General features: G+C 43.7%; 50 protein-coding genes (2 of these 50 cut by a window edge). 24 read left to right on the forward strand and 26 right to left on the reverse strand.

Annotated features, from left to right (window positions below):
- The 4 genes in view from DTQ70_RS25475 to DTQ70_RS25490 are tightly spaced (at most 33 nt apart) and all read left to right on the forward strand, a layout consistent with a single transcriptional unit that may run on beyond the window.
- On the forward strand, window positions 1–323 hold the 3' portion of the coding sequence (locus DTQ70_RS25475; protein ID WP_122933407.1) for a response regulator transcription factor. Its footprint begins 334 nt before the window's first position; only the last 323 of its 657 coding nucleotides appear in the window; its start codon lies beyond the left edge, outside the window; its stop codon occupies window positions 321–323.
- A 33-nt stretch (window positions 324–356) separates the two neighbouring features.
- Window positions 357–830 carry a hypothetical protein gene (locus DTQ70_RS25480; protein WP_122933408.1) on the forward strand — a complete coding sequence of 158 codons (474 nt, stop codon included), beginning with the start codon at window positions 357–359 and terminating at the stop codon, window positions 828–830.
- Window positions 827–1,717, forward strand: a complete 891-nt coding sequence (locus tag DTQ70_RS25485) for an aminoglycoside phosphotransferase family protein (protein WP_164490205.1) — start codon at window positions 827–829, stop codon at window positions 1,715–1,717. The genes DTQ70_RS25480 and DTQ70_RS25485 overlap by 4 nt, the downstream gene beginning before the upstream one ends.
- The gene (locus tag DTQ70_RS25490) at window positions 1,671–3,497 is read left to right on the forward strand and encodes a T3SS effector HopA1 family protein (RefSeq protein WP_122933410.1); all 1,827 of its coding nucleotides are present in this window, start codon (window positions 1,671–1,673) and stop codon (window positions 3,495–3,497) included. The genes DTQ70_RS25485 and DTQ70_RS25490 overlap by 47 nt, the downstream gene beginning before the upstream one ends.
- On the opposite strand, the gene DTQ70_RS25495 is transcribed toward DTQ70_RS25490, so the two are convergent.
- On the reverse strand, window positions 3,474–5,219 hold the full coding sequence (locus DTQ70_RS25495; RefSeq protein WP_164490206.1) for a tetratricopeptide repeat protein: 1,746 nt from the start codon (window positions 5,217–5,219) through the stop codon (window positions 3,474–3,476). The two genes, DTQ70_RS25490 and DTQ70_RS25495, sit on opposite strands and share 24 nt — an antisense overlap.
- A 328-nt stretch (window positions 5,220–5,547) precedes the next feature.
- Here DTQ70_RS25495 and DTQ70_RS25500 point away from each other — a divergent pair, with 328 nt between their 5' ends.
- From DTQ70_RS25500 to DTQ70_RS25530, 7 genes are all read left to right on the forward strand, one after another.
- Window positions 5,548–5,754: a hypothetical protein gene (locus tag DTQ70_RS25500; RefSeq protein WP_122933412.1), complete on the forward strand. Its 207-nt coding sequence runs from the start codon at window positions 5,548–5,550 to the stop codon at window positions 5,752–5,754.
- A gap of 105 nt (window positions 5,755–5,859) precedes the next feature.
- Window positions 5,860–6,564, forward strand: coding sequence for a hypothetical protein (locus tag DTQ70_RS25505; RefSeq protein ID WP_122933413.1), 705 nt, complete (start codon window positions 5,860–5,862; stop codon window positions 6,562–6,564).
- An 8-nt stretch (window positions 6,565–6,572) separates the two neighbouring features.
- Window positions 6,573–7,061: a murein L,D-transpeptidase family protein gene (locus DTQ70_RS25510; protein WP_122934560.1), complete on the forward strand. Its 489-nt coding sequence runs from the start codon at window positions 6,573–6,575 to the stop codon at window positions 7,059–7,061.
- A 13-nt stretch (window positions 7,062–7,074) separates the two neighbouring features.
- Complete coding sequence (locus DTQ70_RS25515) at window positions 7,075–8,850, forward strand: hypothetical protein (protein WP_164490207.1); 1,776 nt, start codon at window positions 7,075–7,077, stop codon at window positions 8,848–8,850.
- Between the two features lie 51 nt (window positions 8,851–8,901).
- A complete protein-coding gene (locus DTQ70_RS25520; protein WP_164490208.1) occupies window positions 8,902–9,357 on the forward strand; it encodes a hypothetical protein in 456 nt (151 codons plus the stop codon).
- 7 nt (window positions 9,358–9,364) lie between these two features.
- On the forward strand, window positions 9,365–10,171 hold the full coding sequence (locus DTQ70_RS25525) for a hypothetical protein (protein ID WP_122933416.1): 807 nt from the start codon (window positions 9,365–9,367) through the stop codon (window positions 10,169–10,171).
- Between the two features lie 5 nt (window positions 10,172–10,176).
- Complete coding sequence (locus DTQ70_RS25530) at window positions 10,177–11,229, forward strand: hypothetical protein (RefSeq protein WP_122933417.1); 1,053 nt, start codon at window positions 10,177–10,179, stop codon at window positions 11,227–11,229.
- An 11-nt stretch (window positions 11,230–11,240) separates the two neighbouring features.
- Here the strand turns inward: DTQ70_RS25530 and DTQ70_RS25535 are convergent, their stop codons facing one another.
- The 3 genes from DTQ70_RS25535 to DTQ70_RS25545 are packed head-to-tail and all read right to left on the reverse strand — an operon-like array spanning window position 11,241 to window position 13,776.
- Entirely contained in the window at window positions 11,241–12,221 is a 981-nt protein-coding gene (locus tag DTQ70_RS25535) for a bile acid:sodium symporter family protein (protein WP_122933418.1), read from the reverse strand.
- Between the two features lie 3 nt (window positions 12,222–12,224).
- Window positions 12,225–13,124 (reverse strand): orotidine-5'-phosphate decarboxylase, encoded by a 900-nt coding sequence (pyrF, locus tag DTQ70_RS25540; RefSeq protein WP_122933419.1) that lies wholly within the window; start codon window positions 13,122–13,124, stop codon window positions 12,225–12,227.
- Window positions 13,125–13,131: 7 nt separating this feature from the next.
- A complete protein-coding gene (locus tag DTQ70_RS25545; protein WP_122933420.1) occupies window positions 13,132–13,776 on the reverse strand; it encodes a histidine phosphatase family protein in 645 nt (214 codons plus the stop codon).
- A gap of 80 nt (window positions 13,777–13,856) precedes the next feature.
- On the opposite strand from DTQ70_RS25545, the gene DTQ70_RS25550 reads away from it, so the two are divergent.
- Window positions 13,857–14,279 carry a hotdog fold thioesterase gene (locus tag DTQ70_RS25550; protein WP_221225626.1) on the forward strand — a complete coding sequence of 141 codons (423 nt, stop codon included), beginning with the start codon at window positions 13,857–13,859 and terminating at the stop codon, window positions 14,277–14,279.
- 57 nt (window positions 14,280–14,336) lie between these two features.
- Here the strand turns inward: DTQ70_RS25550 and DTQ70_RS25555 are convergent, their stop codons facing one another.
- Together DTQ70_RS25555 and DTQ70_RS25560 are read right to left on the reverse strand one after the other, a co-directional pair.
- The gene (locus DTQ70_RS25555) at window positions 14,337–14,648 is read right to left on the reverse strand and encodes an isoamylase early set domain-containing protein (RefSeq protein ID WP_122933422.1); all 312 of its coding nucleotides are present in this window, start codon (window positions 14,646–14,648) and stop codon (window positions 14,337–14,339) included.
- 218 nt (window positions 14,649–14,866) lie between these two features.
- Window positions 14,867–15,268 carry a group III truncated hemoglobin gene (locus DTQ70_RS25560; protein WP_122933423.1) on the reverse strand — a complete coding sequence of 134 codons (402 nt, stop codon included), beginning with the start codon at window positions 15,266–15,268 and terminating at the stop codon, window positions 14,867–14,869.
- Window positions 15,269–15,511: 243 nt separating this feature from the next.
- Between DTQ70_RS25560 and DTQ70_RS25565 the strand changes: the two genes are divergently transcribed.
- Window positions 15,512–16,957, forward strand: a complete 1,446-nt coding sequence (locus tag DTQ70_RS25565) for an APC family permease (protein WP_122933424.1) — start codon at window positions 15,512–15,514, stop codon at window positions 16,955–16,957.
- Between the two features lie 76 nt (window positions 16,958–17,033).
- Here the strand turns inward: DTQ70_RS25565 and DTQ70_RS25570 are convergent, their stop codons facing one another.
- The 10 genes from DTQ70_RS25570 to DTQ70_RS25615 form a co-directional block, all read right to left on the reverse strand.
- Complete coding sequence (locus DTQ70_RS25570; RefSeq protein WP_122933425.1) at window positions 17,034–17,744, reverse strand: porin family protein; 711 nt, start codon at window positions 17,742–17,744, stop codon at window positions 17,034–17,036.
- Window positions 17,745–17,840: 96 nt separating this feature from the next.
- Window positions 17,841–19,748, reverse strand: a complete 1,908-nt coding sequence (locus tag DTQ70_RS25575; RefSeq protein ID WP_122933426.1) for an STN and carboxypeptidase regulatory-like domain-containing protein — start codon at window positions 19,746–19,748, stop codon at window positions 17,841–17,843.
- A 36-nt stretch (window positions 19,749–19,784) separates the two neighbouring features.
- Entirely contained in the window at window positions 19,785–20,789 is a 1,005-nt protein-coding gene (locus DTQ70_RS25580) for a FecR domain-containing protein (RefSeq protein ID WP_122933427.1), read from the reverse strand.
- A gap of 37 nt (window positions 20,790–20,826) precedes the next feature.
- Window positions 20,827–21,510: an RNA polymerase sigma-70 factor gene (locus DTQ70_RS25585; protein WP_310588008.1), complete on the reverse strand. Its 684-nt coding sequence runs from the start codon at window positions 21,508–21,510 to the stop codon at window positions 20,827–20,829.
- Between the two features lie 299 nt (window positions 21,511–21,809).
- Entirely contained in the window at window positions 21,810–24,179 is a 2,370-nt protein-coding gene (locus tag DTQ70_RS25590) for a hypothetical protein (RefSeq protein WP_122933428.1), read from the reverse strand.
- A gap of 16 nt (window positions 24,180–24,195) precedes the next feature.
- Window positions 24,196–25,311 carry a DUF4249 domain-containing protein gene (locus DTQ70_RS25595; protein WP_229600010.1) on the reverse strand — a complete coding sequence of 372 codons (1,116 nt, stop codon included), beginning with the start codon at window positions 25,309–25,311 and terminating at the stop codon, window positions 24,196–24,198.
- Between the two features lie 24 nt (window positions 25,312–25,335).
- Window positions 25,336–28,098, reverse strand: a complete 2,763-nt coding sequence (locus DTQ70_RS25600; protein WP_122933429.1) for a TonB-dependent receptor — start codon at window positions 28,096–28,098, stop codon at window positions 25,336–25,338.
- Window positions 28,095–28,823 (reverse strand): hypothetical protein, encoded by a 729-nt coding sequence (locus DTQ70_RS25605; protein WP_122933430.1) that lies wholly within the window; start codon window positions 28,821–28,823, stop codon window positions 28,095–28,097. The genes DTQ70_RS25600 and DTQ70_RS25605 overlap by 4 nt, the downstream gene beginning before the upstream one ends.
- 136 nt (window positions 28,824–28,959) lie before the next feature.
- A complete protein-coding gene (locus DTQ70_RS25610) occupies window positions 28,960–29,892 on the reverse strand; it encodes a DUF4249 domain-containing protein (protein WP_122933431.1) in 933 nt (310 codons plus the stop codon).
- Window positions 29,893–30,103: 211 nt separating this feature from the next.
- Window positions 30,104–32,545, reverse strand: a complete 2,442-nt coding sequence (locus DTQ70_RS25615; RefSeq protein ID WP_122933432.1) for a TonB-dependent receptor — start codon at window positions 32,543–32,545, stop codon at window positions 30,104–30,106.
- 74 nt (window positions 32,546–32,619) lie between these two features.
- Here DTQ70_RS25615 and DTQ70_RS25620 point away from each other — a divergent pair, with 74 nt between their 5' ends.
- Entirely contained in the window at window positions 32,620–33,984 is a 1,365-nt protein-coding gene (locus DTQ70_RS25620) for a dihydroorotase (RefSeq protein ID WP_122933433.1), read from the forward strand.
- A 581-nt stretch (window positions 33,985–34,565) separates the two neighbouring features.
- Here the strand turns inward: DTQ70_RS25620 and gmd are convergent.
- From gmd to DTQ70_RS25640, 3 genes are all read right to left on the reverse strand, one after another.
- The gene (gmd, locus tag DTQ70_RS25630; protein WP_122933435.1) at window positions 34,566–35,681 is read right to left on the reverse strand and encodes a GDP-mannose 4,6-dehydratase; all 1,116 of its coding nucleotides are present in this window, start codon (window positions 35,679–35,681) and stop codon (window positions 34,566–34,568) included.
- 97 nt (window positions 35,682–35,778) lie between these two features.
- Window positions 35,779–36,327 carry an SPOR domain-containing protein gene (locus tag DTQ70_RS25635; protein WP_122933436.1) on the reverse strand — a complete coding sequence of 183 codons (549 nt, stop codon included), beginning with the start codon at window positions 36,325–36,327 and terminating at the stop codon, window positions 35,779–35,781.
- A gap of 58 nt (window positions 36,328–36,385) precedes the next feature.
- The gene (locus DTQ70_RS25640; RefSeq protein ID WP_122933437.1) at window positions 36,386–38,335 is read right to left on the reverse strand and encodes a DUF3857 domain-containing protein; all 1,950 of its coding nucleotides are present in this window, start codon (window positions 38,333–38,335) and stop codon (window positions 36,386–36,388) included.
- A gap of 74 nt (window positions 38,336–38,409) precedes the next feature.
- Here DTQ70_RS25640 and DTQ70_RS25645 point away from each other — a divergent pair, with 74 nt between their 5' ends.
- Both DTQ70_RS25645 and DTQ70_RS25650 read left to right on the forward strand, forming a co-directional pair.
- Window positions 38,410–39,039 carry a TIGR04282 family arsenosugar biosynthesis glycosyltransferase gene (locus DTQ70_RS25645; protein WP_122933438.1) on the forward strand — a complete coding sequence of 210 codons (630 nt, stop codon included), beginning with the start codon at window positions 38,410–38,412 and terminating at the stop codon, window positions 39,037–39,039.
- Window positions 39,040–39,112: 73 nt separating this feature from the next.
- Window positions 39,113–40,807 (forward strand): amino acid permease, encoded by a 1,695-nt coding sequence (locus DTQ70_RS25650; protein WP_122933439.1) that lies wholly within the window; start codon window positions 39,113–39,115, stop codon window positions 40,805–40,807.
- A gap of 211 nt (window positions 40,808–41,018) precedes the next feature.
- Here the strand turns inward: DTQ70_RS25650 and DTQ70_RS25655 are convergent, their stop codons facing one another.
- Window positions 41,019–41,738, reverse strand: a complete 720-nt coding sequence (locus DTQ70_RS25655; protein WP_229600162.1) for a helix-turn-helix domain-containing protein — start codon at window positions 41,736–41,738, stop codon at window positions 41,019–41,021.
- Between the two features lie 156 nt (window positions 41,739–41,894).
- Between DTQ70_RS25655 and DTQ70_RS25660 the strand changes: the two genes are divergently transcribed.
- From DTQ70_RS25660 to DTQ70_RS25695, 8 genes are all read left to right on the forward strand, one after another.
- Window positions 41,895–42,197, forward strand: coding sequence for a DUF4286 family protein (locus DTQ70_RS25660; protein ID WP_122933441.1), 303 nt, complete (start codon window positions 41,895–41,897; stop codon window positions 42,195–42,197).
- 65 nt (window positions 42,198–42,262) lie between these two features.
- Complete coding sequence (pbpC, locus tag DTQ70_RS25665; RefSeq protein ID WP_122934563.1) at window positions 42,263–44,620, forward strand: penicillin-binding protein 1C; 2,358 nt, start codon at window positions 42,263–42,265, stop codon at window positions 44,618–44,620.
- A 28-nt stretch (window positions 44,621–44,648) separates the two neighbouring features.
- Window positions 44,649–45,380, forward strand: a complete 732-nt coding sequence (locus DTQ70_RS25670; RefSeq protein ID WP_122933442.1) for a formylglycine-generating enzyme family protein — start codon at window positions 44,649–44,651, stop codon at window positions 45,378–45,380.
- Window positions 45,381–45,530: 150 nt separating this feature from the next.
- Window positions 45,531–46,232, forward strand: a complete 702-nt coding sequence (locus tag DTQ70_RS25675) for an SUMF1/EgtB/PvdO family nonheme iron enzyme (RefSeq protein WP_122933443.1) — start codon at window positions 45,531–45,533, stop codon at window positions 46,230–46,232.
- A 144-nt stretch (window positions 46,233–46,376) separates the two neighbouring features.
- Window positions 46,377–47,132: a formylglycine-generating enzyme family protein gene (locus tag DTQ70_RS25680; protein WP_122933444.1), complete on the forward strand. Its 756-nt coding sequence runs from the start codon at window positions 46,377–46,379 to the stop codon at window positions 47,130–47,132.
- A 140-nt stretch (window positions 47,133–47,272) separates the two neighbouring features.
- Window positions 47,273–50,203, forward strand: a complete 2,931-nt coding sequence (locus DTQ70_RS25685) for a COR domain-containing protein (protein WP_164490209.1) — start codon at window positions 47,273–47,275, stop codon at window positions 50,201–50,203.
- A 15-nt stretch (window positions 50,204–50,218) separates the two neighbouring features.
- Window positions 50,219–50,542, forward strand: coding sequence for a CU044_2847 family protein (locus DTQ70_RS25690; RefSeq protein WP_122933446.1), 324 nt, complete (start codon window positions 50,219–50,221; stop codon window positions 50,540–50,542).
- Between the two features lie 2 nt (window positions 50,543–50,544).
- Complete coding sequence (locus tag DTQ70_RS25695) at window positions 50,545–52,152, forward strand: glycosyltransferase family 39 protein (protein WP_122933447.1); 1,608 nt, start codon at window positions 50,545–50,547, stop codon at window positions 52,150–52,152.
- 81 nt (window positions 52,153–52,233) lie between these two features.
- Here the strand turns inward: DTQ70_RS25695 and DTQ70_RS25700 are convergent, their stop codons facing one another.
- The 6 genes from DTQ70_RS25700 to DTQ70_RS25725 form a co-directional block, all read right to left on the reverse strand.
- A complete protein-coding gene (locus tag DTQ70_RS25700; protein WP_122933448.1) occupies window positions 52,234–52,743 on the reverse strand; it encodes a DUF3299 domain-containing protein in 510 nt (169 codons plus the stop codon).
- Between the two features lie 61 nt (window positions 52,744–52,804).
- Complete coding sequence (locus DTQ70_RS25705) at window positions 52,805–53,743, reverse strand: fasciclin domain-containing protein (RefSeq protein ID WP_164490210.1); 939 nt, start codon at window positions 53,741–53,743, stop codon at window positions 52,805–52,807.
- Window positions 53,744–53,848: 105 nt separating this feature from the next.
- On the reverse strand, window positions 53,849–54,829 hold the full coding sequence (gene hemB / locus DTQ70_RS25710) for a porphobilinogen synthase (RefSeq protein ID WP_122933450.1): 981 nt from the start codon (window positions 54,827–54,829) through the stop codon (window positions 53,849–53,851).
- 179 nt (window positions 54,830–55,008) lie between these two features.
- Window positions 55,009–55,851: a type II CAAX prenyl endopeptidase Rce1 family protein gene (locus DTQ70_RS25715; protein WP_122933451.1), complete on the reverse strand. Its 843-nt coding sequence runs from the start codon at window positions 55,849–55,851 to the stop codon at window positions 55,009–55,011.
- Between the two features lie 290 nt (window positions 55,852–56,141).
- Window positions 56,142–57,056 (reverse strand): PfkB family carbohydrate kinase, encoded by a 915-nt coding sequence (locus DTQ70_RS25720; protein ID WP_122933452.1) that lies wholly within the window; start codon window positions 57,054–57,056, stop codon window positions 56,142–56,144.
- A 106-nt stretch (window positions 57,057–57,162) separates the two neighbouring features.
- On the reverse strand, window positions 57,163–57,671 hold the 3' portion of the coding sequence (locus tag DTQ70_RS25725; RefSeq protein WP_122933453.1) for a tetratricopeptide repeat protein. 187 nt of this gene lie beyond the right edge of the window; the window shows 509 of its 696 coding nt (coding positions 188–696); its start codon lies beyond the right edge, outside the window — the gene reads right to left on this strand; the stop codon is at window positions 57,163–57,165.

The raw sequence follows: 57,671 nt of genomic DNA on the forward strand, positions 1-57,671 counted from the left end.
TTATCAGGGCCATACAAACGGTAGCTTCAGGCGAAAATTATTTTAGCGAGAAGATTGTACGCAAACTGGCCGAAATACCTAACCTCAACAATACCAATGGCAAAACTGCCATTGATGATATAGTACCCTTGACCAAGCGTGAGCTCGAAATAATGCGGCTCATTGCCGAAGATTTAAGCAACCAAGCCATCGCCGACCGACTGCATCTGAGTGTAACGACCGTAGAAACCCACCGCCGCAACCTCCTCAAAAAAGTAGGCGTAAGCTCTGCCGTGGGCCTTATGCGCTGGGCCTTGAAACATAAGTTGATTGATGAGATTTAAACTAATTTTTAACCTTTTAAATTTTTTCTAATTATGGCAGAAATTACATTTTGTGGCGTATGCGAAGGCAAAGTTTCTTATTGGAATAAGAATCTAAACGATGGAGGAGGCACACTTACATACATCAGTGTTTGTTATCTTTTTGGGGGATTGAGTGGTTACAAAAATGAAATAGTAGGTAGAGATTCAAAAGACTATATCATGGTACAAATACCAAGTCATATCATCAAAGAAATAGTACCAACGGATAAGAAAATTAAGTTTAAAAAAGATACCCAGACATACGAATTTTTTGTTTCAAAAATTACTGTAACTAATGCTGCCAATTTTACTATTGTAATTCAAAAAATTATCGGAGGTGGTTTAAGAATTATGAATGAGTTAGAAACTCTTAATCTGAATGATGGCTATTTGCAGCGGGTATTTACTTTACTCAAAAGTGGAGAGACAATAAACGATACTGTTTCGACACCTCCATGTCCACCACGACCAGATGGAAATATATGAGGCTTATTCTGCAATCATCCTATTTGACGTTGGAGTATCTTTTATGGCGTAAATATAATTTAAGTTTTGAGAAAGATACTCCAACTGAATTTGTTAAGGTTTTGATAGTAAATAAATACCATCGAAACCTTAACGCAAGAGTCTATATTGGAGATAAATTAAAAATTCACTTGAAGCAATATGGCTCTTTGGGTGTTGGCTCCTATATTGAAAATGAATATCTTGTAATAGATTATCTTCGCAATCAAAAATTTACGGATATTCCCAATATTTGTTTTTTTGATAACGATAATCTTATTCTTGCAACATGTCACTTGGGAGACAATACAATAGCGTATCAGCACATAAACAATTTAAAAGTAGATACTACTTGGGGAGAGATCACATCGTTTCTTTCAAAAGTAATCGTAAAAATAAAGGAGCTTCATAAAATTAAGATTCCTGATTATGAACCTAAGTTGCGTATGCTCAGCCCTACTCAAATCCGTGCAATAGATTATACTATACAGGCACCTCAATATTTTGCGGATTTGGCCTATTTGTATAAAAAGTGGACTCCTACATCGTTGATTCATTTTGATTTAAATCTCCAAAATATCTTGGTAGTCAATAAGGACATCAAAATCATTGACTGGGAGTTAGCTATGATTGGAGACCCTGTTTGGGATGTAGCTTTGTTCATTGTAGCATTATGTAAGAAGCTTGGAGATGACAACTTTTTTACCAACAAAGAACCTGCTCGTTTTGATCAAGTAAAAAAGGTGATTCAAACGTTATTGGAAAATTACGATGTAAATAGAACAAAACTTAAAACTTATTTAAGACTCATCACTTGCCAATATGTCGATACTAACCGAAAAACAATCAACCGCCTTATCGGAAAATGAGGGATTGCAGGAACAATTAAAAAAACTTCTTAAAGGATTTGCATTTGATGGAAACGTAATCAAACTCAACAAGCAAGAAATTGAAGAGGATGATTTCTTGCTTGAATTGAAATCACGGTATCGCAACCCAAATAAGCCTTCATCTTTACTAAGTAAAAACATAGAGGAAGTATTGCCTTTTGTTGAAACATTCAATGAAAAGCGTTTTTGGTGGGTAATGCCTACATCCGGCAATATTCATCTTGTCAGAGGGCAGAAGTTAGTATTTCAAGATGGACAATCTATCGTCGTAAATGCAGGCGAGTATTTGGATGGAGGGTATTTTAGTAAACCAAAAGAATCTACTGAAAATGACTCTGTTTTTGAAGAACAAAATGCGAAATTTACATTAGGCGAGCAGTTTGTATATCTGTACCGTAATAGGAAACTTGACCTAAAAAGGGAAAGCTATTTTGTATATATAGAAGGGGATTATGCAATTAAGATGTTTGATAAACCCATGATAAGGTTTTATTTTCATCTCTCTCCCGACAACAAAGAAGAGATATTAAGATGGGCAAAATTTTTACAAGATACTCTCAATGAATACCGAATTCCTTTTGGAGTCAAATACCCCTTCAATCTAAAAAATTATAACTATGCCGATGCTGGAGTATTATATATTACCCAAAACCACTTTCCGTTAGTTGCCCCTATTATTCAAGAGATAGCAGATAGATTCAAATCCATTCTTCAATCTAATGTCCCTCTTTTTACGCTAAAGCTATATAATGGTATTGGATTTGCCGAATCTCCTTTGTCGATAAGTGAAAGTTTTGGCACCCATCGCCGAGCTTTGATTTGGAAAATTATTAAAAATAAACTTTCTTATACTAATGGCAACTTTGTTAATTTAGACAATAATATAATCACAAATGAAATCATCAGATTACTTAAAGAAGAAGATTATACCGAAGAATTTTACAGACACGCAAAAACTAAATACGAGTATAATTTTGAGACATATCTAAGCAAAGAAAGACAACAATTTAAAAATTGGGGACTACCCAAACGTCAATGGAATTGGCTTTTAGAATTCACAAATTCTTATATTCAATCCATAGAAAAATACAATAATTTTATAGATAACTTTGGAAGGCTACGATTTCAGAATATTGCAGAAAACTATGGCAAAGATTTAATTGAGAAAGCTATTTGGAATCCAGAAAGTGACTCATATGATTGGCTTACTTATGACCAAGACAATGAACAGGAGTTTTATCGAATGGTAGATGAAACAGAAAAATACCGAATTCATTTATTCCTGTCAGAACTAGCACAAATAACCAGTGATAATTACTACCAAAATGCAGCTGATAAAATAAAGTTTAACCATAAGAGCATAAAAAAGAATCCTTCACTTGAAAAAGCCCCCACCCCCCTTGACGAAATTTTCGCATACCTTGACGATAAGACTGATAAGGAGTTTGTGGAAATTGTCGTAGAAATTCAAGAACAATTAGACACACTACCTGATTTGGCCAAATTATCAATAGAAGATTTAAAAAAGGCGGCACAACTTATTGATAAGTATTTTGAAAAATTAAGTTTACCCATGAAAAATACCTATGGCAACTATGAATATTGCCCAACCTACAAAGGAAAACTAAAAATGGGTTTTTTATTTTTGACGGCATCAAGAGCCAGAAACTTAAAAGAGCTTTTAAGTCTCTATAAAGACTGGTATTCAAATAGTAAAAAGGAGGCTCAAAATATTTTACAGATTGGAAAAATAAAGTAAAATCTTACTCCCAACCGCCTGTGGCAGATACTCAATAGTACCATTCAATGACTGTACCCTGCTTTGAATGCTCTTTGTACCCATACCATTTACTTGATTTTTAATCCCCTTACCATCATCGGAGATCTCAAAGTATGTGTTTCCATTTTTGGCATATAGCATAACATGTGCTTTCTTGGCCTTGGCGTGTCTCAAGACATTATTGAGAAGTTCGAGGGCAATGCTATAAAGTTCTAATTGCATTTTTTTGTCCGTAGGTACATGTTCGGACTGTAAGTCGTAGGTGATATGGAGTTTTTCGCTGCTGTTGATGTCAGTAATAAATTTCTCTAACGCCCCTTTAAAACCTCCTTTTTCCAACTCAGCAGGTAATAAATTATGAGATATAAGTCTTACTTCAGAGTATGCCCCCTTCATCATTTCTAAAGTACTTTCATGTATTTTTCGCTCTTTATCAGTGAGATTATGACCATTGATAGCTTCCAATCGCCATTTGATGGCTGAAAGCGTTGCGCCCAAATTATCGTGTAGTTCAGAAGCTACTCGTTTGCGTTCTATGGTTTGGCCTTCTACGAGGGCGAGTATTATTTCTTCATTTTTCTTTATGAGTGCTTCGTTAGCCTGTTGCAGTTCGTTAGTTCGCTCGGTTACTTTTTGTTCTAAGCCTTGATTGAGCGTTTCTAATTGAGCATTTACCGATTGAAGTTCTGTTCGTTGGCTTTCGATGGTTTTGTTTTGTTTGGACAGCTTTTGGCTATTTCGCCAAAACCAGACAGCAAACAAGAGCAATAAAATAGCTCCTGCTATGAAAATACTTTTGATAAGCACCTCTTTTTCAAGACTTTGATTTAATAGATTAATTTCGTTATTTTTCTTTTCGTTGTCGAATGATGCTTGAAGGTTCTGAATTTTTTGGTCTTTGTCTTGTTGGGTAGTCAATTTCTCTAAAGCGATAAATTTTTCGTAATAGTCTAAGGCTCTCTCCTTATCTCCCATTTTTTTGTAGAGGCTGTAATAGGTTTGGTATATATCTTTTTGTGAAACATTTGTGCCATATTTATTTTGCAGTGCTTGCACTCGATCCAAGTACATTTTTGCACGACTAAAATCGTTTTTAAATATCCAAATATCAGCGACACTGGTAAGATTTAGAATGCGGCGATAATAGTATAAGGTGTTTTTTAAAACTTTTTCTGTTTGCTCAAATGCACGCAATGCTTTGTCATATTCACCCAAAAAACGAAGCGAAGCCCCCAAATTGGCCAAAAAAATGTCATCCAAATTACCAAGTTTCCATCTTTTGTTTTTTGTGAGACAATACTCGAAATAAGGAATAGAGGCTTTGTAATCCTTTTTTTCAAAAAACATAAGACCAAGATTATTAACAGCCAATAGCTCCTCTCTTTTGTTTTTCAATTGTCGAAATAATGTCACACTTTTTTTGAGGTACATTTCTGCTTTTTCATAATCACCCAATCGAGCATAAGCATCGCCAAGTGTTTTGTTGTTACGGGCGATATGAAAAACCATGCTATTTTTCTCGGCTATGGCCAAACTATGGAATAAATAATCTACCCCCTTCATCAAATCATTTTTGCCAATATGATAATACCCAATATGATAGTAGGCCATACATTCGCCCAAAACCCAGCGAATTTTCTTGCTTATTCTTAGTGGATCTTGAAGAAATAAAATCGTTGAATCTATTTGGTTGAATGGCATTTGAAGTGCCATCTCACACATCACCCGTACCCGCGTCGTATCGCTGCTATACGAACTACCCTCAGGTGGGAGTGTTGCCAATACGCGCTTGAGGCTATCGAGCTGCCGCGAAGACTGCGCCTGAGCGCCCCAAATCAATGCCACACACAGCAAAAAACAAAAAATACTTCTCATAAAGGGTTGCTTAGGAGACGACAAGTTAGCCATAAAATCAAAAAAAACAGCAAAATACTGCCTTGACAGTAGGCTATATCAGTAAAAATACGGTTTCACCGGTATTGTCTTCTGGTGTTCAAATAAAGAATTTTGTCTTCATAAAAATAACCTTATGAAACGTATCAAATCTTACACACTTGGTTGGAATACCACACAAAAAGAAGGTTATATAACGCTTACCGACGATTCTCAGAAAGACCACTCATTTGAAAAAATATCACTCGAAGAAATGGCACTGCTCCAAAAGATGCTTTTTCAAGACGACGCTTATTTAGATGAACAACAATGGCTCATTGTAGGGTGGAAGAAGAGGGATTAAACGAAAACATTTTGACCAATAGTATCCATCAAACCAACAGGTGGACTAACCCGAAAAAGCACCTGAATACTGAGAGTAGGGGAAACCATAAAAATTTGTACTGCAATGAAAGACTTATCTAAAAACTTAGAAAAAGAAGGGTATGATTTGCTCGACGGCACGTTGAGAGAGCAACGATTGCTTCAAATTTGGAGAAAACGATTCAACAACCCGATTGAGTCGTTGGCTTCTTCTATTCATCATATATTTAATGCAACAACACCGTTGGGTACAACCACCTCTACGGCCTTAGATGTTGTTTCTAATGCTTCCCAAGAATTAAAATTCAATATAGGTATCACGGTTTTAGAGGATATTTTATCAAAAAACAACCTCGGTAAACTCGACTTGGGAACCAAGATTTCATCAGGTAAAAAGGTTGACATATCTTATTCTAATGCATTTTCTGAAACAGTTGAACAGCTTGATTTGGAAAACTTCTTAGCCGCTTCTGACTTTGTTCACCCCAATCCTGGGGTACTCAAAGATCTCAACCGCGACAACCTTATTGTAATCACAGGGGTAGTTTATGCCAAAAACTTAAAAGCCATCATTGAAAGTGAATCAGAGATTGATGCTTCCATTGATGCCGAGGTAAACGCAATTGTTGGCGGCAAAATAGGCTTCACAAGAGAATCAACTACTAAGATAGTACTGACTGCACCCTTGGGAGAAACCTTCCCTATCGCTATAAAATACCACAAAATGAGATTTAGAGATGGTGCATTTAAAAAACTTGTACTGGTCTCTGACTCAAAAGATTGGTTCTAACCATCCCTATGAAAATACTATTCATTATTGGCTGCGCCCTAATCAGTGTGTTGGGGGTAGTCCCCAACAACACTTGGGCAGGAGAGATAGACTCGCTGGTTTGTTTCAAATCGCAGCGAACGCTCATTTTATTTAGCAATGGGGTTGAGTTTAAGAAGTACAAAGTCTCTCTTGGAAAACATCCGAAAGGGCCAAAAGAGAAGGAAAAGGATGAAAAAACACCGGAAGGGAAGTACATAATAAATGATAAAGCCGAAGGGTCCAATACTAAATTTCATAAAAACTTAGGTATTAACTATCCGAATGCTGCTGACAAAGCCCAAAACCGTACCGGTGGTGACATAAAAGTACATGGACTTGGCCCTAAATATGCAAAATGGGGCAAATTACATCGTTTACGCGATTGGACAGATGGCTGCATCGCTGTTACCAACGACGAAATCGAGGAAATATACAGCCTCGTCAAAATCAACACGCCCATTCACATTTACCCTTAATGAAAACCGGATTATGAAAAATATCCTATTCGTTTCGTTTTTAGTAATAAGTTTTTCTGGATTTGGTCAGAAAAGCACTTCATTTGGCCCATGGATAACTATGAAATGTTTTTCAGGAATACAAGTTAGGTCAAGATTAACGGAATACAATTCAAGCGCGAAGAAATATCATTATTATTATGAAATGAAGTCCACTTATAACCAGAAAGTTTATTTTAATTATAAATTCGATGGTGGTGCAGGTCTGGACGGTAGAACTTCTTTGAATCCGGGAGAAATTAGTACCGGTGCTGGTAATTGGACTTTTGGGATAAGTAAAAATGGTTTAGAAATAGAAATTGATAAAGTGCGTTTTGGTAATCAAGATTACGCACCTTGTAAAGGGAGAGAGTCATCTGTTTATGCAGAATGTGATAAAAGATCAAGTACACCAAACTGGCCTCCTAACTGTGGCGGTAGTGACCAGACTAATATCCAAGCCAGTAATACCGACAACAGTAATGCGCAAGGTGCATCAGGCAGCGGTGCTGCCAACGTTCAAGCTAAACTTGATGCCATTCAAGTATATATAGACAAAATCCCAGGTGACGACTCTGAAAGTCAGGCCATAATTCGTGATGCTACCAATATCATCAACAACAGTAGCACTTCTGAACAAACCAAAGTCAATCAATTAGAGCCGCTTCTCACCCGTGCCAAAAACCGCGCTAACACACTGGCAACCACCAAAAAAGAAGAGGACGTAGCTAAAGAAAAAGAAGACAAAGCCAGTTCGGAAAGAGACAATAATTTTAAAAGCTACTACGAGAAAGGCATGGCCAACTATAGCTCTAAAAATTATGACGGAGCTATCAACAATCTGCAAACTTCGCTCAACTACGCTGTAAACGATCAGCAAAAAAAACACGTACAAGACTGGATAGCCAAAATACGAGAAGAAAAACGCTTAGAAGCGGAGGCGGCCGCTCGCAAAGCACGGGTAGATGATAAACTAAAACAAGAGCAACAGGTCAATACCGAAGCCGCCGCTGCTACTACCGTTGCCGTTGCGCTGTTTTCGATAATGAAAGACCGATATGACGAGAGACCCGCTAATTTAAGATTTCAAGTAGGCTTAGGTTTGGAGAGTATTCCGATAATTGTCAATGACGATTTCAATAAAAAATCAAGCTTTGAAACCACCTTGCATTACTCTATAATGGCGGGTTTAAAACTCGGATTATTTAATCAAAATGGTGTTAGTTTTCACCTCAACCCTGTTTATTACTTAGGTTTTAATGCTGGATCACAGGGTACGGATGGCAGGCATGGTACTTATGGAGGCATTGCCACCCTTCAGATGGGTTTAAAAGCCGAGTCGGTATTCAAACTGTACGCGGAGGGTGGATGGCTCAAAAGAAGCGGCAATTATAACTACGACCAAGATGCGGCAAGTGGCGGTACTACGGCCAGTGACTTAGTAGAAAAAGGTACTTACAATTACGGCCTTGCAAGGTTTGGCGGCGGCATAATGCTCCATTTTGTAAACGAACCTAAAGAAACATATATAAAAGGAGGCATTTACTTTGAGAAACTCTCATTTGCATCCAAAAGCCCACAAATGGTAGGTAGCTTACAAATCAACATGAGCAGTACTATTATATTAGATTTTTTGTACAGCAAAAATTACGCCATCGCAGGAAAGGCTGACTATCCGACTACTATACTAACCCCACTACGATCGATTTTACCCAAAGAATATAACAAGAGTTATTTTTCAGTGCGTCTTATTCGACAGGGTATATTCTAATCAAAACCTACCATCTTCAAATCCTTCAAAATGAAAAATATATTTTCACTATTGCTACTGTCATCATTCTTGATTTCCTGCAATGAATACTCCATCATAGAAGGTATAGTCAACGAAGACGAGTACACTTCAAAACTTTCGGCAGGTTCTTTTATAGCTCCGCCAACCGACTATACTCATTCGGTACAATATACATTGTTTATAAAAAGTGACCTCAATGTTGGTCCGATTGAAGTCACTTACACCTTAGATAACTATGGTATTAGCAACCGTGCCACCATTAGAAAATACTACCCAACCGCACCCCAAAACTGCGAACAAGCCACCGAATCTACAGTTATATTAGACTTACGGTCTATTGTTAATTCAAATCCCAACATTGTCAATTCTTCACTAAACATGACTATTACGGCAAAAGCCAGCAATGGGAAGACATTCACCAAAAGAGTAACCGTTAAAGTTAATTATTGCTATTGGATTTTTCTTGAGGCAGCTGAATTACAATAGAAACCTTATGAAATTCAAAATCAGTTATCTCGAAACCATGACAACAACAACAAAACAAATTCTTATGTTGCTGCTGTTGCTTTGTGCAATGGTAAGCCACAAAACAAAAAGTCAAGATATTATCGTCAAACTTGATAAGTCGCAGATTGAAGCAAAAGTGGTAGAAATAGCCGAAACTACTATCAAGTACCGCAAATTTCAAAATTTAGAAGGGCCGATTTATTCCATTAATACGTCAGAAGTCTCCCACATCAGATACATGAACGGAAGTACGGAGTATTACAGTGGAAAGAAAACGGAAATCGAAGAAAAGACGGGATTGAGCTCTGAAAATGAAAAAGCAGTACCTCCTAAAACAAACAAAATACCAGCATACAAGCCGTTACCTGTAGAACCCGTCTTTAGTGAACCTGCTAGAAAACAAGAAGAAAGTTTGCCAAAGTTTGTAACTCAAAAACCTGCTGTGTTACCCAAAGTCATTGTTGGTGCAGTAGGCATCTGCGGTCTTGGTTTTGCCTATTTGGCAAAGGCAGGGTATGACAAAAAACTAAGCGACATGAACACAATGGTAGGACAATTTGACAAAGATCCAACAGGGAAAATCTACCAACAATCCGACTATGAGAAATATAAGAGTAGTTTTGACGAAGCCCAAAAACTCAAAACGGTGGCTGAAACCAAAATAATCATTGGCTTGGGCATGGCTGGTGTGGCATTGTTGGCCGAAACATACTTGTTTATAAAGAAGCCCAAACAACGCAAACTCAGTCTCAATCCTACTTCAAATGGGGCTCGACTTACCTTCAAATTCTAACGACCATGAAATACACTCTACTTCTCCCGTTGCTTTTTCTTTTAGGCTGTAAATTAGAAGAGCCCAAAGAATTTGAGCAGTACAATTGCCAACTTCCCTCCACTATTTCTGTAACCAAAGACCCGTCAAATGGGAAAAAATTCAGTTTTGTTATAAGCGAGTCTATAAACGATATAGCTGCTTTGCAATGGACCATCAAAAGCGCCAATGGTACAGTTGTCAGTACGTCGAATGCCGTTAATTACGCCCTTACATTGGCTACCGAAGGCAAATATAACGTACAGGCAAATCTTACTTCAAAATGCGGAAAAAACAAAGTTATTGATGCTGATTTTGAGGCTACTACTGTATGCAATTTGACAAAAAATGAGTTTTACTTTAAATCCTTTGATGGATTTGAAGTGATAACAGCAGTTACATTTACCTACAATGCTTTGAACGAAGTGATAAGAGAGGAAAATGTTGATAGGGAGAATGGTAAAGTAATTTTTTCCTATTTTACCAATTACGAAAAAACGGAAGCCAACTTGGGCAGTCTGACACAACCCTATATTGTAAAAAAAAATAGTAATACAGATGTTCAAGAAAGAATTTATTGTGATTTACAAAAAAGAATCGTAAAATTTTCTTTTTACCTTTCGACAGTAACATATACGTATAACAGTGATGGTTTCTTGGAACAAGAAATAAGTTCATCTGAATCGAGTGACATTGAATATCGTAGCCACTATAAATATACAGAAACAGGAATAACAGTTACGACAACTGAATATAACAAAAGAACAAACACATCAAAGCTTACGAGCGTAACAGTATCGCTTTATTCAGACAAGGTAAAACTGCCAAAGTATGAGGTTAATTATGGGTATAATACGGGTAAGCAACCTCCGAAGTATTTTAAAAGCAAAGAAAAAACTGTTTATGAAAATTTCACAACAACTGTTTATAGAACTGATTATGCAATTATTTTAGATGGTAATAATCAACCTGTTTCAGAAAAAACGATTACCAATAACTATTCATTTGAAGGACGAGGATTTGTTTTTGATTGTAAATAACAAAAAACAGTTCACCCCTTCCCTTCCCCCATCCGCTGCGCTATCATACTCCCAACCATGAGTTGCAAGGCGTGGTAAATCATCAGAGGCAACAACGCCACTCCCAATAATTCGGGCGTCGGGAAAAGTACTTTTCCCATGACGGCACCTTGCACGAGCGATTTCTTAGAGCCACAAAACAAAACCGTGATTCGGTCGGGTCGGTTGAAGTTGAGGGCGTAACTGAGGAGGTTCATCGCGCCAAACATGAATAAGAAAAACGCCATCATCCCCACTCCCAACTGAAAAAGCTCCGACGCGGACTGATTGCTAAACATATTGCCCGCAAACGACTCACAAAACGACGTATAGACAATCAACAAAATGATGCTTTGGTCAAAAAGACGAAGGGCATTGTTGTAGCGTTCGGTCCATTTTCCCAGTTTTTTGTGGAGCAAATAACCCACAACCACGGGCAATAACACCTCCAAACACAACCGCAAAATCACGTGCGTCACGTCGAAATTGGCGTCTTGTTGCTCCAGGACCCTGCTCATCCAGAGAGGTGTAATAAAAATACCAATGATGCTCGAAATACTGGCGTTAAAAATCGCCGCAGGAAGGTTTCCACCCGCAATCGCTACCATTACCACCGACGACGAAACCGTCGATGGCAATGCCGCCAAGTAAAACACCCCCGTCCAAAGCAGCGACGTGGTATCTATCGGCAACACCTTGCCCAATCCGATAATGACCAACGGAAAAAAAACGAACGTCGTCAGCTGTATCAGCAAGTGCAGTTTCCAGTTACTCAGTCCTTTTTTTAGCTTTTCGGGGCTTAGTTTTAGGCCGTAAAAAAAGAAAATCACCGATACTCCGTATTCGGCGATTTGTGGCAAATGTAAGGGGCTTTGCTCAAGCCCCAAACTAGGGAAAACATAGGCCAGTCCAATCATTGCCAGCAAGCAAAAGAAAAAACCGTTAATGCCTACTTTTGCAAGTAACTGTACCATAGGCTAAATAATCCCAAACGCCTTCAATTGTGCTTCCATTTCTTGCTGCATTCGCTGGGCTTCTTCGGCGGCTTTTTGCTCAAAATCCGTCCCCGATGAAGCATAAATAATGCTTCGTGCGGCATTGACGAGCAATCCGCAGTCTTTGTTCATGCCGTATTTACACACCTCTTCCATGCTTCCCCCTTGCGCACCTACGCCAGGAATCAACAAAAAGTGGTCGGGCGCAATTTTCCGCACTTGCTTGAGCATCGGGGCTTTAGTAGCACCGACTACATACATAAGGCGGTCGGCCCCTCCCCATTCTTGCGACACGCGCAGTACACGCTCAAACACGTACTCATTCTGATTTTCTACGACAATTTGGCTATTGGCCAACCCCAACTCGTCTTCATCGTTGCGCGACAATTGAGGATTGAGTAAATGAGTTTGAAAATCGGCACTTCCTTCGTTAGAGGTTAAGGCCAACAAAATCACCCATTTGTCTTTAAACTCCAAGAAAGGCATGACCGAGTCACGGCCCATGTAAGGTGCCACCGTGATGCTATCAAACGACATTCCCGACGAGTTTTTATCAAAAAAAGCTTGGGCATACAACGACGACGTATTTCCGATGTCGCCGCGTTTGGCATCGGCAATCGTGAAACAGTCTTTGGGAATGTAGGCCAATGTACGCTGCAAACTGTTCCATCCGCGCGGGCCGAGGGCTTCGTAAAACGCAATGTTGGGTTTATACGCCACGGCATACGGTGCGGTCGCGTCGATAAGGCGTTTATTAAACTCAAAAATCGCATCTGGTTCTTTCAACAAATGCTTGGGTAGCTTTTTGAGGTCGGGGTCGAGCCCTACGCACAAAAAAGACTTTTTTCGTTTTATCTGTTCAATCAGTTGGTTTCTGGTCATTGCTTGGTTAGGCTAATAAATGCGGAGGAACTTGCTCCAAATGAGCTATGTCGTTGTGTTTTTGAATCGAAAACGAGCCCGTGTGATAATCGTAATGCAGGAGATACAAGCCCAAGTTGGTATGTAAGTACTCATCCATTTCGTGCAAAGGACGCTTAAAAATGGTCGCCAACAACACCCGCATAGCGCGGCCGTGCATGGCAACAAGTACCGTTTTTTCTTCGGGGCGAGATAGAATCAAATCAATCACGGGTAATTGGCGACTTTGCACATCCACGGGACTTTCGCCTCCTTCAGCTTGTAGCTCTACTTCACCTTTTTGCCAACTCTCAATCAGCCAACGGTAATAATCGTTGTCCATGCTATTAGGCGTACGCCCTTCTCTCACTCCCCAACTAATCTCATTTAGCCCTTCGTAGGCTTCGTGGGGCAGTCCTTTTTCCAAAAACCCTTTAACACTTTGCTTGGTGCGAATGAGGTTGGAAGTATATACTTTATCAAAAGCGACGTCTTGATAGGTTTGGAAAAAAGCTTGGGCTTGGGCGTGGCCGAGTTCGTTGAGTTCAGCATCTATTCCGCTTCCCTGCACAACTCCTCGTCGGTTGTAGTCGGTTTCACCGTGGCGGATGAGGTAAATAACTTTAGAAGACATGTAAAATCTACGTAAAATCCGTTTAAAATCGAATGAAATCGCCTAGTTTTGACGACACGACAAAAATACCCCTTTTAGCTATGTTCAACAAACTTAATGCACTCGAACGCATCAAACAGTTAGATAATAATACAATTGCAGGTCATTTGGGCATCGAATACGTAGAAGTAGGCGACGATTACGTCATTGCTCGAATGCCCGTTGATCACCGCACGCACCAACCCTTTGGGATTCTTCACGGCGGGGCGTCGGTGGTATTGGCCGAAACCGTTGGCAGTATTGCTTCATACCTTATCTTACCCGAATCAGCCCATCAATATGCCGTTGGGCTCGACATCAATGCCAATCACATACGCGGCGTCAAAAGTGGCTGGGTGTATGGTAAAGCTACGCCCATTCACATTGGACGTACCACGCACGTGTGGGAAATCCGCATCACGACTGAAGACGGCAAGCTCGTCTGCATTAGTCGCCTAACGATGGCCATTCTTTCAACTCCATAAACAACAAACCCCTCCAAACGGACGCTTGGAGGGGTTTGTTCAAAATTGTAGTACCGATTAAAGAACCACTACTGAGTTCTCGTCGTAAGATACGCCCGTTGGAACGTACTTGTCGGCAGTTTCATCGTTGGTCCATGTAGTGCCATCGAGCAAATAACGGAAAGCATATTCTTTTCCAGTTTCCAACTCTACAGTAGCTTTATATGAACCATCTTTTTGTTTCTTCAATTTTGTAGCGGCATCAGTAGCCCAACCATTAAACTCTCCCAATAGAGCAACATCTTTTGCACCAGCGACTTCGTCAGCTGAAAGAGAGAACGTTACTTTACAAACAGGTTTGCTTTTCAATACTTGTTTTGCAATTGCCATAGCGTTATTTGGTTATTTAGTTCGCGGGGGCAAAGATATAAAATAAATCCAAATCAAGTCAATGATATACAGTCAGTTACATTAACATATTGTTAATATAATACAATAAAATAGTTCATCATTACAAAAAACAGCAAAAATAATTCCCAGAAACTCATCAATCTAGTTGGTATATCGGGAACTATTTTTTCAAAAAAACAACAGACGGGCATTTGTATTTATAAATTCTCGACGCGTAATTGGTCATTGACCTGCTGCACTCGGTTGTTCATAATGCTTGCAATGCTGTAGGCACGGTACTTGACATCGTCGGCTTTTTCTCCTTCAAAAAGCTCATCGACATTTTGGAAGAAAATCGCCAGCCATCGGTCGAAGTGTGCGGGCGTGAGGGTATATTTTGCCGTTAGGCGGAAGTGCGGCGGCATAGGTCGGCCGTTATAATTAAGTGTTCCGAAGAGAATCCCTTCCCAAAAATCATACATCTTGGGTAAATGCAATTCCCACGATACCTGTGCGACCTCATCGAAGATAGGGCCAAGCTCGGCATCTTCCCGTATTTTTTGGTAGAAACTATTCACTAACAGTTCTACATCTGCGCGGTTTTCGAGTTGTTTTCGCATAATTTTTCTAAACAAATGTGTCACAAAATAGGTGCCTGTGTCGCGAAACAGCTATGACAAAAATCAGGGTTCGCTACAAGTTTGGGGAGATAACTAGCTCACTATCATTTGTTTTAAAAATCAAAATATTTCGTTATCAAATAACTTTTCGTCTCATTTATTTGGTAACAACCCGATAACCGCGTATTTTTCAACCGTATTTGAATCACAAACCAAACCTAATTTTCTAAAAACCAAATTTATATGAGTAACTCTATTTGGCGTAAAAAGCCCCTATCAGCCTTTGAAGCTGATGTTAAAAACAACCAACTAAAACGTGTACTGGGGAGGTGGGAACTTACCTCACTTGGCATAGGGGCGGTTATTGGTGGGGGTATCTTTGTACTTACAGGTATTGCCGCTAACCAGTTTGCTGGACCTGCTTTGGCACTTTCTTTCGTGATTGCGGGCATTGGCTGTACGTTTGCGGCTCTTTGTTATGCCGAATTTGCCTCTATTTTGCCCGTTGAAGGCTCCGCTTATGCGTATTCCTATGGTACAGTGGGCGAATTTTTTGCGTGGTTTATTGGCTGGAACTTAATTCTGGAATACATGATGGGAGCCACTACCGTAGCCGTAAGTTGGTCGGGCTATCTAGAAAAATTCCTTCATCTTTTTAATGTTCATTTGCCCGTTTGGCTTGTCAATGATCCCGTCACAGCTGCTTCTAAAGGCTACGAAGGCGGATTCTCTTGTAACTTACCTGCTTTTTTGATTGCTTGGGTGGTAACTTCCGTCTTAGTAAAAGGTATTAAAGAAGCTTCAGGTGCCAACAACATCATTGTAGCCATCAAAACCACTGCGGTTATCTTCGTTATTGTAGTAGGGGCTTTTTACGTGGATCCTACCAATTGGACTCCCTTCATCCCTGAGCGTGTAATCGACGACGCTGGACAAGGTCACTATGGTTTACAAGGTGTAGTAACCGCTGCCAGTATTATTTTCTTTGCTTACATTGGTTTTGATGCCGTTTCCACTTCAGCTGGTGAGGCTAAAAACCCCACTAAAGACGTCCCATTTGCGATTATTGCTTCATTGGTTATTTGTACCATTCTTTATATCTTGGTTTCGTTGGTACTCACAGGAATGGTTAAATTTGACCAACTTGACTTGAAAGCACCTGTGGCACAAGCTTTTGCTGATAATGGCATTACATGGGCGGTATATATCATTACGATAGCAGCTTTAGCGGGTTTAACTTCAGTAATGCTCGTGATGATGTATTCTCAAACCCGTATCTTCTTGGGTATGGCGAAAGACGGCTTATTGCCTAAAAGCTTCTTTGCGGCCATACACCCTACTTTTAAAACCCCTTGGAAAAGTACTATCTTAGTGGGATTTGTAGTTTCTTGTGTAGCAGCATTTACTCCCATTGACAAAGTATCAGAATTAACTAGTTCAGGTACTCTTTTGGCCTTTGCAATGATTTGTGGAGCGGTTTGGTTGTTGCGCGTACGTGAACCAAACATCGAACGTCCGTATAAAGCTCCTGCTTTACCAGTCATTGCGACACTTGGTATTTTGACAAACCTGTACTTGATGTATAACTTACGTTCTGATACAATCATCGCTTTCTTTGTTTGGGGAGCCTTGGGGGTAGTGATTTACTTTTTATATAGTCGTAAGACGAGTAATTTGAATCAAGAATAACTTCTGATAAGCGCATAAAAAAAGTGGATAAGGTTTGAACCTATCCACTTTTTTTATGCCTAATAAAACCGATTTTTTATCTTCCCAACGGAATTGAAAATCCTGCCAAGGCCGTGAAGCTTTGATTGTGAACGGGCACTTGTACTATCGGAGTATCATATACCCGCGTAAAACCACGTTGGTAACGACCTTCTATAAAAAGTTTGGCACCTCCCAAATCAAAGCTTAATCCTACGCCTCCTGCTCCGCCTACTTCAAAGCGGTTGAAACCACCCAAACCGATGCTCGTGCGGTTGGGCTGCGTGCGGAAAAGAATCAAATCGGCGCGGCTTACAATTTTACCGTCGGCAAGATAGCTAAACGTAGGCCCTGCTACCACGTAAGGTTTTACCCGATTGCCTGCATCTCCAAACTCGTACTGCAACAACAACGGCGCTTGAATGTACGTAAGGCGCTGCTTGAGCGACCCACCTAAAGGAAGATTCACACCTACCAAATCCAACAAATCATTGGAAGAAATACCAGCCCCGCTTTGGGTATAGGCTATTTCGGGACGGAACGACAAACCGCCTGAGATGGGTACTTGTAAAAATACACCGCCGTTTCCGCTCACGATATAATTAAGATTCCCTGTAAAGTTTTCAACGAAACCGCCGTTTCCTGTGGTTTTGGCCAACGATGCTCCGCCACGCGCCCCAATAGACACTTGCGCTTGGGTGGTCACGGCGAGGAAGATCAATCCTACGATAAAAGCAACATTTGAACGAATAAAAGCGAAATTTTTCATGGCACTGAAGATGGTTTTGTAAACGATTATTTCTTGATTAACGACCTTTGGACGCTCCGTATTTTGGCAAGTAACGGCGCGCGTCGTTAATGATTGTTAACGATTACAAATCCGAATTCCCGCCTGAAAACCGAGCCAATTGGTTAAATCAAGGCCATCGCGCAAAGTGGTGACTGGAAGTGGCTGATACAGACGCGATAAGTCGGCCTTGATGTAACCAGGCTCCGCCGTGAGTGCCGTCCACGTACCCGCCGCAAACAATGCCAGCTGTCGCGACAATTTTTTTTCCAATCCCAAGCTCAACCGATAGAACATTCCGTTTGACGAATCAAATCGGTTGGTAGCTTCCATTATTTTGTTGGCGGTTAGGTCCAAGTTTCCTGCCCAACCACGACCAAAATACACCGAACTTCCGATGCCATAGCCAAAAGTATAGAGAGGTTTGTCGGCCATGCCAAAGCTACCGCCTAGTGTCACGATGTTATAAAAACCACGTACGCCCGTTTTGAAGGTTAGGTTCGCGTAGTTAAGTTCGTCGCTGCTGATTTCAAAACGACGGTAGCCATTGCGGCGAACGTAGCTAAAAAGTCCAATCGGAATTGCCCCTGAGGAGTCGGCATAGTTGAATAAGCCTAATTGGAGTCCTTTTTCGTGAATACCCGCATAGTTGAAATACGGACTGATTTGCACCCCTTTCAAGCGGCGAAGGGCCACGTTTCCAAAGCCGCTGAGTTGCATACCACGGGTATTTCCGAGCACGACGTTGGCAAAACCGCTTACTTGAGCCCCTTGTAAACTTCCAAGTGTCACGCTGGCAAAGCCTGCCGTTTGGAGGCCGTTGCTAAAACTACGTCCCGTTAAGTTGGCAAAACCTGCCACCTGAATCCCGCTGTGGTGCCCGCCCGTTAGGTTGGCAAAACCTGAAAACTGCATACCTTCAAAATTTCTTAAAACGGCATTGCCAAAACCCGAAAATTGTAAGCCAAAGACATTGCGCCCAACGAGGTTGACAAAACCCGAAAACTGAGCGCCGTGCACATCCCAACGCACCAAATTGGCCAGCCCTCCAAACTCCAAGGCATTGACTCCCAACGAATAACCCGCTATCACATTGAACGACAACGCATTAATAACGTGCCCGCTCAATACGTGGTTGGTTCCAATAAACGGCAAAAACGACACTTGAAAGGGACGGTAGAGCGTATCGTCCACGTTTTTGATGTGAACGGCTTGCTTGGCCGTGGTAAAAGCATCCACGAATGTTTCTTGGACTTTATCTAAACTCAATTCGCGTTTTTTGGCAGGAACATCGTTGGTATCTGCCGAAGCCACCAACACTGGCATCGAAGCCACGGGAACTTTTACTTTGAAGGTATCTTTTCGCGCTACTGTTGTCGAGGGAAGTGTTTGGGGACGAATAGGTTCGGTTTTTCCGTCGATTTTGGTATGAATCAATCCAATATCTAATGACAGTTGGTTATTAATGGGCATACTTGTCCCGAGGTATTTTTCTTTCCGCACCTCCAAGCGAGGGTTGGGCAACGCTGCTGGTAATTTCAACCGATAATAGCCCATCGAATTAGACACGGCAGAAACCAACGTTCGTTTTTCGTAAATACTCGCTTGGGCAATGCGTTCGCCCGTTTCTTGGTCAAAAATATATCCGTTGATAAATACCTCTTTCGGAGGCTCGTTGGTGGGGGTAACTTTCTGAAGAATGACGTGGTTGCGGCGCTCTTTGTAGGTAGCTGTTCCTTTAAAAATCTCGTCCAGTACTTGGCGCACGGCCTTGCCCGACGCGTTTAAAGACACGCGGCGATTGACGTCAAAATCGCTGGGATTGTACGAAAAACTAAACCCGTTTTTGTCCCCAATTAGTTTGAGCGTTTCTTCTAATCGTTCGTTGGCAACGCGTACCGTAACGGGTTTATCTAATACCGATTTTTGGGCAAAACAGAAAAGAGTAACGAGACAAAACCCAATGGTTTGTAAGCAAATTTTCATGGCTGTTAGTTGGTAAACAGTTGATTGTGAAGTACATTATTCACATCCGCTTCCATCCAGTAAGATGGAATTCCCGCGCCGAACGACCCGTAGGTTCAGGGTTTCGGCAATGACGGAGAGCGTGGTATCTAAACTTTCTTTTTCAAAACGCGCCGTCAACAGGCAGTTTTCTAACCGACGACTACTGAGACGAATATCAGCATGGTAGCCTTCGCGCAGCGACGCAACGACGTCGCTCAAGTTGGTTTTTTCAAACACAAAAACCCGCGTTCGGTAGGCCATTTCGTTGAAATTCAACGCGGGTAATTTGACGATGGTATCGGCTTCAGAAGTAGCAGCAGCTTCGTCTTTCACCAAAACTACTTTCTGTTTTGGGGTCGAAAACTGCACTTTTCCGCTTGTAACTGCGACTCGGACGTGGTTGTCGTACGCCTTTACGTTGAAAGATGTCCCCAATACCCGTACTTCCGTACCGTTGGCATTGATGATAAAAGGCCGCGTTTCGTCGCGTTTGACGTCAAAATACGCCTCTCCTTTCAGCGTGACCGTACGCGTTTCATCGTTAAAATCGGCGGCAGCGGTCAGCGTAGAATTTTCGTTTAAGAACACCTTTGTTCCGTCAGGCAAGGTCTGCTCAAGCGTATTTTTTTTGGTCTTCACCACAGCGATTTCAGCTTTTTCTATCGGGGTCATCCAACGATACCCCAGCCAGCCTAAACCGAGCACGACCAGCACACTTGCTGCTACGCGCCATGCGGCAAAAGAGGACTTTCGCAACGGCAACACTTTTGGCTCAACTTGCTCATTCTTAGCAGTTATTCGCTTGTTTACCTTACTCCAAGCAGCCTCTACGTCCACCTCCATGGCGGGAGGGCCTACCTGCGTCGAAGCCTCCCACACCCGCTCAAAACGCGCCAATTCCTGCGCATGGTCAGCCGACTGGGCCAGCCATGCTTTTACCTGCGCTTGTTCGTCGGGGGTGGTAGTTCCCGCCACGTACCGCGCCAGTAAATCGTCCGAAATGGGTTCGTTTGCACTCATGGGTAAATTTTTGTCATGCACTCTATTCTTGTAAACTTCACAGATTTTTGGTCAACCAATAGACAATCGCTACCACAGGCAGGAAGTCTGCCAATTCGGTGCGTAATATTTTGAGCGCTTTTCCAATCTGATTTTCGACGGTCTTGACCGACAAGCCCAATTGATCCGCGATTTCTTGGTAACGCAATTCTTCAAAACGACTTAACTTAAAAATCACCCGACATTGTTCGGGCAACTTCCCAATCGCTTTAGCAAGTTCGCTTTCGAGTTCGTTTTTATACACCGTCTGACTCACCGATTCGTACGCTTCTTCTTGCGAATAAAGCGTGTATTGCTGATGTTCGTCGCGCACTTTTTGGTGTTTGATGCGGTTGAGGCAATGATTATGCACCGCCCGATATAAATACGACTTGAGCGACTGCGTAATTTCCAATTCCGCCCGTTTTTCCCAAATACCCACAAACACGTTTTGAACAATCTCTTCCGATTCTTCTTCATCGCGCAAAATCGACCGCCCGTAGGTGCATAGCCCTCCGTAGTATTTCCGAAACACTTGTTCGAAAACCCGTTCGTCGCCTTCCCTGATGGCTATAAGTATTTGTGTGTCCGACAATTGCACGTAATAGGATTCCCTTCGTTTTGTCGCAAAAGTACGATTTTGCGGCCAACGTACCGTTTCTTTTTGTGACGAGTTGTCGAAAACGATGGATAAAGCACTCATTTGCTCCTATGACAACTCAGTGATTGCCTTCCCCCTATGAGTCGAAGAAATATTTTTAAAAAGAATGTTATATTTGGTAAAAAATGGCAAAGGAAGGTTCAGAAAGCTTACTACACCCGAAGATTTTTTAAATCCATAAAAACCGTGTCAAATCTATGAACATCCGTGTTCTATTATCGACGATTTTAGCACACTGATGAAACAGATTGAACTGATTTACACGGATAAAATAAAAATCTTCGGGTTCAATAAAATTGGTCTTAACATGTATAAAATAAGGTGGGATAATGCAACCTATTTTACAAAGACGATTTTTTGACCTCAAACGTGAATGTTTTGCTACCTGAAACACCTTTGTCGGTCAGGCCCTGTACCACAACTCGGTACGTACCTATTTGGTCTGAAGTATAAAAGTTGAGGGTTTGTTTGTTGCTAGTTGTCATTACCTGCGGATTCCAGTACAGGTGGTTACGAAAATCGGGAACACGACTTTTAAGCTGCTCGGCTGCATCGTAACGCGGTGCATAAAACTCCCGCTTTCCCTGCACACCTTCGTACGAAAGCACCAACGCGCGTGGGTCGATGGGAAAACCAGCCAAATCACCTTTGTAAGTAGAATAACTCACAATGCCTGGAAACGAGAGTGGCCCAAGGTAGTAAAGTCCGTCAATCACCTGTAACGTTTTGATTTTGAGCGGGTCAAAAGTCAACACTTTGTCGGTATCAAACATCGGAACGCCGTCCACCATCACAAGCGGCTCTTCCTCAAACGGAACATTTGACTGTAATTTGTCATACACCCTATAAATAAACTTACCTTGTCGGCGGCGCACAGCCACTCCTGGTACATATTCCCGCATGACCTCTTCCAACGTAGGAAAGCGCGTGTAGGCATCTAATTGGTATTTTTCATCAGGTTTTCCAAAAAAGGCCAACGTATCAGCCTCGGTAGTCATCATTTGTTGGGCCGATTTGGGCAAAAACGAATTACGGGTTTGCATGTTGATACTGCGGGTCAGCAAATCGTTTTTCCACGAAGCATCAAAATGGAATTTAGGCAATACATACGAAGACGTCTTGTCGGAATATGGGCTGTTGATTTCGATGCGATAGGTGCTGTCTTTGCGGGTATTGGTCTGAACAATGACCTCTTTTGCCCCCAAAAAATGCTTTAATTCAAACAAAATACGCCCCAAAGAATCACTCGTCGAAACAAACAACTGAGGACGTTTGCTTGGAGCGGCCAAATAAGTATCAATGTCAGGAACGGCCGTTCCCGTTTTGGCATCCACCACTTTTCCCGTAATAAAATGCCCCGTCATTTCGGGAGGAAAGGCAAATTTTGGCTTGGTATGCCTAACGTCATCCCAAGTAAAACGTCGCCAACCGTGGGTCAGCATCAGGTTATCCAACGCCACCTCATCATCGTTTTGATAATAATAATGGGGCGATTCAACATTCCCTTTGAGGTCGGAACTTAACCCTAAATAGCTGTCGATAAACACAGGCGAAGGTGCGGGCAGCGAATCCACCAAAAAAACCGATACCGACAAATCGGCGGCGGTCGCGGCAGCGCCTATCTGCGTTCCAAGGTCTAGTTCTACTTTTTCGCGAACGTTGTACTGGCTTTTGCCCGCTTGGACCGAAACCGTCAATGACTCTTTTGGACGCTTAAAATACAAACGTTCAGCAACTGGTGTTTGATTATTATCAAAAATTGTCAAAGTCGAAGTGCCATCACCAAGCACGTTTTTGTTGAGGCTAAAACGCGCCTGACCGTTTTGGAAGGTAGCCTGAGCGGCATGTTTAGCGATTCCTTTGGTATGTGCCAGCAAAGATACAGCTCCTTCTTTCCCTTGAGCTCGAACAATAACATCAAGCGTATTGGCCGTTGACTCGCTCACTTGCATGGCATACCCTTGCGCCAACACATCAGGGAGTTTATAAACAAACCATTGTTTCTGAGCATCTTGCAACAAAACACGATACGACTGCCCTGTTTCTGGCGTAAACCCAAAAGTACCTATGCCAAATTTATGCGGTTCAAAACGAGCGATTGTGTCGTTTTGTTGATTGACAACCCGTCCCCGAAATGCGATTCCTTTTCCATCTTCGCCCACAGCCCTAAACGCCACTTTGCTTTCGAGCCCTTGCACCAATTGGCCACCTTCGGGAAATAACTGCAAATCGTAAGGTGTTGTTGCTTTTGCCGTGGTGGGAGCGGCGGCTGGTTTGCTAAATGGGTTCGCGATGGTGATGGGGCTTTGGAAATAAAACTCTGAGCTAAAATTTCTCATCCATTGTGTATAACCGCGCACTAGGTAGTTGCCGCTGGCCAAAAACGGCGGAATAAACACCGAACCCGACCCTTTACCACCGTCGAGGGTGATTTTGGTTTGTAACACAGGATTTTGGTCTTTGTCCAACACCTCCAAATAAGCCACTTTGCTCATGTCCAATGGCGTATGTAAGGCCGCATCGACACAATGCGCCTTAAACCAAATCATTTCACCCACCAAATACAACGGTCGGTCGAGGTGAAAGAAAAGTTTTTCTTGCGGTACTTGCTGACGGTAATTGGTCAGTTGCTGCGTCGGGTTTTGGGCCACTCCTGCGGCTACCCCAAGCAAAAAAGTAAAATATAGCGTTGGTAGAAAACGGAATTTCATAGCATAAGGAGGGTTATTACCAAAAACTAGGACGAACAAGCGTACCACCTTGGGTTCGGCAATCGGCACATTCGGAAGTACCAACAATATAATCAGGGAAGCGGGCACCTTCTGGGTAGTATTGGCTCACAATAATATCTGTCCATTTGAGGGCATCTGCCAAACTAAGGGTATCCGAAGGCGGGCAGAAAACTGGGAAGCCGAGTGACACAGGGACAAAGAAACGTTTTTCTTGGGGTGAAACGGCACTAAAATGTCCAAACACCAATTCTTGAGGATTGCTCGTATTTTTGATATTTCCTGTCACTTGCGACGGCTGTGGATCAAAAAGACTTCCTGTTTTTTCTGTCGTCTTTGAAAGTGAATTCCAGTACGCAAATCCATCTTCCGTCAACCCGATTTGTTTTACCAAAATGCTATATCTCACTCGGAGTTTGTTGGAAACGGCCGAGATGGTTGTTACAGGAAAATCACTGATAATGTCCTGCGATAGTTTAGCAGTGGATGCCAACAAGATATTTGAAGGGCGGGCCGTTTGCCAACAAACATTGATCAGCGAAGTACGATCTACGATGGCTTTATTCTTAATTTCATAGACCGATATCAAAGGGGCATGATACTCCCAAGTTTCTTCAAAACGCCAACGGTAATAGCGGGTTTTGTTGAGGGGGTCGTGGGTATTGACCAACACCTGAACCGAGCTCCTATCAGAAGCAACTTTATAAGTTATGCTATCAATCGGGGGCGTTTGTTTTACCTCTACATACTCCGATAGGTACTCCTTATTGGTGGTGGTTTTGATACGAACCCGAAACTGCTCCGAAGGGTTAACTTTTTGAGCTGGAAGCCGATATAATCCCTTCCCAATTTCGGTAAAGGTATAAGTAGTTCCTTTATTTCCCTCCACAGTCACCCGTGCTCTTAACTCCGTTCCAAAAGTGTTTTTATTGGAAACAACTTGGGTGTAAGTCAGCATAATGCTACTGCTGTCGATTCCGTTGGTATTAAAAAAGCCATCAACAACCAAAAAGCGATTGGCCGACGAAACCTCAGGAGGTGAAAAAGGCACTACGCAGCCTTCAAGTACCAAAAGCCCCGTCATGATAACGATAAACAAAAGTATTTTTTTCATATAATTAGTGTGAAAATGAAGAGGCTAGAACCTGAAGTTGTACGTAATGGTAGGAATAGGTCGCCCAAAAATTGACAGCATATAACCTTGAATGATGCCGTTTTGAGAACGGAAATATACCGACGAAGGGTTCTTTCTACCTAGCAAATTGTAAATCGCAAAAGTCCACGAACTATGCGCTAACTTTTTGACTTTGTGGTTGCCTTCTACGTTCATCGAAAAATCCACCCGATAATAATCAGGGATTCGGTATTGGTTTCGTTCGGCATAATAAATACGCTGGACACCTTCTAATATGTATTTTCCAATAGGCGGCGTGTAAGGCCGTCCGCTGCTGTAGGTAAAATTGAACGACAAACTAAAACGGTGTGAGAACTTATAGTTGCTGACGAGCGTAAAATCGTGGGGCTTATCGTAGTTACTTGGATAATAGTCCCCGTTGTTAGGTGCTTCTGGCGACGTGCGGTCGTCGGCCCGAAGTAAAGTACGGGCGTAGGTATAACTCACCCAGCCGTTGAGTTTTCCCGTCAATTTTTTGGCCATCAACTCCACTCCGTAGGCTTTCCCCGTTGTCGAAATGACTGCCGCTTCGATGTGGTGGTTCATAATCAATGAGTCTCCGCCTTTGTAATCCAAGAAATTCTGGATGGTTTTGTAATAGGCTTCGACCGACAATTCTAGCTTATTGCCACGGAGGTTTCGGTAAAATCCTACGGCCCACTGACTTCCTAACTGCGGCTTAATGTAGGTATCGCTGAGTTTCCAAATGTCGGTTGGCGACATGACCATTGTGTTGCTCAACAAGTGAATATACTGGCGAGTCGTGTTATAACTCGCTTTCACCGACGTATTATCTGTTAGCCGATAACGGCCTGAAATGCGGTATTCGGGGCCTTGATAACTACGAATATTTTTGCCTTTCCCGTATTCGGTAGTACCCTCTAAGTAGATTTTTTCAATGGGAAACCCTGCTGTATAATTATTGATTGTCTTAGGACCCAGAAACGAATAGGTAGAAAAACGCAGACCCGCACTCAACGAAAGTCGCGAATTGACGTCATAGCGATCTTCAATGTAAATGGCGCTTTCTACGCCTTGTTCTTGTTCTAAAACATCGGGAAGAATGAGTGATTTTTCTCCCGTAGGCGTGATAGTTCCAGGCGAAAGTTTGTACAAAATGCTACTTACCCCAAAATCAAGCGTGTGTTTTGGGTGGAGAAAATACGTGAAATCCAGCTTGGCATTGCTTTGCTGAATGTCGAAGGTAAGGTCAAACGCATTGATGGGAACGCGCGACGTACCCACCGAATAATTATACTTGCTAAATGCGCCCGTAAAAGTGCCGTACAACTTGGAGTTGAAGGTATGTTTCCATTTAAACGACCCTACTTGATTTCGGTAAGCGTAGGCGGTATCACCAAAGAGTTTAAATTTATCATTGCTAAAATAACCCGAAAGCGTCAAGCTGTTTTTTTGATTGACTTCGTGGCTCAATTGAAGGTTTACGTCGTAAAAATTGGCGGTACTTTTGTTGAAGGAATTGTTATCCAGACGTCTGAAAAGCCAATTAGAATAAGTCGAACGACCACCTACCAAGAACGATGTTTTGTCTTTTATGATAGGCCCTTCGAGCGACAAACGTCCCGTCAAAAGTCCAATTCCACCCGAACCGACAAACTTTTTCTTGTTACCGTCGCGGCCATTGATTTCGAGTACCGACGACAAACGTCCACCATAACGTGCAGGAATTGTGCTTTTGTAAAGCTCAATTTCTTTGATGGCATCGGGGTTAAAAGCCGAGAAAAATCCAAATAAGTGCGATGGGTTATAAATCACTGCATCGTTGAGCAAAATCAAGTTTTGATCGGTAGAGCCTCCCCGAACGTTGAGCCCAACGCTGCTTTCACTGGCCGACTTCACCCCTGGGAGCGTCAATACAGCCCGAAGCAAATCCGTTTCGCCAAACGCCGTAGGTACTTGTTTCATGGTTTTGATGCTCAGTTTTAATTGCCCCATTTGCGTACCTGCAATGTTGACATCTTTTCCTGCTACCACCGATACTTCCTTCAATGCCGTTACGCTCTCTTGGGTTTGAATATCCAGTTTCCCATCTCCGTAAAGTACAATTCGGCGGTAGGTGTCCCGCATCCCAACGCTCTTGATTTTGAGTGTATGCTTACCATTCGGAATCTTGAGCGCAAAAAAGCCAAGGGCATCGGTAGAAACTCCAATCGACGGCGACTCGATATAGACGGCCGCACCGATGACGGGCTCTCCCGTAACGGCGTTCCGCACATAACCCGAAATAGCCGACTTGCCTTCCATAATACGCTGGCGCTGAGGGCCAATGTTATAAGTCTTACTTTCCGCCGTCGATAGCAGTTTGTCCGATTCGTCGGTGGTAGGAGCCACGTACTGGTTTTGATCCGCAGGAGTGTCGTCTCCTTCAAAGAGGTTGGAAGGAAGCGCCGTGATGATGGCCTGATCGGAGGTAACAAAAACGCGTTGCTGCTCATCTATAGAAAACTTAAAATCGGTGCCTTTGAATACCTGCAACAACGCACTCGTCAGCGACTGATTTTGAGCTTGAATGGTAATTTTTAGGCTATCAATTAGCCCTTTTTCGTAGTAAAAAAAGCAGCCTGTTTGGCTTTCTGCCTCTTTCACAAACTGCTCAAAAGTACCGTCGGTGAGCGTAATACTGATTCGTTTTTCGGTTTTGTTTTGCGCCCATGTCGCACTACCAAAGACACTAAGCAAGAAGAAAATAAGTAGCTGTTTTTTCATGGGTGGACAAGTTGGTCATAGTGTTTAGCAATTGTAACGAGGGCTTCTTCACGGTTTTTACGGAATTTAATGCGCTTTTCGCGGAGGTGTTTTTTGAGTTCTTTTTTATGTTCTCCAAACAAGGCCAATGCCGATTTTTTTGACGTAATAAGATGGTATTCGCCTTCTTTTTGAATGTAAAAAAAGGTTTTGGGCAAAAAATAGACATTCACTCTGTTGCTCTCAATTTGCTCCTGTCGTTGCTTCGTCCAGCGAGCCAACACCTTGGTTTTGCCATCGTACAAAAAGTCATAAAAACCCGTTGGTACGGTCGTCCCAAGCGCTTTATTTTGCTCGATTCGCGCAAAGTGGTGATTGATGTATGAAAATCGACTAACCCGTTCACTCTGTAGCTGAATCAAGCCTGAGCGCCCTTGGTAATAAATAACCACCAAATCTTTGACGATATCATACATGATTGGGATATTTTCAAAATGCTGCCCATCGTAGTCAAAGCTTCCTGGCCGCCAGTCTTCTACCTGAAAAAACTGATGATCTTTTGAGCGACTGTCATAGATATGGTACCGCTGACCATTGTAGAGGTGCTGCGAAAGCTCCGTTGCATTTTGATAAAGAGTCTCTGTAATAGGCTTTTGTGGAGAAGTATCGGCTACTTTGGCGGTTTGCCCCAGTACCGTGAGCGCTAATTGACAGACTAAGAAAAGCGAAAGGAAAAGTTTGCTCATGTAGTGTGAATAAAGGAAGTGCAAAATAATAACGAATTTAAAAGCTGATTTTATGGGATAATTACTGTAAAGCAAACACCCACAATATCAGCTACTTTTACGCAGCCGTTTGTGTGGGTGTTGCAACTTCTTACACTTATTTCTTTATCACAATGGAGCTACGACTATAAGCCGCAAAACACCCCAAACCATTTTTGATGTTGGAAGGAATCAGAGACGGCTCGGCAAAGGGGTTGTCACGGTCAAAATTTTGAATGGCTTGGTGGTAATCGTAGTACGTTTTTTCGCAATGAATGAGCGATACCTCCACAAAATGAAGGGTAAAAGGCGAATTAGTGTTTATCGAAGAATAATAATTAAAAAACCGACCCGAACCCGAGGTAATCTGTACACCATCAACATCTTGGTCGTCGATAAATTCACGCGAACGATTATTGTCTCGAAAACTTAGATTGCTAAAATTGGGATAGTCGATAAACTTACCTTGACTTGTTTGGGTGCGCTGGGTTAGATAGACATAGCCTCCTACGCGATAATAGTTCTTTTGTCCTACAGGGTCTGTCCAAACTAGCGTATATAAGTAATCTTTTGGAGGAGTAATACCAGGGTTAGAAGTGCTTCGCTCTACCGAGTCTTGCAGTACTTGCTGAATAGCCACCGCTCGAGGGACGGTACATGAAGACTCCGCTATTTGGTCGTCTCGTTCTACCTTCAGCGTGTAGGTTTGCCCTTCTATAATTGGAAATTCACTGGGTTTAATGGTATAGGCATCTAATTCGCCGTTAAACGAAAGTTTGGCGCTCTTTCCTTGGGTCGAAAGGGTGACACTTGCATTGGCCAAAGGAATCGGTATCCCGTTACCAGTAAGGTAAGGGTCGTTTCCGACAACTTGGGTACTGTAATAAACTTTTATGGCAATAAGTGTATCTTGAGGTGACAAGTACCCGTGTACCACCAATTTTCTGTCAGTACGCGGCAAACGGTCGGGGTCCACGTCATTCACAAGGGTTTCGCACGAATAGAAACCAAGCGCAAAAAGGATGAGTCCGAAAATACGTATATGTTTCATGTTTTTTGTTGTTACGAGGGTTACGAGGTCAGACGATAGTCAGACCTCAAGTGATATACAGCCTGATTTTGCCTGCGTAAATTTTTACGGTCTGACTGTCGTCTGACCTAAGTTTTGTTGTTACGAGGTCAGACGATAGTCAGACCTCAAGTGATATACAACCTGATTTTTGTCTGCTCAAATTACGGTCTGACTGTCGTCTGACCTAAGTTTAAAATTTAAAGTTATAACTCAACGTCGGCACAATCGGGAAAATCGAAATGCGTTGGAGGGCAGTCTGGTTGCCTACAGGACGCCCGTTGGCATCATATACGAGCCGCGACGTAAGGTTATAGAAAAACGGGTTTCGTCGATTATACAGGTTGTATATGCTTAACTCCCAAGTACGTTCGTGGTATTTTTTCTTCTTGTGGAACTGCAAGCTCAAATCAAAACGGTGGTAAGGCTCAGCTCGGAAACTATTTTTGGGGCCATAGTCACTGACGGTGCGCCCGTAGCTAAAAGGTGGATTAGAGATAACGGGAGTGAAAGTATTACTGCCCGTTTGGACATATTTAGCCTGTGGCGTGATATTGTGATGATAAGCCGTGTAATTGCTCTGTGGTAACGTAAGGGCATTGCCAGTACCATATACCCACGTTCCTGATAGCGTGATACGGGGACTGATTTCGTAAATACCTACCACTGATAAATCATGGCGGCGGTCGTAGCGAGGGAAGAATTTTTGTCCAAAATTAAGTTCTGCAAATTGCCACTGTGTCCACGACAAAGTATAGCCAATCCATCCCGAAAATTTCCCCGTTTTTTTCTGTAACAACACTTCAGCCCCGTACGACCAGCCGCGTCCACTGGTAATGTTTTCGTCCCAGCGCACTTTGTCGGCGCTCGATGGGTCGTCAATCAGCAAAAAGCTTGAGCCTTCCTTGTAATTGACAATGTTGTTCATGTTTTTGTAGTATCCTTCTATGGTGAGGGCGAGTCCTTGTTTTTCAAAATCTTTGGCAAAACCTGCGGCTACTTGGCTCGACTGCTGCGGAGCAATTTTATCGGTCGAAGGTACCCACAAGTCGGTAGGAAGGCCGATGCCTGTGTTTGACAATAAATGGATGTACTGGTTCATGCGCGCGTATGATGCCTTAAACGACAAGTCGGGGCGGAGCATAAAGGCCGTTGAAATACGCGGTTCAGGGCGGAGGTAGTTTTGATTTTCGGCCTTAAAATAACTCAAACGCAAGCCCGCATTCATCTTGAACCAAGGGGTGGGTTTCCACGTATCTTCAACATACACGCCCGATTCCACGTTGTCGATGGCCTCAATTTCTTTTGAAAAACGGTCGATGTCCGAATCTTTTACTACTACTGCACTAGGAGTAAATCGGTGGAGGGTAGTCGAGGCTCCAAATCGGAGGGCATGTTGCGGATTAGGGAAATAATCAACGTCATATTTTAATCCCCAATCTCTTACCCCCGACGTATAACGAAGTTCATACTGGTTGGTCGTGGTAGCGTTGGTTTGGCTGTCTTTGGCATAAATCTGAAACTGATAATTGCTAAAAATTAAGGAGGCGTTGGAGAATAGTTTTTCGTTGAAAAGGTGATTCCAACGCAACGTTCCCGTGGCATTTCCCCAGTTGAGTCCCCCTTCGCTGGTCGAAGAAGTACCTTTATCGCGGAAGAAAAAACGGTCTTTGCCAAAGTACCCGCTGGCGTAGAGTTTATTCTTTTGTCCAAAATCATAATTCAACTTAGCGTTGAGGTCGTAAAAATAATAGCCTCCTGTGCTAGTGCCGTTGCTTTGAGCAGCAATGAGCGGTCGGGCTAATAAATCAAGGTAGGTGCGCCGTCCAGAGATTAAAAAAGAAGATTTGGCAGGGCTTGATTTTCGGAACTTGAGTGGTCCTTCGAGCGTCAGGCGACTGGCAATAAGCCCACCTCCGCCTTCGCCGTGGAGTTTTTCTTTGTTCCCTTCTTTCATGTTCAGTTCCAATACTGACGAAAGTCGCCCGCCAAAACGGGCAGGAAATCCGCCTTTGGTAAGTTCAACGCTTTTGAGGGCATCGCCGTTAAACACCGAAAAGAATCCAAACAAGTGGCTGACGTTGTAAACGGGCGCATCGTCCAGAATAATCAAGTTTTGGTCAGGGCCGCCACCGCGCACGTAAATGCCAGTTTGTCCCTCCGACCCTTTTTGAACCCCTGGCATGAGTTGAATAACCCGTAATACGTCTTTCTCGCCCAGAAAAGCAGGGATTTTTTTAATTTGCTGGACAGGAATGTCGATGCGGCTCATTTGGGGCGTTTGGCTTACTTTGTCTGCTTCGCGTTTGCCCGAGACCACCACTTCGTTGAGCTGCCTTCCGAGGGCTTCGAGTGAAATGTTGAGTTCAAGGTTTTTTTGTAGCTTAACGGTACGGATTTCCGTGCCGTAGCCCACAAATGAAAATGCCAAGGTGACAGAATCGGCTGCGGGTAGTGTAAGCGAGTAAAAACCGTAGGTGTTGGAGGTCGTTCCCGTGACGGTCCCAGGGAGATAGACATTGACGCCGATAAGCTGTTCTTGACTGCCACTTTCGCGGACGTAGCCACTGATGGTGTAACGTTGTTGCGCATGTGTAGATAGAGAGAGCAGGCAAGCCCATAAAAATAAACGCATAAGGTGATGGCTGTTTAGTGAATGAGTGCTAAGTTTGACTTCAATTTATTTAACGAGCTTTTTTGTTATATAGTATGACTACGCTTCTAATTACCAATGCACGTCTTGTCAACGAGGGCAAAATCACCACGCAAGATGTCTTTATCAAAGACGGTTTTATCGAACAAATTGGGGCAAATCTGAGCCATTTGTCGGTCTCGCAATTGATTGATGCCCAAGGAAAATACTTGCTTCCAGGGGTCATCGACGACCAAGTGCATTTCAGGGAGCCTGGCCTTACGCACAAGGCATCGATTTATACCGAGGCCAAAGCAGCAGTAGCAGGTGGAACAACTTCGTTTATGGAAATGCCCAATACCGTCCCTAATGCGCTGACACAGGGGTTGTTAGAAGATAAATACCAAATTGCGGCGCACACGTCGTTGGCCAACTATTCGTTTTTCATGGGGGCTTCCAACGACAACTACGACGAGGTGATGAAGACCATTTGTCCCGATGTTTGTGGGATAAAAATTTTTATGGGCTCGTCCACGGGTAACATGCTCGTAGATGCGCCCGAAGTACTCGAAAAGTTGTTTGCCAATGCTCCTTGTTTGATTGCAACCCACTGCGAAGACGAGCCTACGGTAAAACAACGTACGGCCATGTTTAGAGAACAATATGGCAACGACGTTCCGTACGACATTCACGCGCTGGTGCGCAACGAAGAAGCCTGCTACAAATCGTCGGCGATGGCGGTAGAATTGGCTAAAAAACACGGAACGCGTCTCCATATACTTCACATTTCGACGGGCGACGAAACGAGCTTGTTTGAGGTGGGTGCCTACGGTGACTCGACCGTAGCGATGTCCGAAAAACGCAAAAAACGCATTACATCGGAGGCTTGTGTGCATCACCTTTGGTTCGACTCGGAAGACTACCGTCGTTTGGGAACCCAAATCAAATGTAACCCCGCGATTAAGGCCGCGCATCACAAAGCTCAGATTTTACAAGCAGTCCTTGATAATCGCATCGACGTCATCGCGACCGACCACGCGCCGCACACGTGGGACGAAAAATCAAAAGGCTACTGGGAGGCCCCGTCGGGCTTGCCGTTGGTACAACATTCGCTCAACATGATGTTGGAGTTTGTGCAGCAGGGTAAAATTTCAATCGAGCGCGTGGTAGAGAAAATGAGCCATGCCGTTGCTGACGTGTTTGCCATTGACCGCCGTGGGTACATCCGCGAAGGATATTGGGCCGATTTGGTGTTGGTGGACTTGAACGACACGACGACAGTTTCTAAAGAAAACATTCTTTTCAAGTGCGGTTGGTCGCCGTTGGAAGGGACAACGCTTCATTCGCGCGTAACGCACACACTCGTATCGGGGCATTTGGTGTATGCCAATGGCGTTTTTGATGAATCTGCGAAGGGTAAGCGTTTGCGGTTTGAGCGGTAGGGAAGATACAAAAGAAAGTGAATGAACAAAGCTTAAATTTTCATTATTTAGATTCTATTTTGCTTGGCGTGAGGTTTAAGGAGACTTACATTAGAGAATCTGTAATGTTCAGTTTAATTTTGTACATCTATGAATTACGGGTACTTTTTATTGGTGATAGGTATTGTACTTGTTAGTATCTCTAACTTAAAAACGGCTAATTCAATCCGACGAAAAGCGATTGCTTATGGCCTTCATTTGTGCCTGATTGTTCCTGGAGCGTACGCCGTTGCTAGGTCTTTCTTTGATCCTAAAAGCGACTTTTTTGTATTGTTGCTTACAACCCTAGCTTTAGTTATTGTCGCTTATGGTTTGATAACTAGTATCGAAAAGCTGGGAAGAATATAAAGTTGTCATTCAACTTTTCTGTTGGGCTATTTCTAAAAAGTGAACTTTCCCTTCACTTGCAGAGGAAATTCTGCCATACAGTATTTTCTTACAGGTGGCGAATATGCAAAGGGTGCAACTATATAAGATAGGCTGTACAGAAACGCCCTGAAAGTCGAAGCTTCAGGGCGTTTCTGTTATGGGAAAAATATATACTATTCGTAGTAGTTCAACGTACGGTGGCCTTCGCGTTCGAGCAGTTGGTCGCGCTTAAAGATGTCCAAATCTGCCTCTACCATTTCTTTGACGAGCGCAGGAAGGTCGTATTTAGGAATCCAGCCTAGTTTTGTGTTGGCTTTGGTAGGGTCGCCAATTAACAAATCGACTTCGGTTGGACGGAAATAACGTGGGTCGATGCCTACCACTTCTTTGCCCACAGGTAGTTGATAACTTGGGTTGTTGCACTTAACAACAACGGCTGTTTCTTCCACGCCTTCGCCTTTAAATTCTAACTCAATGCCTACTTCGGCAAACGCCATGCGCACAAAATCACGAATGTAAGTTGTTTTGCCCGTGGCAATGACAAAGTCCTCAGGAGTGTCTTGTTGCAACATCAACCACATCGCTTCTACATAATCTTTGGCGTGGCCCCAGTCGCGTTGGGCATCAAGGTTGCCCAAAAATACTTTCTCTTGTAGCCCCAAAGCGATACGTGCTACGGCGCGGGTGATTTTACGCGTCACGAATGTTTCGCCGCGAAGGGGCGATTCGTGGTTGAATAAAATCCCGTTTACCGCAAACATATCGTAGGCTTCGCGGTAATTGACCGTAATCCAGTAGCCGTATAATTTAGCCACGGCATAAGGAGAACGTGGATAAAAAGGCGTAGCTTCTGATTGGGGAACGGCCTGTACTAAACCGTACAATTCGGACGTAGAGGCTTGATAGACACGCGTTTTCTTGGTAAGACCCAATAAACGAACTGCTTCCAAAATACGCATCGTCCCTAAACCGTCAACTTGCGCGGTATATTCAGGTTCGTCGAAACTCACTCGTACGTGCGACTGCGCTCCTAGGTTATAAATTTCATCAGGCTGGATTTCCTGAATCAATCGAATGATATTGGTCGAGTCCGATAAATCTCCATAGTGAAGCACCAAACGAACGTCGTTTTCGTGAGGGTCTTCGTAGAGGTGGTCGATACGTTGGGTGTTAAACAACGAACTACGGCGTTTGATGCCGTGAACTTCGTATCCTTTATTTAGTAAAAATTCGGCCAAATAAGCTCCATCCTGACCCGTGATACCCGTAATGAGTGCGCGTTTTTTCATCGTAATTTATAAAAAGAGTTGTGCCGCTAAGCGGAGGCAAAACTTTGTGTTAAGCAATCAATCTAATCTTTTGACAAAAACAGAACGACAAAAGTAACTATTTTACCAATAGACTCTTCTTCAAATCTATTTTCTCAGGCACAACTACCGCTGATTCGTAGCGTTGACGTACTTGTTGAAGATAACGCTCGGCGTCTAAGCGTGTCATAAAATCGCCAATCCGAATCCGATACGTGGGTTGGTTATATACCATATATGGGTTGAGTTCGGGAAAAGTTTGGTACGAATACAAGCGGGCATCGTCGGCTTCTTTACGGGTGTTTCCAACGTAAATCTGAATGCGGAAGCCTCCCGCAAACCGAATCGACTTGTTGCGAAGCGCAATCGTATCCACAACCGCGTCTAATTGGCGATTGATGTGCAATGGTTGGTCCGAAAGTACGCGTTTTACTTCGGGCTTTTTGGCCGTAGCGCTTTCCGAAGTTACGGTTTCTTTGTAACGCGGACGAATTGCCGTAAAGTCTTCGTCATACGTACTGTAAGGGTCCACAGTGGTGGTTGATTTCGTGCCGACGGGTTTGGAGGTAACACAACCAATCAATAGTACTGCTGACGCCATTCCCAATGCCAAATACTTGAAAATCATGCTCAAAAGCGATTAATCTGTTTCTGAAATACAAAAGTAGGGAATCTCCGTTAGAGTTTTATTTTTTCTCCAATAAGAGCGTTACTTTGTTAAAATCAGCAGCGGCGTTAATCACTTTTTGGAAAGGCTCGTAAATATCAATCGGTTGTAATACTTCCTTGTAAAACTCGTCGATGGTAATTGTGAGTAGGTTTCCTTCCAATTTATAATCAGAAACAAAGCCCATAACTGCGGGATTTCTGCCATCCGTGATGTTGCGGCGAAGGCTTTCCAAACCACTCACTTTATATCCCTCAGGAATCTTTACTTTCATCAGGCGTTTGTAGGCGTGAGCGTTGCCCATATCAATGGGATACTGACGGGCGCGTTCGTTGTACATTTCTACCTGCGGCCCAATCAATTCTCCTACCTTAAACAAATACTTTTTCCCCGCCCGTTCTACCACACTTTTTAGGACGATGTCAACACTAAAAATAAACGGTTTGTTTACTTCGTCTGAGTTGAGATTGGTATTTTTGATTTGGGGGTTGGTATAAGTAACGTCAGGCTTGAGGGTCGATTTAACAATTTCATTGGTAAGCGCCTTACGCTCTTCTTCGGCTTTGACAAAATGATAATACGGGCGCAATTGAGCGGCTTGATGCCCCGTCATTTGGCGGGTTACTTTGCCCTGAATTTGGTCCATGGTAGGCGAAAACGACACGTCCACCAACAAGTCGTCGTGGTTGTCGGCGATGGTGGAGAAAGGTACCAAACGAATCTCACTTTCGGGCACGATGTCGTTGCCTTCTTTTTTCTTTTTAATAAATAATGCCTGATTTCCTTCCATCGTTTGGTCAATCATCCCGTAACGGAAAATCGGACTACCTGGGTCCAAAAACTTCTTGGTGGTTGGAAAATAGAGCAGGTATTCATCCAAAAAATTCCAGGATTCAAATTTTGGATCAAAGACCGCATCAGCCCGACTACATCCAATGACAATTTCGTACGGAATGTTCAACGATTCGAGGGCCGCGATGTACAGTTTCATCATGCCTGCTTTTGAGGCATACTGCTTTTTGAGCACATCCGAAGCCACGTCGGCGTCCTCTTCTTCTTTCAACGCAATGTTGGTTTTGACGTAATTTTCTAATTTTTTTATTGCCAACTCAGGTGCTAACCCTTTGATTTTTTCCTTGGCCAGTAAAGCATCAATGTCTTTTTTCGAATCATCTATCCCCGACCGAAGGTAATCAAAGAACGTTTCGGCGGCACTTTGCCACGTATAAAGGCGTTCGGGGCCGCGACTAAGGTTGTACGAAAGTTTGTAATCGAGGCGGATTAAGTTGGCTTTGAGGTTGGCGTACTTTTCCTCATAAATTGGGGAAAGGTTTTGAAGTCCCACTGAAATTGTACGCTTTTCATTGAGGGTATCCGACGAAATCGTGGCGGGGGCATTATACACTTTGGCCTCAAACTGAAGATAGGCAGGAGTAATGATTTTTACCTCTACCTTCCGAACGGGAATGTCGCTTTGGAGAATTTCTCCCCCAAACAGCGAACTACTACGGCGAAAAAGCGTGGTATATTCCAATTCTCCACCAATTTCAAGCCCTTCTACGGCCAAAATTTTATACACCCGTCCTTGTTCTTCCAACTCTTTCACGGCTTCCATTCCTACTTCTTTGACCGTCCCATTTTTGCTAATGCTGCGGGCTTTGAGGTAAAGGAGGTCGTTGGTGTTGGGAACAGGCAGAACGATTTTGTTATACATCTCAATGGCCTTGGAGTCATTGATACGAATGCGCTTCACAATGCCTTGTAAGCACGATAATTGCCCAAGTGAATCGAAGGTATATTCGACATAAAGTTGATGACGAAGCATCACGCCCGATTCTTTTTGTTCGCTCTCGGTCAGCGTTGCCAGTTTGGTGTCAAGGGGGCTGTTGTCAATGAGTTTTTTGAAAGCTACGTTTTGCGCACGAAGCACTGATGTGGTGAGGAATACTATCCAAAGGAGTCGTTTCATGAAATTTGCAAGGGGGTACAACGTTAATTTTTGTCAATCTTACTATCTTTCTGTCAACTATCCAACGCAAACGAATGAATTGTACGCTTATTGTTTTTGTAAAAAATCCAGTTCGAGGAAAAGTGAAGACCCGAGTGGCAGCTACGGTAGGGGATGAGAAAGCCGTGGAAGTCTATGTAGAACTGCTAAATCACACCAAAAGGGTAATTCAAGAATGGTTTTTAACCCGTGAAGAAAGCCAAAAGAAAAAAGTGGTGATTTATTATGGCGATTTCGTAAACCGAGAGGATGTGTGGTCGAACGTCGGTTTTCTAAAAAAAATGCAACCCAGCGTCCCCGACTTAGGCGCTCGAATGAAAGCCGCGTTTGAAGAAGAACTCAATGAAGACGCAGAACGCGTAGTGATTGTAGGCAGCGATTGCCTAGCGTTATGTGCCCACCATCTATCGCACGCATTTTCAGAACTTCAGCAGTACGATGTAGTGATAGGTCCTGCCGACGATGGAGGGTATTATTTGCTGGGAATGAAGCAGATGTATGCTTTTTTGTTTGAAAATAAATCATGGAGTCAGCCGTCGCTATTAGCGGAGACGTTGGTCGATGCCGAAGCGCATCTGATAACGGTTAAGTTGGGAGAAACCCTGTCAGACATTGATACGTGGGAGGATTATTTGCGGGAATCTGCACGGCTTCCCTCACTGTAATGCTAGAAGGTATCTCAATAATTTCTATTTTTACCAATCGTATTCAACAACTAAACCCTAAATCATAGTCACGATGAGTAATTCTCTCTTTCGAAAGAAATCGGTAAGCCAAGTTTTGAAAGACATCAAAACGGGCGAAGATGGCCACGGCAGCATGGCCAAAGTCTTGAGTGTAAAAGATTTGACCTCATTTGGAATTGCGGCCATCATTGGAGGAGGAATTTTTAGTACCATCGGAAACGCCAGCTACGACGGAGGAGCGGCGGTCTCGCTTTTATTTGTTTTTATTGCCTTTGCCTGTGCGTTTACGGGTTTGTGTTATGCCCAATTCGCCTCCACCATTCCCGTTAGTGGAAGTGCTTATACCTATACCTACGTTTCGTTTGGGGAGCTATTGGCTTGGATTATTGGCTGGGCGCTGATTTTGGAATACGCCGTTAGTAACATGGTGATTGCCATCGGTTGGTCGGGGTATTTTATGGAAATGTTAGAGCGATTTGGCATTCATTTCCCCGAATACTTAGCCACAGATTTTATCTCAGCCCGCGATGGATTTAACGAATTTCAGGAAGTAATAAAGGCGGGAGGAGTTCCTAATCCACGCTTGGTGTCTCAAGAAGAAGCCTTCCGTACGGCACCCATGATTGGCGGATTCAAAATATTGATGAATATTCCTGCGGCATTGGTGACGGTTTTCATCACAGTTTTGGCCTACATCGGCATCAAAGAATCCCGTACGACGGGCAATGCGTTGGTATTGTTTAAAGTGATTGTGATTTTGGCGGTTATCATCATTGGGGCTTTTTACGTTAACCCAGAAAATTGGAAGCCTTTTGCCCCCAATGGCATGAACGGGGTGTTGCTTGGTGTATCAGCGGTGTTTTTCTCGTTTATTGGTTTTGATTCCGTTTCAACAACGGCCGAAGAATGTCAGAATCCGCAGCGCGACTTGCCGCGTTCGATTATTTATTCGCTCATCATTTGTACCATTTTATACGTAACCATTGCCCTTGTTCTGAACGGTATGGTGTCGCACAAAGAACTCAAAGTGGATGACCCACTGGCTTACGTGTTCAAGAGTGTTTCTCAAAATGCGGTAGGCTGGCAGAAGTCGTTTTTATCGTCATTATCAGGAATCATCGCCGTGAGCGCCGTGGTCGCGATGACGAGTGCGCTGTTGGCCTATCAAATCGGCCAGCCACGGATTTGGATGACGATGAGCCGCGATGGGTTGCTGCCAAAGTCGTTTGGTAAAATTCACCCTAAGTACAAAACGCCCTCATTTTCAACGATTTTGACGGGGATTCTGGTAGCTATTCCATCGTTGTTTATGAACATGAAGTTCGTCACCGACCTGACCAGTGTAGGAACGTTGTTTGCCTTTATCATCGTGTGTGCGGGTATTTTGTACCTCGACAAGCATAAAACTCCTTCTAAGTTTAAAGTACCTTATGTAAACGGGAAATATACCGTAGGCGTATTGATGGTTGCGGCCTTGGCTTGGACTTACTCACAAGGAGGTTTTGTAGAACACCTTAGCGAAAAGCCATTATTGATTGTGCTGTGGTTGGTGTGGTTGGGTTTAGCCATCGCGAGTTTTCTGCAAAGCTTTTCTTTACTGCCTGTTTTGGGAATTTTAACCAACTTGTATTTGATGACCGAATTGGGTATCTCCAACTGGATAATGTTCCTGATTTGGTTGATTATCGGCCTAGTGATTTACTTTGGCTATGGCTATCGTAAGAGCAACTTGGTGGGTAAAGGCTAAGCGAAGAGGGAGTCATGAACCCGACGTTTTTCAAACTTTTTTGCAAAATTGCCTAAGCTGGCGAACATTTTCTTACTCAATCAAGTTTTACTATTACCATATTCAATGTGACTAAATTGGATTAGTGACATCGAAAGTAGTATAATGGTAGAGGTTTAGGTAGTACAAGAATCCGCTTTCTTTTTTGGAGAAAGCGGATTTTGTTTTTAGGCTAGGCGTGTACCGTAAAACGGTCAACCGTTTCGTCGGGATGAACATCCAGAACGTTGGCCAAAACGAGCAATACGAGGGTCTTAGAGGCGATATTTCGCGAAATTCCCGCCACACTTGCAAAATCCGCCACCGTCACACTCTGGTGCTGGTCTAAGTGCTGCATAAGCTTTCGCTCTTTGTCGCCATATTGAAATTTGACGTTACGGTCGTCGTCTTGACGGCGTAAAATTTCTCTCATTTCCCAACTCGCCTGAATCGAGCGGTCGGCTACGCGGATGTAGGTTTTTTTGACTAAGTTAGGGGATGACGATGCGTTTTTATGGCTCTTTTGAGGGGGCGTTTTTGCCAATGGTTTAGCCGTGACTACGGGTGTTTCCGCAGGTTGTAAAACGTAGTGAGGACGTTTTGGGCTCGGCAAAATGGTGAAGACCAAAACATCACGCTCTTCCCCAATAGGAATTCGTTCGATTTCGTACTCAATGCCAGGAGAACAGTATTTTTCAATGGCTCGCACGAGCAGGTATTCGTCTTCGTCGGAGTATTTGAGGCCCTTGATGCTGCGGTCGTCGCCTACTCCGATAAAGAGGTAGCCGCCGCCCGAGTTGGCGAATGCGACGATTTCGCGGACAATTTTTTCGGGGTGATTGGTCTTGAGTTTAAACTCAATGTGCTTTCCTTCACCCTGCCTGACCAATTCGCGGAGTGTCTTGTAGTCCATGGGAAAGGGTCTAAATTCGGAGGAACGAATGTGTTGACTAAAGCTACTATTTCCTGACGAACTCCCCAAGGCTTGAACATTATTTTTTTGTGGTACCGAAAAGCTGCTCATTTTTTTAAATATTGCGCCCACAATTAAAACAAAAAAAACGCAAATATGATTCTGTATAGCGTCACAGTAAACATTGACCCAGCCATCGAACAAGACTGGTTGCAGTGGATGAAGGCAATACACATGCCCGAAGTAATGGCAACAGGACTGCTCGAAGGTAGCAAATTGCTTCGCTTACTTACCGAAATTGAGAGTGAAGGAATTACGTATTCCTGTCAATACTATTTTCCATCCATGGAGGCTTATTTTACGTATCAACAAATTCATTCGTCGGAGCTTCAACAAAAGCACCACGACCGTTACGTTAATAAGTACGTGTCATTTAGAACGCTTCTGGAAGAAGTTTAACGTTGTTTTTTGTCATGCTAAATGCCTCTAAAACCGCCAAACAGTTGTTGGAAAGTGCCTTGAGCATGACAAAAAAACGGGCTTTTTGGCTTCCGATAAGCCTCTTTATCGCGTTGTTAGTGATTGATTTAGCTTTCCCTTTTCGGGTAAATCCTCGCTACTCCACCTTAGTGACGGCATCGGACGGAACAGTGCTGCACGCCTTCCTCAACGAAGAAGACAAATGGCGACTCTACACCGAACTCGACGAGATTACGCCCCTACTTCGCCAGACTATTCTCCAAAAAGAAGACCGCTATTTTTATTACCACTTTGGCATCAATCCTGTGTCGGTAGGAAGGGCATTGGCCAAAAACCTCACCACGGGGCGGCGCACGTCGGGGGCATCGACCATTACGATGCAGGTGGTGCGCCTGCTCGAACCCCGAAAACGTACGTACGGGAGTAAAATCATCGAAATGTTGCGGGCGATGCAGCTCGAATGGCATTATTCGAAAGACGAAATTTTACAACTTTACCTTAACCTGATTCCGTACGGCAGCAACGTGGAAGGCATTAAGTCGGCGTCGATGTTGTATTTTGGAAAACTACCTCAAGTGCTGAGTTTGGCCGAAATTACGACGCTGACGATTATTCCCAACCGCCCTTCTAGCCTACGTTTGGGACGAAAAAATCCCTACATCGTACAAGAACGCAACAAATGGCTTCGACGCTTTGAGAAGGCGGGTTTGTTTGACCCGCAAGTGATTGAAGATGCCCTGCGCGAACCCCTCCGCGCCGAGCGTCGGGAGGCGCCCAAGTTGGCTCCGCATTTGGCGATTCGTTTACGGAAACAATATCCTCAGCTCCCCATCGTCCGAAGTACCCTCGTGCCTGCGCGCCAAACCCAAGCCGAGCAATTGACCCGCAACTACGTGAACCGCCTGCGAAGCATGAACATCCACAACGCGGCGGTGGTGGTCATCAACAACGAAACCATGAACGTGGAAGCCTATGTAGGGTCGGCCGATTTTAACAACCCCTACGACGGTGGCCAAGTGGATGGCGTACGGGCGGTACGCTCGCCAGGCAGTACGCTGAAACCCTTGCTGTATGCCGTGGGGTTTGACAAAGGATTGATTACGCCCAAGACGGCCCTCAACGACGTTCCGACCAATTTTGGAGGCTTTGAACCCGAAAATTTTGACCGACGGTTCAACGGAAAAGTGACCGTTGAGTTTGCCCTCGCCAATTCCCTCAACATCCCCGCTGTGAAAGTCCTCAGCGACCTGACGCCCAGCGTGTTGATTGACTACCTCAAAAAAGCCGATTTTCAAACTGTTAAAAAACAATCGGCGGGGTTGGGCTTGTCGATGATTTTGGGCGGCTGCGGTGTCACTCTCGAAGAACTCACCCGACTCTTTGCCACCTTTGCGCACGAAGGGCAATTGAAGGGGCTGCATTATACGTTGGATGACAGGTTAAATGCAACTTCATCCCCAGCCCTTCTCCTTGCAGGAGAAGGGGGTAAAAAAAAACCTAACTCGCAGCGTGCGGAGGGAGTTGGGGAGCGGTTAATTTCTCCCGAGGCCACGTACCTCATTACCAGCATCCTGACGCAAGTAACGCGCCCCGATTTGCCCAATAATTTTGATAATACTTACCATTTGCCGCGCATTGCGTGGAAAACGGGCACTTCGTACGGTAAAAAAGACGCTTGGAGCATTGGCTACAACCGCCGTTTTACGGTGGGCGTGTGGGTGGGAAATTTTTCGGGAGCGGGTGTGCCTGAGCTGAATGGCGCCAATATTGCCACTCCTCTGTTGTTTGATATTTTTAACACCCTCGACTATAACTCTCCTACGGGTTGGTTCAAATCAGCACCCGATGTGGTTCGCCGAAAAGTGTGTGCCGAAAGCGGCGACGTGCCGAGCGAGTTTTGTACGCACCAACTCCTCGATTACGCCATCATGGGCGTGTCTTCGACGCGCAAATGCCAACACGTAAAATGGGTGTTTACCGACCCGACAGGGCAGCGTTCGTACTGCACGGAGTGCTTGCCCGACAGTGGTTACGTCAAAAAGTTGTATCCTAACCTCGCCCCCGAACTGATGGCGTATTACGAACTCAATCGCGTTCCCTACGCCAAAATCCCACCGCACAATCCCGCCTGCACGCGGGTGCTGGAGGTGGGCGCGCCCGTGATTATCAGCCCCAACGACGGCAGTGAGTATTTTTTGGAAGGGCAGCAGATGCAATTGGCCTGCCAAGCCGCCAACGACGTAAAAGAAGTGTATTGGTACCTCAACGACCGTTTGTACCAAAAAACCTCGCCCCAGCAACCGCTTTTTGTAACCCCACCGCTGGGAAAAGTAAAAATCTCGTGCAGCGACGATAAAGGGCGAAATACGGATGTGAGGATTAACGTAGTTGCGGTAAATTAGCATCTTCCAGTAAAACAACGTACCCGTGATGAAAAACCACCTCCAAACTTTTCCCGATAGCCCCGTTGCTTTCACTATGGTAGCGATTGAAGGAAACAGGCAAGGCGACCCGTTTAAAATGAGCGATACATACCGAGTACGCTTAGACGATTTTTGGATGGGCGAATACCCCGTGACCCAAGCCTTGTGGGCCTACGTGATGCGTGATACCGATAGTGCTGACCCCTCTCGTTTTAAAGATGCCAACCGCCCTGTAGAGCGAGTTAGTTGGAATGATATTGACCAACTTTTTTTACCCAGACTTAATGATCAAACCAAAGCCCAACGCCCCGAGGGAACCTTGTACCGTTTGCCCACGGAAGCCGAATGGGAATACGCGGCACGAGGGGGAAAGTACTGGTGGGAATACCCATTTGAATACGCAGGGAGTAATAAATTAGAGGAAGTGGGTTGGTATGCAGAAAACAGTCAAAATGAAACGCAGGTAGTAGGATTAAAAACGCCGAACCTATTGGGTTTGTACGACATGAGTGGGAATGTATGGGAATGGTGTATTGATTGGTACGGTTCTTATCCAAGCTCAGCTAAGAATGTTATATCCAATCCTACAGCTACTACGGGAACGGACCGCGTGTATCGCGGCGGTAGCTGGAACCGCAACGCGCAGAACTGCCGCTCTACGTTCCGCAACAACTACTGGCCTGTGTTTCGCTTCAACGACGTCGGTCTTCGGTTGGTTCTTTCTTTCTCTGTAGTTTAGAAGGGTAAATCCCGTGAGCAAAAAAGGGTTCATTGCACCACAAAGAGCACAAAGAAATTTCTACAAAGAACGCAATGAAATGCTTTTCCTTTGTGGCCATTGTGCCCTACTTTGTGTACTTTGCGTTTAAGAAAAAGGAAGGCTAAAAACATGAGAGAAACCTATACCCAATTTAAAAATACCCCCGCCGCGTTTAAGATGCTTTGGGTGGAGGGAGGTGTATTTGAAATGGGTAGCGAAGGTGAATATTCTGATTCTTTGCCTGTTCATAAAGTTGAGGTAAATAGTTTTTGGATGGGAAAGTTTGCTGTTACTCAGGCGTTATGGACGTATGTAATGCAAGAAAATCCCTCGAAATTTAAAGGAGCAAACCGTCCCGTAGAAAATGTGTCTTATAAAGATATTATGAACGAGTTTTTGCCGAGACTGAAGAATATGACGGGGCTTGACTACCGTTTACCTACGGAAGCCGAGTGGGAATACGCAGCACGGGGTGGAAAATATGGGCAAAAATACCCTTTTGAGTACGCGGGCAGTAATAAATTGGAGGAAGTAGGCTGGTACGATAAAAACAGTCAAAATGAAACGCAGGTAGTAGGTTTGAAAACACCGAACCTCTTGGGGCTGTACGATATGAGTGGCAGTGTATGTGAGTGGTGTAGTAAGGAAGGTGATAATACAGACTTTATTGTAGACGGATTACTGTTTCGTGGCACATTTCCGTACCGTGGAGGAGGGTGGATAGATACCCAGGACAAGTGTAATTTAATACGTTCTACTAAAGATTTTTCAGGTATCTGTATTAGCTATGTCGGCTTTCGACTGGCTCTTTTATATAGCTCAGTAGAGTAAAATCCCGTGAGCAAAAAAAGGGTTCATTTTACCACAAAGGACACAAAGAAATTTGCACAAAGAACGCAATGAAAGGCATATACTTTGTGGCCATTGTGCCCTACTTTGTGTACTTTGCGTTTAAGAAAAAGAAAGGCTAGAAATATGCAAAACCCTTACACCGAATTTAAAAACACCCCCGCCGCGTTTGAGATGCTTTGGGTGGAGGGAGGTGTATTTGAAATGGGTGGTGAAAGTGTATTGGGCGATGCTTTGCCTGTGCATAGAGTAAAGATAGACTCTTTTTGGATGGGAGAGTTTGCGGTGACGCAGGCGTTATGGGCGTATGTGATGGCAGGTACAGACGAAGAAAACCTATCACGATTTAAAGACGCAAACCACCCTGTGGAAAGGGTATCTTACAATGATATTGTGTACGAGTTTTTGCCAAAATTGAAGGCTATGACAGGCCAACAGTACCGTTTGCCTACGGAAGCCGAATGGGAATACGCTGCACGAGGAGGGAAATATGGACAAAAATACCCATTTGAATACGCGGGCAGTAACAAATTGGAGGAAGTAGGCTGGTACTATGAAAATAGCCAGAATGAAACGCAGGTAGTAGGATTAAAAACGCCGAACCTATTGGGCTTGTACGATATGAGCGGGAATGTATATGAATGGTGTAGTGATTGGTATGGTTGGGATTTCTATAGTAGTTCTACAGCTAATATATCAGACAATCCTACAGGCCCTACTACGGGCTCGCACCGCGTGGGTCGCGGCGGTAGCTGGGGCCGCAATGAGAAGTACTGCCGCTCTACGTACCGCAGCAACGACTGGCCTGGGCATCGCAGCGGCGGCGTAGGTCTTCGGTTGGTTCTTTCTTTCTCTGTAGTTCAGGCGGGTAAAATCCCGTGAGCAAAAAAGAAAGCGGAATGGAGTGACAAGGCGACGCAGGGAGGAGGGACGACGACCAAGTGCCTTGTGACGAAATGAAGCGGCGGCAATACATAAATACCCGCGAAGCGGGTCGAAACTCGTTTTTGACAAAACAGAATATGGCAAGGCTCAACGAACTTACCCAAAATCTCACCCTCCAACAAGACGACGGCCCCATCACTGCCGTGCGCTTGGTGAAAGGCTACGACAACAGTTACGCGCTCAATGCCGCAGGGCACATCACGGCCTTGAGCCTTGGCAATAGCCAACTCAAGAAGTTGGTATTGGGCAAAGAAGCAGAAGCGTTAGAATACCTCTACCTCAGCGGGAGTGAGTCACTCACGGAGGTGGTTTTTGAAGTGCCTTTGCCGCAGCTTACGCATTTGTATTTGAACAATTGCGCCATCAAGCAAATCACTTTCCCTGCGGGTTTCAGGTCTTTGCAGCAAATCTATCTGCAAAAAAACGGCCTGCAACGGCTTGTTTTTGAGGGAGATTACCCATCGTTGGTATTGATGGATGTGAGTGGGAATGCCCTGACTCAACTTTCGTTGCCTCAAGGCTTTGCCAATTTGACTTACCTGTATTTAAGCGGGAATCAGTTAGTAAGCCTTGAGGCGGCTAACTTGCCGAAATTGAGCACTTTGTACCTTCAAAACAATCAATTTTCAAACCTGCCATTCCATTTTCAAAATACCCAATCAGGCGAAATACAACTGTGGTTATCCAATGCCCCTTTAGTGGCTTTAGAGTCTTTACGCCTTTCTGCTAACCCACTGCCTGATGATATTCGAGGCTTTGTCGAAAATAACGATAATTGCCTAAACGAAATCAAAGCCTATTTCAAGGATTTATCCAAAGGAGAAACGTTGGACAATGAGTACAAAACACTCATTATAGGCAATGGCAATGTTGGTAAGAGCTGTTTGGTAGAGCGTTTGGTCCACAATAGATTTAAAAACGAATGGGATTCGACTCATGGAATTTCGCTGGAACAGTTTCTACATAAAGACTACGTCTTCAACCTTTGGGATTTTGGCGGACAAGATATTTACCATGCCACGCACCGCCTTTTTATGCAGTCCAACGCCCTCTATTTGGTCTTGTGGGATTCAAAAACCGAACAGAGCGCGTTCACGGAGCATCAGATAGAAGAGAAGTGCCGTAAGTATGAGAACTATCCATTGGGTTATTGGTTAGACTACACCCACAATCAAGGCAAAAACAGCCCCGTGATGGTGGTTCAAACAAAAACAAAACGGGACGGGGAGAAAGATTTGGCTGAGATTCGGGCCGCCTATAATGACGTTTTTTCTTTTCTGAAATTTGAGCACATTGACTCTCAGGAAGACGACTGGGACGAAAACGGCTTCAACCCATTACTGACCACTATGCGTTTGGCAGCAAAGCATTTTAATCGAAAACAGCAAACGCCTAAAAACAGGGCCGAGGTACGTCAGGCATTGCGCTTAAAACAAAAAGCGGGCGAAAAATACCTTTCCTTAGACGATTATTTGATTTTGGCAGAGAAAGTCACCAATCCAATCAGTGTTTTGGAAAATTGGCTGGTCAAAACAGGAGTAGTATTTTATCGGTCGGGTTTGTTTCAGGACAGTATCATTCTGGATCAGGCTTGGGCGATTGAGGCGATTTATACAATTTTCAGAAGAACCAACGAAAAAGGCCGCCGCAACGCCACTTATTACGACATTCAAAGCCGCAATGGCAGATTCACGGGAGAGGACTTGCAGGGAATTTGGGAAGAAAAATACAGTCCAGAAGAGCAAAATTTGTTCGTAAGCTTTATGCTTTCGTGTGAAATGTGTTTTGAAATTACTTCCCAAGAACATCCTGACCTCAAAAAATGGGAAGTTCGTTTTGAGCAGAGAAGTTTTGTAGCCCCGCAGTTGATGCCCGAAAATAAGTCCAAGAGCGTAGAAGATTTTTGGGAGTGGCGTTCGAGTTGGTATTTAACCTATCGCCACGATTTTCTGCATTACGGAGTTATTCAAAGTTTTATTGTACGTACTCAAACTCTTGCCGAAATGCGGGATATATGGAAATCAGGCATCTCTTTGAAAGATACGCACGATGGAGCCGTTCATTACGCCCTGGTAGAATGTCAGGGCAATGAAATTCGGGTACGAGTGACGGCGGGAGGCAGAGTACTGCTTAATAAAATTCGGAACTTGTTTGAAAAACTGCGAGACAGCAAGGGCATAGAAACCGTCAGCCTTGACGGAGAAAATTACGTGCAGTTAGATGAATTGAAAAATCACTCCAAAGACAATCCTAAACTTAAAACAGTGCATGGAACCTGGATAGAAGCCGCTGGGTTGGAAGTTTTCTTGGAAAGAGATGAAAATGCAAGTTTTGATAAACCTAAAGAATCGGAACAGCAAAGATCAGAAAAAGAACACCCCTCAACAAAAAAAATGATAGACAACTCAACACCCCACGAAGTAACAATGGCCGAAGGCGCCCGTAAGTTTGTGCCTTTTAGTGAGATAGAAGGGAAGATTAAGATTTTGTTTTTGGCGGCTGGTACGTTAAATACAGGATTGGAAAGTCGTTTTCAAGATATTGTCAGGTTTTGGGATGAAAGTAATAAGTTTGACAAAGTCAAGGACAAACATGGTTTAGATAAGACGTTATTTAAAGGATTTCTTATCACAGAAAACCCCCATATTTTACATTATGGCGGTCACGGACATAAAGAAGGTATTATTTTAGAAAAAGGAGATTTGAAAGCAGAGACCTTAAAAAGCTACCTAAAACTATCCGCAAATGTTCAATGCGTTATCCTTAATGCTTGCAATTCGTTTGAAATAGCTATCTTAATAGCTGAATACGTACCGTATGTAGTAGCTACGCAAGCCGAAATTAATGATGATACAGCAGTCGCTTTTTCACGGGGATTTTATTTAGGTATTGCGGCTAATAAGACGATAGAAGAAGCATTTGAATTAGGGATTATCGAAATTGAGGATGAAGATTTGCCAGGAGCCGATATCCCGATTTTACTAAAAGGTATTCCGCCCAAATCATAAAAATAGTTCAACATTATGCCCAACATCATTTACGAATACCAAAACGAAAAAGGCGAAACCATTTTGGTGCAAGCCGAGGATATGCGCAGTACTTCCAATGTCCGTGGAGGCCGAGACAGCGAAGAGTCAACTATCAAAAGAGTACAAGTACGTTTTGAGGAAGCGCTAGGAACCGTAAAAGCGGCCGCAAGCGCGCTCAAAAACGTGGTAGATGAGGTAAAACCCGATGAGTTTTCGGTAGAGTTCAACCTCAAAGCTGAAGGGAAAGCGGGCTTTTTTGCCATTTGTCAGGCAGCCACGGGGGCAGAGTTTAAAATTACGTTGACGTGGAAAAAATAAGAATGAAAATAACCAATTGGCGAGTTATTGCTTTTTTTAGTGCCTATCTCGTGCTAGGCTTGGCGATTTATAAAGACTACGGTATTTCGTTTGATGAACCCATCAATCGGGCGAATGGAATCGTTTCCATCCAATATGTGGGTGAAAAGTTAGGTTTTTTAGCGCCAAGCAAAGAAATCCCCAAACTGCAAGAGTACTATGATAGAGACTACGGCGTGGTATTTGACGTCCCGCTGGTCATTGGCGAAAAAGCACTCGGTTACAATTCCGATGACAAAAGCCAACAATTGTACCACTTTCGTCACTTGATGACCTTTTTGGTTTTCTTCCTTTCTACGCTCTTTTTTTACGCCACTGCCGCCAGCATTTTTACCAATAAGTGGCTTCCGTGGCTGGGAACCCTCTTTTTGATTCTAAGCCCGAGGATATTTGCGGAGTCTTTTTACAATAGCAAAGACATTGTTTGCCTTTCGGCCTTTATCATTAGTACTTATTTTTTGCTCCAATTCCTCAAAACCTACGCTTGGAGGCCTCTGTTGTTGTTCAGCATTTGTAGTGCCATCGCCATCAATATTCGCCTAACGGGTATCATCATTCCTGCCATCGCGTTGGGGTGGGGCGTGATTGATTTGCTCCGTTTAAGAGAAAAAGCAGCTGTCATCGCCCTTAAATTAGGAGTCTATGCCCTGCTTACGGCGGCGTTTACGGTGATGTTTTGGCCGTATTTGTGGGAAGCTCCCCTTGCCAATTTTCAGTTTGCTTTTGCCAACATGAGTAAGTTTCGGGCCAACATGGAGGTGTTGTTTTTTGGCGACAGAATTCCTGCGATGGAGCTGCCGTGGTATTATATCATCGGGTATTTGATGATTACAACTCCGCTTCTTTACGTATTGTTGTGGGTACTGGGGGTAGTAAATGTACTAAAAGACAGCGTAAGGCACTTCTCGGCTTTCTGGGACAACTTTGAGCCTTGGCGCACCCAACTGACTTTTTTGGTGATAAGTACCGCTCCGTTTGCGCTCGTAATTTTGTTGAAGTCCACCTTGTACGACGGCTGGAGGCAGCTATATTTTACCTACGGCGCATTTCTGATGATAGCCTTATACGGCCTAGACTGGGTTTTTCAGTGGGGGAAACAGCAGCCTTTGGTATTGAGGGCTGGTCAAGCAATCGTACTGGTGCAATTGGTCGTGATTGGCGGGTGGATGGGACTCAACCATCCGTTTCAGCAAACCTATTTTAACGCGTTTGCGGGCGAACCCGTGGCTAAAAATTTTGAAATAGATTACTGGGGACTGTCGTACAAACAAGGGCTTGAATGGATTGTCCAACACGACAAACGTCCTCACATCAAGGTAGTAGCCAACCTGACCCCAGGGGTTTATAATCGAATGCTTTTGGACAAATCGGAGCGGGAACGGCTGGAATGTATCTATTTAAAACCCTCAGTACGCGATACGTTGAAGCGAGAAGCGTTGGAATGTGATTATTTTATAACGGAGTTTCGCTATCGGTCTGATGCTTCGCCTTATACGAAGGAGTTATACAGCATCAAGGTGGACGGTAACACCATTTTAGCAGTGTACGACGGGCATCAATTAGCGCGGTAAAAATAATCGGTATAAACTCATTCAAAAAAAGAAGCCCCTAAAACGCATTGTTTCAGGGGCTTCTTTTTTGTTTTTTACGACTTATTCGTCGGCAATCTCTGCGCCGTCAATGTTGTAGTTCAATTCGTAGATGTTATCGGCGTTCAATTTTAAGATACCACGCATGGTATGGCGCTCGTCCGTTTTGAACTTGCGTCCGTTTTTCTTGAACTTTAAGCCTACCACCGATTCAGGCCCCGCGCCACCGCAGAAGAAACAAGCACTGAATGGGAAGGCTGACAAGGCGTATAGATTTGACTCCGCATCAATGGGAAGTACATAACCTGTCAACAATATTTCTTTGCCGTTGAGTTTGTTGATGTTGGGGCCAAACGTTGGATACAACATATACACTGACTCTTCAGGATACCATTTTTTCTTGAAGGTTACATCTCGCAATGTTTCCCAAGAAATTTTGACGGGATTGTTCCCAGCTAGGGCGCGGTAACGAAACTTCGTCCCCGTTCCTTCATTTTGTTTGGCAGTGTTGGTACTTATAAAACCCGTAAAAGCGACGGTGCTTAGTAAAATAGCAACTATAAGACGTTTCATGTGTTCGTGGATGAGTTGACAGTACGTTCAATACAATTTTTTACAAATTTACGTTCCCGCCTCACGGAATCAAAACTTTATCTATCACATGAATAAGTCCGTTAGTAGCTGTGATGTCAGTTTTGGTAATATTGGCAGGTTGAGTTGGGTTTGCCCGCCCCGTAATCGTCAACCCTGTTGATTTAGAGGCAAGGGTCGCCGTGTAAGAAGCATCGAACATGTTCAAGGTAGAATTTCCCATAAAACTAGAAAAAAGCCGACTCAACATGATGTGATACGACACAATTCGCGCCAAGACAATTGGGCTAGTGGCGTTGATTTCTGCTTGCGAAAATTTCCCCGCAATCATGGCTTGATTGGTGGGTAAAAACATCGTGTAAGCAGGGTCAACGGGAAACGAACCTAACGTATCGGCGTAAAACGTGGCTAGACGAGGATCGCCCGCAATGGCCCGTCGCGTGGCCTGGCGAAATAGGCTAAAGTCAGGCGTATTTTTGATGATTTGGGCCAATGATTGCGTTGGAATCGGAATTACCCTATTGATAATATGTATCACCCCATTATTGGCCAAAATGTTTGATTTGACACTTTTGCCGTGATTAAGGTAAGGCACTCCATCGGGGTTTGATAAAAACAAGCGCGCATTCGACATCATTTTCACGGGGTTACTCAATCCAAATGGCATCGACTCTACGGGCAATGGCGAGGTAATGACGTGGTTGGTAATCAGCGCACGGACTTGCTCAGGAGGAAGAGAAGTAATGGCGCCCGCATCGGCATAACCTGATGCTTTAAATCCTTCGTCGTTGGGTGCAAAAAGCGTCACAGAACTGGTCTTAAACGCATCTTGAAGCCCCGCATGGCTAATGGCCGCGCGCAAAATGGTTAAATCTTCTTGGTCTAACAATACGTCGGAAATGCTTTTGGGCTGAGGGTCGTCTTCTTTGCAGCCTATCAAACCCACTACCAGTAACATCAAGCCCCCAATGAGTTTTTTCATCTTTCTAATTAAGTTTATAGCTGAGAATAAAAAGCCACGCCCTTGCCAATACACACGGGCATGACTTTTCACTAAACGCATAGAAAAGGCGAAAATTGTAACACTTTACGCTTGCAATAGCGCAAATTCTTTCGCGAAGTAGGTCAAAATGACCTTTGCCCCTGCCCGACGAATCGACATCAGGGTTTCTAACATCGCACGGTCGCCGTCGAGCCAGCCGTTTTGAGCAGCGGCCTTAATCATGGCATATTCTCCCGAAACATTGTAGGCCGCAATCGGTAAATCAAAGTTTTGGTTCAACGTCTTGATGACGTCCAAATACGCCAAGGCGGGCTTTACCATCAAAAAATCGGCTCCTTCTTGGTAATCGAGTTCTGCTTCAATCAGGGCTTCGCGTACGTTGGCAGGATTCATTTGGTACGTTTTTTTGTCACCAAAACGCGGCGCCGAATCAAGCGCATCGCGGAACGGGCCGTAGAAGGCACTGGCGTATTTGACCGAATAGGACATGATACTCACGTCGGTAAAGCCTTCGGCGTCAAGTGCTTCACGAATGAAACCTACGCGGCCATCCATCATATCGCTTGGGCCGAGGATGTCAGCCCCTGCACGAGCTTGAGCCACGGCCATTTTTGCCAAAATTTCGAGGGTTTCGTCGTTCAGGATTTTTCCATTTTCGACCAAGCCATCGTGCCCATCGCTGCTGTAAGGATCCATCGCCACGTCGGTCATCAATGCCAACTCAGGAAATTTGTCTTTGATGGCTTTGAGCGCATCAAGGTACAACGTTCCTTCACGGTAGCTTTCGGTGGCGTATTTGTCTTTTTTATCTTCCGAATAGTTGGGAAACAGATCAATGCACTTGATGCCCAAATCGGTAACCTCTTTCAGTTCTTCTAAAAGTGTATCGAGCGAGTGGCGGTAAATGCCTGGCATTGATTTTACTTCACTCCGTACGCCACTTCCTTCGACGATAAACATCGGGTAAATGAGGTCGTTGACGGAGAGGGTAGTTTCTTGCGCGAGCGCGCGAATGGCCGCCGACTGGCGATTGCGACGAGGGCGGCGGGTGATGGTGTAATTCATGAGCTAATTTTTGATTTTGAGCAATAATTTTGTTTGTACTACAATTTTTGTGGACACAGAGTCGCACGGAGTTTTTCACAATGTTACACAAGGTTTTTTTAGATTTCTCTGAGGAACTCTGTGTTACTCTGTGTCCCCTTTGTCATTGACTACAAAATTTGTCAGAAAGCCTAAATTTTTTAAAAGAGTTCGGTTCTATGCGAAAATACATATAACAATCCAGGTACCAGATTGTTGAGTGCGTGAAGCCCGATACTATACCCAATTCCGTAGCGCATTCGAACATAACCCAAAAAGAAACCTGAACAAAGTTGAGGCAGTGTCAGCAATACGATAAGCAAATAATGAAACAGGGTTGTATTTTCGAAATTACTGAGGTGAATAAACCCGAAGGAAATGGATGAGAAATAATAAATCCAACGAAAATGTTTTTTGAATCTTGGATAAAGCCACTCCATTATAAATGCTTGACGCGTTACTAAAACTAACATTGGCACGAATAGCATACAGAATACAACCGCCAAGACGATATAAGTATTAGGTTGAAACCACGAGGATAGGATTGGCAAAAATAAATACATTCCTATAAGACCAATCATGGGAGCAAAATTAAAGGGAGAGAGCCGTAGTGATAATCTGAAAAGACCTTCCTCTATGATGGGGGCAAATATTACCAAAAAAAATAGTGCTTGGTAAGGTGTACTATACACATGGTCTTCATGAAAATTGAGAAAAGTTAACCGCTCTATAAGTTTGGTTAGCGTAACTGAAATAATCGCTGCGAAAAAAGTAATTCCAAAATCTACTTTAAATAATTGCCATAGCCAACGCAATGGCGTTACGGAAACAGGAACTGCATGGTCAGTGTAATAAGGCTGCCGAAGAAAAGTCCAAAAACGAAGGATAATTATAAGAGAAGTATGGTTTCTAAATAGTTTTTTAAAAATCCACCTAACCAGTCCTACCGCTATCAGTACTAGGAAGAGGTAAGCGATTATTTCTGAAAGAATTTCCCGTTTCATCGCAGGGCAAGTGACGATTTTTGATGACTACCTTCTAATAAAAAAGCCCCGATAGGAGAAAAGAAATTACTCTCGTAAATGGGTGTACGAATAAATGCAGAATTTAGTAGCATTCCTTTTGAAACACATAGAGCACAATTAGAATAAACACATAGTAAACAAAGAAATCGAGCCAACGCATCGACCTTTAGATTTGTGTGCTATGTGAAAATTCTATGTGGTCTATGTGTTTAATTTTACTAATTACCTACAAAGTTTCGTACCCCCTATAAATCTATCGGTGCTAATTATTAAATATGGAATGTTGACAAAAGCACAAACTCCTGCACACGTGCGTCGATTTCGTCTTGGGTAAGGTCGATGATGCGCTCAGGGCCAAATTTTTCCACGCAAAACGACGCCATGGCCGAACCATACACAATCGCACGTTTCATGTTGGCAAAGCTAATGTCGTCGGTACTTGCCAAATACCCAATGAAGCCACCCGCGAAGGTATCACCCGCTCCCGTTGGGTCAAATACTTCTTCCAACGGCAGCGCAGGGCAGAAGAATACTTCGTCGCCTTGGAAAAGTAACGCACCGTGCTCGCCTTTTTTGATGATGAGGGTTTTAGGCCCCATCGCCATGATGGTTTTTGCGGCACGACGCAACGAGTAGTCGCCCGAAAGCATCCGCGCTTCTTCGTCGTTCACCGTCAAGCAATCTACTTTTGCAATGACCGCTTTGAGGTCTTCGAGGGCAATGTTCATCCACAAGTTCATGGTATCGAGCATCACAAACTTTGGACGGTTGTTAAGACGATCCAAAACGGCCATTTGAAGCGCGGGTACCATGTTACCCAACATCAAGTAGGTACAATCTTGGTATAAGGCAGGAATGATTGGGTCAAAATCGCCAAAAACGTTGAGTTGCGTGTCCAACGTATCGCGGCTATTCATGTCGTTGTGGTATTTACCCGACCAAAAAAATGTTTTTCCTTCTGGTTTGATTTCCAATCCTTCCGTGTTGACACCGTGTTGTTCTAAGGTCTCAATCATTTCTTTTGGAAAATCACCGCCCACAACCCCAATGATGTTGTTCTTTTTGGTGAAGTACGAAGCAGTCAGCGTGATGTAAGTAGCCGCGCCACCTACAATTTTATCGGTTTTTCCAAAAGGGGTTTCGATGGCATCAAAAGCAACCGACCCAACGGTTAGCAAACTCATAGTTTTCGTTGTTAATCAGTAAAAAATAAATGATTGTATTGTTCTAAAAAAGAAAAGGATAAAGCCATAGCAGCCTTATCCTTTTTCTTGATTTTTCATATTGTACTTATTCAGCAGCGCTTTCGAGGAAACCTTTAAATTTCTTCGCGTTTAGCACTTCTGACGACTGAGGATATTTTTCAATAAGTTCGCTATACACTTCAATAGCTTCCGTGTTTTTCTTTGCTTTTTCGTAAGCCACACCAAGCTTGATCATGTACGAAGGTGTAAAATACGCATTGGGCTTATAATCAACTGCTTTTTGGTAGTAGCTGATGGCATCCTCTACGCTATTTTTTTCCATGTAAGCGTCACCAATCAATGAGTAAGCGCGGGCTTGAACCAACAAATCAGACGAGCTGAAAGATTTCAAACGCTCAATGGCTTCGTCAAACTTACCTTGCTTCAAAAGAGCCGTACCTGCATAAAACTGCGCAAGGTTACCTGCTGGTGTCGCACCGTATTCGTCAGCGATAGTCGCCAAACCTGGGTTACCACCGCTACCTTTGAGCGCTTTGTTAAGCGAATCGGATTCAAAGGCAAAAACAGGAGCGTACAAAGCAGCTTGAGCTTGCT

Origin of the sequence: Runella sp. SP2, from assembly GCF_003711225.1 — a bacterium.
Taxonomy (GTDB): Bacteria; Bacteroidota; Bacteroidia; order Cytophagales; family Spirosomataceae; genus Runella.

What these genes read in the sequence shown, in the direction of transcription:
- DTQ70_RS25480 (WP_122933408.1), top strand. Translation starts at nt 357, where the DNA reads ATGGCAGAAATTACATTTTGTGGCGTATGCGAAGGCAAAGTTTCTTAT.
- DTQ70_RS25485 (WP_164490205.1), top strand. Translation starts at nt 827, where the DNA reads ATGAGGCTTATTCTGCAATCATCCTATTTGACGTTGGAGTATCTTTTA.
- DTQ70_RS25490 (WP_122933410.1), top strand. Translation starts at nt 1,671, where the DNA reads ATGTCGATACTAACCGAAAAACAATCAACCGCCTTATCGGAAAATGAG.
- DTQ70_RS25495 (WP_164490206.1), bottom strand. Translation starts at nt 5,219, where the DNA reads ATGCCATTCAACCAAATAGATTCAACGATTTTATTTCTTCAAGATCCA.
- DTQ70_RS25500 (WP_122933412.1), top strand. Translation starts at nt 5,548, where the DNA reads ATGAAACGTATCAAATCTTACACACTTGGTTGGAATACCACACAAAAA.
- DTQ70_RS25505 (WP_122933413.1), top strand. Translation starts at nt 5,860, where the DNA reads ATGAAAGACTTATCTAAAAACTTAGAAAAAGAAGGGTATGATTTGCTC.
- DTQ70_RS25510 (WP_122934560.1), top strand. Translation starts at nt 6,573, where the DNA reads ATGAAAATACTATTCATTATTGGCTGCGCCCTAATCAGTGTGTTGGGG.
- DTQ70_RS25515 (WP_164490207.1), top strand. Translation starts at nt 7,075, where the DNA reads ATGAAAAATATCCTATTCGTTTCGTTTTTAGTAATAAGTTTTTCTGGA.
- DTQ70_RS25525 (WP_122933416.1), top strand. Translation starts at nt 9,365, where the DNA reads ATGAAATTCAAAATCAGTTATCTCGAAACCATGACAACAACAACAAAA.
- DTQ70_RS25530 (WP_122933417.1), top strand. Translation starts at nt 10,177, where the DNA reads ATGAAATACACTCTACTTCTCCCGTTGCTTTTTCTTTTAGGCTGTAAA.
- DTQ70_RS25535 (WP_122933418.1), bottom strand. Translation starts at nt 12,221, where the DNA reads ATGGTACAGTTACTTGCAAAAGTAGGCATTAACGGTTTTTTCTTTTGC.
- pyrF (WP_122933419.1), bottom strand. Translation starts at nt 13,124, where the DNA reads ATGACCAGAAACCAACTGATTGAACAGATAAAACGAAAAAAGTCTTTT.
- DTQ70_RS25545 (WP_122933420.1), bottom strand. Translation starts at nt 13,776, where the DNA reads ATGTCTTCTAAAGTTATTTACCTCATCCGCCACGGTGAAACCGACTAC.
- DTQ70_RS25550 (WP_221225626.1), top strand. Translation starts at nt 13,857, where the DNA reads ATGTTCAACAAACTTAATGCACTCGAACGCATCAAACAGTTAGATAAT.
- DTQ70_RS25555 (WP_122933422.1), bottom strand. Translation starts at nt 14,648, where the DNA reads ATGGCAATTGCAAAACAAGTATTGAAAAGCAAACCTGTTTGTAAAGTA.
- DTQ70_RS25560 (WP_122933423.1), bottom strand. Translation starts at nt 15,268, where the DNA reads ATGCGAAAACAACTCGAAAACCGCGCAGATGTAGAACTGTTAGTGAAT.
- DTQ70_RS25565 (WP_122933424.1), top strand. Translation starts at nt 15,512, where the DNA reads ATGAGTAACTCTATTTGGCGTAAAAAGCCCCTATCAGCCTTTGAAGCT.
- DTQ70_RS25570 (WP_122933425.1), bottom strand. Translation starts at nt 17,744, where the DNA reads ATGAAAAATTTCGCTTTTATTCGTTCAAATGTTGCTTTTATCGTAGGA.
- DTQ70_RS25575 (WP_122933426.1), bottom strand. Translation starts at nt 19,748, where the DNA reads ATGAAAATTTGCTTACAAACCATTGGGTTTTGTCTCGTTACTCTTTTC.
- DTQ70_RS25580 (WP_122933427.1), bottom strand. Translation starts at nt 20,789, where the DNA reads ATGAGTGCAAACGAACCCATTTCGGACGATTTACTGGCGCGGTACGTG.
- DTQ70_RS25585 (WP_310588008.1), bottom strand. Translation starts at nt 21,510, where the DNA reads ATGAGTGCTTTATCCATCGTTTTCGACAACTCGTCACAAAAAGAAACG.
- DTQ70_RS25590 (WP_122933428.1), bottom strand. Translation starts at nt 24,179, where the DNA reads ATGAAATTCCGTTTTCTACCAACGCTATATTTTACTTTTTTGCTTGGG.
- DTQ70_RS25595 (WP_229600010.1), bottom strand. Translation starts at nt 25,311, where the DNA reads ATGAAAAAAATACTTTTGTTTATCGTTATCATGACGGGGCTTTTGGTA.
- DTQ70_RS25600 (WP_122933429.1), bottom strand. Translation starts at nt 28,098, where the DNA reads ATGAAAAAACAGCTACTTATTTTCTTCTTGCTTAGTGTCTTTGGTAGT.
- DTQ70_RS25605 (WP_122933430.1), bottom strand. Translation starts at nt 28,823, where the DNA reads ATGAGCAAACTTTTCCTTTCGCTTTTCTTAGTCTGTCAATTAGCGCTC.
- DTQ70_RS25610 (WP_122933431.1), bottom strand. Translation starts at nt 29,892, where the DNA reads ATGAAACATATACGTATTTTCGGACTCATCCTTTTTGCGCTTGGTTTC.
- DTQ70_RS25615 (WP_122933432.1), bottom strand. Translation starts at nt 32,545, where the DNA reads ATGCGTTTATTTTTATGGGCTTGCCTGCTCTCTCTATCTACACATGCG.
- DTQ70_RS25620 (WP_122933433.1), top strand. Translation starts at nt 32,620, where the DNA reads ATGACTACGCTTCTAATTACCAATGCACGTCTTGTCAACGAGGGCAAA.
- gmd (WP_122933435.1), bottom strand. Translation starts at nt 35,681, where the DNA reads ATGAAAAAACGCGCACTCATTACGGGTATCACGGGTCAGGATGGAGCT.
- DTQ70_RS25635 (WP_122933436.1), bottom strand. Translation starts at nt 36,327, where the DNA reads ATGATTTTCAAGTATTTGGCATTGGGAATGGCGTCAGCAGTACTATTG.
- DTQ70_RS25640 (WP_122933437.1), bottom strand. Translation starts at nt 38,335, where the DNA reads ATGAAACGACTCCTTTGGATAGTATTCCTCACCACATCAGTGCTTCGT.
- DTQ70_RS25645 (WP_122933438.1), top strand. Translation starts at nt 38,410, where the DNA reads ATGAATTGTACGCTTATTGTTTTTGTAAAAAATCCAGTTCGAGGAAAA.
- DTQ70_RS25650 (WP_122933439.1), top strand. Translation starts at nt 39,113, where the DNA reads ATGAGTAATTCTCTCTTTCGAAAGAAATCGGTAAGCCAAGTTTTGAAA.
- DTQ70_RS25655 (WP_229600162.1), bottom strand. Translation starts at nt 41,738, where the DNA reads ATGGACTACAAGACACTCCGCGAATTGGTCAGGCAGGGTGAAGGAAAG.
- DTQ70_RS25660 (WP_122933441.1), top strand. Translation starts at nt 41,895, where the DNA reads ATGATTCTGTATAGCGTCACAGTAAACATTGACCCAGCCATCGAACAA.
- pbpC (WP_122934563.1), top strand. Translation starts at nt 42,263, where the DNA reads ATGACAAAAAAACGGGCTTTTTGGCTTCCGATAAGCCTCTTTATCGCG.
- DTQ70_RS25670 (WP_122933442.1), top strand. Translation starts at nt 44,649, where the DNA reads ATGAAAAACCACCTCCAAACTTTTCCCGATAGCCCCGTTGCTTTCACT.
- DTQ70_RS25675 (WP_122933443.1), top strand. Translation starts at nt 45,531, where the DNA reads ATGAGAGAAACCTATACCCAATTTAAAAATACCCCCGCCGCGTTTAAG.
- DTQ70_RS25680 (WP_122933444.1), top strand. Translation starts at nt 46,377, where the DNA reads ATGCAAAACCCTTACACCGAATTTAAAAACACCCCCGCCGCGTTTGAG.
- DTQ70_RS25685 (WP_164490209.1), top strand. Translation starts at nt 47,273, where the DNA reads ATGGCAAGGCTCAACGAACTTACCCAAAATCTCACCCTCCAACAAGAC.
- DTQ70_RS25690 (WP_122933446.1), top strand. Translation starts at nt 50,219, where the DNA reads ATGCCCAACATCATTTACGAATACCAAAACGAAAAAGGCGAAACCATT.
- DTQ70_RS25695 (WP_122933447.1), top strand. Translation starts at nt 50,545, where the DNA reads ATGAAAATAACCAATTGGCGAGTTATTGCTTTTTTTAGTGCCTATCTC.
- DTQ70_RS25700 (WP_122933448.1), bottom strand. Translation starts at nt 52,743, where the DNA reads ATGAAACGTCTTATAGTTGCTATTTTACTAAGCACCGTCGCTTTTACG.
- DTQ70_RS25705 (WP_164490210.1), bottom strand. Translation starts at nt 53,743, where the DNA reads ATGAAAAAACTCATTGGGGGCTTGATGTTACTGGTAGTGGGTTTGATA.
- hemB (WP_122933450.1), bottom strand. Translation starts at nt 54,829, where the DNA reads ATGAATTACACCATCACCCGCCGCCCTCGTCGCAATCGCCAGTCGGCG.
- DTQ70_RS25715 (WP_122933451.1), bottom strand. Translation starts at nt 55,851, where the DNA reads ATGAAACGGGAAATTCTTTCAGAAATAATCGCTTACCTCTTCCTAGTA.
- DTQ70_RS25720 (WP_122933452.1), bottom strand. Translation starts at nt 57,056, where the DNA reads ATGAGTTTGCTAACCGTTGGGTCGGTTGCTTTTGATGCCATCGAAACC.